This is a genomic window from Streptomyces sp. NPDC033174 (assembly GCF_055577795.1).
On the sequence record NZ_JBVIPQ010000017.1, the window covers coordinates 1 to 43,366 of the forward strand.

33 protein-coding genes and 3 pseudogenes are annotated in these 43,366 nt (G+C 68.0%); 16 read left to right on the forward strand and 20 right to left on the reverse strand.

Annotated features, from left to right (window positions below):
- Positions 1 to 213: 213 nt before the first annotated feature.
- The gene (locus tag ACZ5VC_RS32835; RefSeq protein ID WP_469123616.1) at positions 214 to 522 is read right to left on the reverse strand and encodes a type II toxin-antitoxin system PemK/MazF family toxin; all 309 of its coding nucleotides are present in this window, start codon (positions 520 to 522) and stop codon (positions 214 to 216) included.
- 191 nt (positions 523 to 713) lie between these two features.
- Here ACZ5VC_RS32835 and ACZ5VC_RS32840 point away from each other — a divergent pair.
- Positions 714 to 939: pseudogene (locus ACZ5VC_RS32840) on the forward strand (transposase); the annotation flags it as partial.
- A gap of 261 nt (positions 940 to 1,200) precedes the next feature.
- On the opposite strand, the gene ACZ5VC_RS32845 reads toward ACZ5VC_RS32840, so the two are convergent.
- The 3 genes from ACZ5VC_RS32845 to ACZ5VC_RS32855 all read right to left on the reverse strand — a co-directional run bounded on the left by ACZ5VC_RS32845 (position 1,201) and on the right by ACZ5VC_RS32855 (position 2,721).
- The gene (locus tag ACZ5VC_RS32845) at positions 1,201 to 1,335 is read right to left on the reverse strand and encodes a hypothetical protein (protein ID WP_469123617.1); all 135 of its coding nucleotides are present in this window, start codon (positions 1,333 to 1,335) and stop codon (positions 1,201 to 1,203) included.
- A gap of 66 nt (positions 1,336 to 1,401) precedes the next feature.
- Positions 1,402 to 2,175 (reverse strand): MFS transporter, encoded by a 774-nt coding sequence (locus tag ACZ5VC_RS32850; RefSeq protein WP_468714072.1) that lies wholly within the window; start codon positions 2,173 to 2,175, stop codon positions 1,402 to 1,404.
- 18 nt (positions 2,176 to 2,193) lie between these two features.
- On the reverse strand, positions 2,194 to 2,721 hold the full coding sequence (locus ACZ5VC_RS32855) for a hypothetical protein (protein WP_469123618.1): 528 nt from the start codon (positions 2,719 to 2,721) through the stop codon (positions 2,194 to 2,196).
- Positions 2,722 to 3,098: 377 nt separating this feature from the next.
- Between ACZ5VC_RS32855 and ACZ5VC_RS32860 the strand changes: the two are divergent.
- The 5 genes and pseudogenes from ACZ5VC_RS32860 (at position 3,099) to ACZ5VC_RS32880 (ending at position 8,170) form a co-directional block, all read left to right on the forward strand.
- Positions 3,099 to 4,288: pseudogene (locus tag ACZ5VC_RS32860) on the forward strand (IS110 family RNA-guided transposase).
- 843 nt (positions 4,289 to 5,131) lie between these two features.
- Positions 5,132 to 5,725 carry a hypothetical protein gene (locus tag ACZ5VC_RS32865; protein WP_469123619.1) on the forward strand — a complete coding sequence of 198 codons (594 nt, stop codon included), beginning with the start codon at positions 5,132 to 5,134 and terminating at the stop codon, positions 5,723 to 5,725.
- A 490-nt stretch (positions 5,726 to 6,215) separates the two neighbouring features.
- Positions 6,216 to 6,377, forward strand: coding sequence for a hypothetical protein (locus ACZ5VC_RS32870; protein ID WP_469123620.1), 162 nt, complete (start codon positions 6,216 to 6,218; stop codon positions 6,375 to 6,377).
- A 139-nt stretch (positions 6,378 to 6,516) separates the two neighbouring features.
- Complete coding sequence (locus ACZ5VC_RS32875; protein ID WP_469123621.1) at positions 6,517 to 6,687, forward strand: hypothetical protein; 171 nt, start codon at positions 6,517 to 6,519, stop codon at positions 6,685 to 6,687.
- 310 nt (positions 6,688 to 6,997) lie between these two features.
- Positions 6,998 to 8,170 (forward strand): DUF6236 family protein, encoded by a 1,173-nt coding sequence (locus ACZ5VC_RS32880; RefSeq protein WP_469123622.1) that lies wholly within the window; start codon positions 6,998 to 7,000, stop codon positions 8,168 to 8,170.
- A 184-nt stretch (positions 8,171 to 8,354) separates the two neighbouring features.
- Here the strand turns inward: ACZ5VC_RS32880 and ACZ5VC_RS32885 are convergent, their stop codons facing one another.
- Both ACZ5VC_RS32885 and ACZ5VC_RS32890 read right to left on the reverse strand, forming a co-directional pair.
- On the reverse strand, positions 8,355 to 8,579 hold the full coding sequence (locus ACZ5VC_RS32885; protein ID WP_469123623.1) for a hypothetical protein: 225 nt from the start codon (positions 8,577 to 8,579) through the stop codon (positions 8,355 to 8,357).
- Positions 8,580 to 8,903: 324 nt separating this feature from the next.
- Positions 8,904 to 11,564, reverse strand: coding sequence for a helicase associated domain-containing protein (locus tag ACZ5VC_RS32890; protein WP_469123624.1), 2,661 nt, complete (start codon positions 11,562 to 11,564; stop codon positions 8,904 to 8,906).
- Positions 11,565 to 12,766: 1,202 nt separating this feature from the next.
- On the opposite strand from ACZ5VC_RS32890, the gene ACZ5VC_RS32895 reads away from it, so the two are divergent.
- From ACZ5VC_RS32895 to ACZ5VC_RS32905, 3 genes are all read left to right on the forward strand, one after another.
- On the forward strand, positions 12,767 to 15,100 hold the full coding sequence (locus ACZ5VC_RS32895) for a hypothetical protein (RefSeq protein WP_469123625.1): 2,334 nt from the start codon (positions 12,767 to 12,769) through the stop codon (positions 15,098 to 15,100).
- Between the two features lie 708 nt (positions 15,101 to 15,808).
- Positions 15,809 to 16,069, forward strand: coding sequence for a hypothetical protein (locus ACZ5VC_RS32900; RefSeq protein ID WP_469123626.1), 261 nt, complete (start codon positions 15,809 to 15,811; stop codon positions 16,067 to 16,069).
- Positions 16,070 to 16,071: 2 nt separating this feature from the next.
- Positions 16,072 to 17,028 carry a hypothetical protein gene (locus tag ACZ5VC_RS32905; RefSeq protein WP_469123627.1) on the forward strand — a complete coding sequence of 319 codons (957 nt, stop codon included), beginning with the start codon at positions 16,072 to 16,074 and terminating at the stop codon, positions 17,026 to 17,028.
- A gap of 172 nt (positions 17,029 to 17,200) precedes the next feature.
- Here ACZ5VC_RS32905 and ACZ5VC_RS32910 read toward each other — a convergent pair whose 3' ends face one another.
- The 7 genes from ACZ5VC_RS32910 to ACZ5VC_RS32940 form a co-directional block, all read right to left on the reverse strand.
- Entirely contained in the window at positions 17,201 to 17,605 is a 405-nt protein-coding gene (locus ACZ5VC_RS32910) for an ATP-binding domain-containing protein (protein WP_469123628.1), read from the reverse strand.
- Between the two features lie 51 nt (positions 17,606 to 17,656).
- Positions 17,657 to 17,788, reverse strand: a complete 132-nt coding sequence (locus ACZ5VC_RS32915; protein ID WP_469123629.1) for a hypothetical protein — start codon at positions 17,786 to 17,788, stop codon at positions 17,657 to 17,659.
- A gap of 682 nt (positions 17,789 to 18,470) precedes the next feature.
- Positions 18,471 to 20,699: a hypothetical protein gene (locus tag ACZ5VC_RS32920; RefSeq protein ID WP_469123630.1), complete on the reverse strand. Its 2,229-nt coding sequence runs from the start codon at positions 20,697 to 20,699 to the stop codon at positions 18,471 to 18,473.
- A gap of 154 nt (positions 20,700 to 20,853) precedes the next feature.
- Complete coding sequence (locus tag ACZ5VC_RS32925; RefSeq protein ID WP_469123631.1) at positions 20,854 to 21,939, reverse strand: ATP-binding protein; 1,086 nt, start codon at positions 21,937 to 21,939, stop codon at positions 20,854 to 20,856.
- Positions 21,936 to 24,317: a Mu transposase C-terminal domain-containing protein gene (locus ACZ5VC_RS32930; protein ID WP_469123632.1), complete on the reverse strand. Its 2,382-nt coding sequence runs from the start codon at positions 24,315 to 24,317 to the stop codon at positions 21,936 to 21,938. Before ACZ5VC_RS32930 ends, ACZ5VC_RS32925 begins: the two co-directional genes overlap by 4 nt.
- Positions 24,314 to 25,048: a TnsA-like heteromeric transposase endonuclease subunit gene (locus tag ACZ5VC_RS32935; protein ID WP_469123633.1), complete on the reverse strand. Its 735-nt coding sequence runs from the start codon at positions 25,046 to 25,048 to the stop codon at positions 24,314 to 24,316. Before ACZ5VC_RS32935 ends, ACZ5VC_RS32930 begins: the two co-directional genes overlap by 4 nt.
- Before the next feature lie 163 nt (positions 25,049 to 25,211).
- Positions 25,212 to 26,249, reverse strand: coding sequence for a TniQ family protein (locus tag ACZ5VC_RS32940; RefSeq protein WP_469123634.1), 1,038 nt, complete (start codon positions 26,247 to 26,249; stop codon positions 25,212 to 25,214).
- A 280-nt stretch (positions 26,250 to 26,529) separates the two neighbouring features.
- Here ACZ5VC_RS32940 and ACZ5VC_RS32945 point away from each other — a divergent pair, with 280 nt between their 5' ends.
- Positions 26,530 to 30,228, forward strand: a complete 3,699-nt coding sequence (locus tag ACZ5VC_RS32945) for a Helicase associated domain protein (protein WP_469123635.1) — start codon at positions 26,530 to 26,532, stop codon at positions 30,226 to 30,228.
- Between the two features lie 23 nt (positions 30,229 to 30,251).
- On the opposite strand, the pseudogene ACZ5VC_RS32950 reads toward ACZ5VC_RS32945, so the two are convergent.
- Together ACZ5VC_RS32950 and ACZ5VC_RS32955 are read right to left on the reverse strand one after the other, a co-directional pair.
- Positions 30,252 to 30,617 (reverse strand): annotated as a pseudogene (locus ACZ5VC_RS32950) (MFS transporter); the annotation flags it as partial.
- Positions 30,618 to 30,707: 90 nt separating this feature from the next.
- The gene (locus tag ACZ5VC_RS32955; RefSeq protein ID WP_469123636.1) at positions 30,708 to 31,724 is read right to left on the reverse strand and encodes a hypothetical protein; all 1,017 of its coding nucleotides are present in this window, start codon (positions 31,722 to 31,724) and stop codon (positions 30,708 to 30,710) included.
- Between the two features lie 186 nt (positions 31,725 to 31,910).
- Here ACZ5VC_RS32955 and ACZ5VC_RS32960 point away from each other — a divergent pair, with 186 nt between their 5' ends.
- The 3 genes from ACZ5VC_RS32960 to ACZ5VC_RS32970 all read left to right on the forward strand — a co-directional run bounded on the left by ACZ5VC_RS32960 (position 31,911) and on the right by ACZ5VC_RS32970 (position 34,848).
- Complete coding sequence (locus ACZ5VC_RS32960) at positions 31,911 to 32,174, forward strand: helix-turn-helix transcriptional regulator (protein WP_469123637.1); 264 nt, start codon at positions 31,911 to 31,913, stop codon at positions 32,172 to 32,174.
- A gap of 157 nt (positions 32,175 to 32,331) precedes the next feature.
- Complete coding sequence (locus ACZ5VC_RS32965; protein ID WP_469123638.1) at positions 32,332 to 33,189, forward strand: DUF6083 domain-containing protein; 858 nt, start codon at positions 32,332 to 32,334, stop codon at positions 33,187 to 33,189.
- 153 nt (positions 33,190 to 33,342) lie between these two features.
- Positions 33,343 to 34,848 carry a UvrD-helicase domain-containing protein gene (locus ACZ5VC_RS32970; protein WP_469123639.1) on the forward strand — a complete coding sequence of 502 codons (1,506 nt, stop codon included), beginning with the start codon at positions 33,343 to 33,345 and terminating at the stop codon, positions 34,846 to 34,848.
- A gap of 829 nt (positions 34,849 to 35,677) precedes the next feature.
- Here the strand turns inward: ACZ5VC_RS32970 and ACZ5VC_RS32975 are convergent.
- Complete coding sequence (locus ACZ5VC_RS32975; protein ID WP_469123640.1) at positions 35,678 to 35,968, reverse strand: hypothetical protein; 291 nt, start codon at positions 35,966 to 35,968, stop codon at positions 35,678 to 35,680.
- A gap of 48 nt (positions 35,969 to 36,016) precedes the next feature.
- On the opposite strand from ACZ5VC_RS32975, the gene ACZ5VC_RS32980 reads away from it, so the two are divergent.
- Positions 36,017 to 37,102: a nucleotide kinase domain-containing protein gene (locus ACZ5VC_RS32980; RefSeq protein WP_469123641.1), complete on the forward strand. Its 1,086-nt coding sequence runs from the start codon at positions 36,017 to 36,019 to the stop codon at positions 37,100 to 37,102.
- On the opposite strand, the gene ACZ5VC_RS32985 is transcribed toward ACZ5VC_RS32980, so the two are convergent.
- From ACZ5VC_RS32985 to ACZ5VC_RS33000, 4 genes are read right to left on the reverse strand one after another with little or no spacing between them, the layout of a single operon-like run.
- Positions 37,053 to 37,841, reverse strand: a complete 789-nt coding sequence (locus tag ACZ5VC_RS32985; RefSeq protein ID WP_469123642.1) for a thymidylate synthase family protein — start codon at positions 37,839 to 37,841, stop codon at positions 37,053 to 37,055. The genes ACZ5VC_RS32980 and ACZ5VC_RS32985 overlap by 50 nt on opposite strands.
- A gap of 53 nt (positions 37,842 to 37,894) precedes the next feature.
- Positions 37,895 to 38,794, reverse strand: coding sequence for an ImmA/IrrE family metallo-endopeptidase (locus ACZ5VC_RS32990; protein WP_469123643.1), 900 nt, complete (start codon positions 38,792 to 38,794; stop codon positions 37,895 to 37,897).
- Positions 38,791 to 39,195 carry a helix-turn-helix domain-containing protein gene (locus ACZ5VC_RS32995; protein WP_469123644.1) on the reverse strand — a complete coding sequence of 135 codons (405 nt, stop codon included), beginning with the start codon at positions 39,193 to 39,195 and terminating at the stop codon, positions 38,791 to 38,793. The genes ACZ5VC_RS32990 and ACZ5VC_RS32995 overlap by 4 nt, the downstream gene beginning before the upstream one ends.
- On the reverse strand, positions 39,192 to 39,485 hold the full coding sequence (locus ACZ5VC_RS33000; RefSeq protein ID WP_469123645.1) for a phosphopantetheine-binding protein: 294 nt from the start codon (positions 39,483 to 39,485) through the stop codon (positions 39,192 to 39,194). Before ACZ5VC_RS33000 ends, ACZ5VC_RS32995 begins: the two co-directional genes overlap by 4 nt.
- A gap of 89 nt (positions 39,486 to 39,574) precedes the next feature.
- Here ACZ5VC_RS33000 and ACZ5VC_RS33005 point away from each other — a divergent pair, with 89 nt between their 5' ends.
- A complete protein-coding gene (locus tag ACZ5VC_RS33005; RefSeq protein ID WP_469123646.1) occupies positions 39,575 to 40,450 on the forward strand; it encodes a MazG nucleotide pyrophosphohydrolase domain-containing protein in 876 nt (291 codons plus the stop codon).
- Complete coding sequence (locus tag ACZ5VC_RS33010) at positions 40,447 to 42,906, forward strand: helicase associated domain-containing protein (protein ID WP_469123647.1); 2,460 nt, start codon at positions 40,447 to 40,449, stop codon at positions 42,904 to 42,906. Before ACZ5VC_RS33005 ends, ACZ5VC_RS33010 begins: the two co-directional genes overlap by 4 nt.
- The last annotated feature ends 460 nt before the right edge of the window (positions 42,907 to 43,366 follow it).

The following is a 43,366-nucleotide window of genomic DNA, read 5'->3' on the forward strand; positions in this document are numbered from 1 at the left end:
GCTGGAACAGCTCCCACAACTCATCCGGCACCAGCCGCTCAACAATCCCCGCCACGACCGGCAGCCTACCCAAGCCGCCAAATGAGATCACTTCTTAGTACTCCAGCCGTAGTTCGTGATCTCGATCGTGAGGGGCGCCGAGGAGGCAGCTGGCAGCGTCGATCATCTGGACGAGACCGACCACGCCGTCGCGGGCCTCCGTTCCTTCTCCGCCTACCCGAGTCCACCGAGACGGAGGGCGTTCTCAATCTCGCTGAGTTTCGCGGAGGACAGAACGCCCGCTCGCTCGATCAGGTCGTCCCGGGACACGGTGGTCAGCCACGTGCAAGGGGTAAAGCCCGGACGCGGCAACGCGAACCGCAGCACGCCGTCAAAGGGCAGTCCTTCCACGGCGCCTACTGCCACTTCGACGCCCAGACCGGTGATGTCGACACCCGCCCGAGCGACGACCTGCATCACCCGGATCCCGGACGCGTCGTCTCCCGACAGCAGCACGACCGGCCGCCGCTCGTCGAACTCCACCCACCAGACTTCGCCACGTTGCACATGTCCTCCTGACACAGGACGGCGGGCGGACGCTGCGCGACCCCGACGCGCTGTGGAGACGGGTGCGGACACCCGTTGATCATCGGTGTGTGAAGACAAACGATCACGCTGTGGCCACAGGTCACAGCGTAGACCCTGCCCGCTGGCAGGAGGCGTTCGAGGGCCTGATGAGCCGGATAGCGGGACGGTTCACATGGGTCGAACCCCGGTTCCGGGTCCAGAAGTTGGTGCTCGGACTGCTGTCGGACCTGCCGCGCAAGAACTGCTGAACCATCGCCGAATGGGCTGGGGAGAGGACCCGGACGGCATGCAGCACCTGCTCGGTCGGGCCAAGTGGGACGCCGACCGGTCCGCGACGATGTGTGTGACTACGTGGTGGACCACCTGCACAACCTGGGACTGTACGGGCTGGTGGGCTGCAACCTCCTGGTTCTGTCCGCCGCCATCGTCCTGCGCACCATCTATGTCACCAGTCGGCCCATGGAATGATCGGCCTTGTTGCGAGGGAACGGAGACATGGCCTGGGCGCGAGGCTGCCACTGGAGGTGCCTTGGCCGAATAGGGTGCTCTCGCCGCTGAGCGGCATTGACTTGCGCTGTTAGTCGGGGCGTTCTCGTCACTGGGGACGGGGGTGACTTGGGCGGTCCAGGCGGGTTACTGGCGTGGGCCCCAGGTCACTTCGACGGGGGTGTCGTGGAAGTCGCGCGCGAGTTCGTTGAGCATCGCCGTGGCTGTGGCCAGCGCCGTTTCGGGATCGAGCAGCTCGTCGCTGAGGCGACCGCAGAGCATGCTTCGGCGTAGTCGTGTGACGTCCGGTTTGTGATCAGTTGGGGCCGAGGAGCGCGGGGCAAGGTGTTACGCCGAAGTGTCTGCGTGGCGTTTTCCAGAAGTCCCTTCCGGATCGGCTGCCTCTTTTTTCACCTGGACGAGGCGCTTGTTGTTCAGCACGGGCAGGACCGCGAGGGCAGTGAGCGCCATGGCGGTACCACCGACGTAGAAGGCGGCAGGGATTCCAAAGAACTTTGCCACCAGGCCGCCGGCTATTCCTCCGACGGTGAAGGCGCCCACGGCGACGGACCGGTAGGCCGCGGTGACGCGGCCCATCAGTGCGTTTGGCACGATCTGCTGTCGGAGTGTGACGACCTGGGTGGTCTGGATCAGGACGACGAAGCCGTCCAGCGCCATGAAGGCGACGGTGGCCGCCGGGCTGATCGCCAGTCCCATGCCGATGGTGGATCCGGCCGACAGCAGGTTCGTCACCAGGATCAGCGTGCCCAACGGCATTTGCGTGCCGACCTTGTCGGCCACGAGGCCGCCGATGACCGCCCCGATGGCACCGGCCGCGAGCAGTACGCCGTACCAGCTCGAGGTGACACCGAGCACGTCCGTGGCAAGGAGTACAAGGATGCCGTAGGTGGCGGCGCTGACGGCATTGCCCATCGCTGCGATGACACTGAGCGACCGCAGCGTCGGCGACGTCCAGTACCACCGCGCGCCGACAGCGATGTCTGCCACGACGCTCTTCACCGTCAGGGGCTCTGCGGACGGATCCTGATGGTGCCGGGTGACCGAGGGGATCAGCGCCAGCAGGCCGACGGCGGCCAGAGGTCCCCGGTAGTGGCTACCCACTATGGGAGTGGTCTCTTCTCAGTGGCGGTGCCACCACCACCGGCGGCGCTCTCCCTGCCCCGGCTCTGGCTCTGGTTGGGGCTCGGTGTGGGTCTGGGCGGGTACCGAGGCGGTGGTGACCGGCTGGATGGCAGCCCGTTCCGGGGCGGGCATGAGCGCGCGCAGTGCGTTCTGCAGGTCCGCGATGTGCTCGCCTTTGGCGGCGGGCTGGGCGCGCAGGTGCTCGGCCTCGGCCTGGGCCAGTTCCGCCCCCGTGCTGGGCTGCGGCGAGTTCCAGGGCGTGCTCCTGGCGTATGCGCTCCAGCTCGGCCCGCAGGGCTGCGGCCTCCTGGCCGGTGACCCCGGCCGGGGCGGGGGCCGTGTCCGGCGTGGCCGGGGCCGTGGCCGACTCCTGGCCTGGGGTGGCCCGGCGTGCTCCTGGCCGTGCTCCTGGTCCTCGTTGCCGACGGGGAGCTGTTCGGCGGCGAGGCGGGCCCGGGGCGCAGGAAAGCTGGCCGGCTGGGACGGTGTGGGGCCGGTGCCCAGGGGCCGGCGGGTGGTACTCATCAGCCGAGTCTCCCACCGGGCAAGCCTCCCCCGACCGCGGCCGGTCCGGGTCTCGTGAGGGTTGTACCCAGGGTTGTCTGCACGGGTGCGCCCTGGGTTGCACCGGAGGTGTGAACCCCCCTTTTCAACTTGACCCGTTAGCCGCATGAGGTGTCCTACCTTCTAGGCGGGTTGATAGGGCCATTCGTAGGGTCCTGTCGCCTGGGGGTTCTGGGAGGGGCTACTGAGGTGTCGCCGCTCGTGGCTGAACAGACTTGGCCGCCTGGGACCCCACCGACGACCGGGCCGCTCATTGAGAGTTGCGAGTAGATCGCTGAGTAGGACAACGCCGGTGAGGTCGTCTGCAGAGAATCAGTACGACTGAAACGGGATGAAGATTGAATCGCATCTGGGCCGGCATCGATGCTGGCAAGGGCCACCACCACTGCTTCGTCATCGACGGGGAGGGCACCAAGCTGTTATCGAGGCGGGTGGCCAATGACGAGCCTGACCTCTTGCAGCTGATCACCGATGTTCTCGCCCTGGGCGACGAGGTGATCTGGGCCATCGACCTTGCCGATGGCGGGGCCGCTCTCGTCATCGCTCTCCTGCTCAACCACGCCCAGCAGGTGCTCTACATCCCCGGTCGGACCGTGAACCGGGCCACGGCCGGCTACCGCGGCGAGGGCAAGACCGATGCCCGTGACGCACACGTCATCGCCGACCAAGCCCGCATGCGCCGTGACTGCAGCCGATCAGGCCCGGCGACGAAGCCATCATCGAGCTCCGTCTGTTCACTGGCCGCCGTGCCGATCTGGTCTGCGACCGCACCCGAGCCGTCAACCGCCTTCGTGGCCTCCTGACCGGCATCTTCCCCGCTTTCGAGCGCGCCCTCGACCTGGGCAACCACGGCCCCTTGGTGCTCCTCACCGGCTACCAGACACCAGCGGCCATCCGTCGGCTCGGCGCCAGTCGGCTCGAACAGTGGCTCCGGAACCGGAAGCTCCGCTGGTGCGGAGCCCTGGCCCGCACCGCCATGGAGGCTGCTGAACGGCAGCACACCAGCGTTGCCGGAGAGCAGACGGTCGCAGTGACGGTCGCCACGCTCGCTCGTGAAGTGATCGTGCTTAACGAGAAGATCAGCGAGATCGACCGGCAGATCGAGGTTTCCTTCCGCGCCCACAGTCAGGCCGCCATCGTTGCCAGCATGCCCGGGATCGGCAACCTGCTCGGAGCTGAGATCCTGGCCGCCATCGGTGGCGACATGGATCTCTTCGGCAGCCCTGATGGCCTGGCGACGTACGCCGGCCTGGCACCGGCTCCTAGGGACTCAGGCAAGGTCAGCGGTAACCGACACCGGCCGAAGCGATACCACCGACGTCTGCAACGGGCCCTGTTCCTTGCAGCCATGAGCAGCATCACCTGCTGCTCGGAATCACGCCGGTACTACGACCGCAAACGAGCCGAGGGCAAGAGGCACTCCCAAGCAGTCCTGGCGCTGGCTCGGCGACGCGTCAACGTGCTGTGGGCACTTCTCCGAGACCAGCGGCACTACGAACTCACGCCAGCGGTAGAAACCGCCCAATAGGGCTTCTCGCCGATCGCAAACCTGATCGACCGAAGCCGACTTCTCAGGGAGGATCTCACCAGCATTGACCCATGACGCTGAGGAGATCCCCTGTGATCACACAAGGAGTACAGGTCACAGGCCGGTGCAGTGCCTGCGGAGGTACGACGACCTGCGATGTCGGTCAGTTCTTCGACCACGGCATGCTCTGTTGGGGCACCGAAGGGCGATGCGTGGACTGCCCGAATGGGTGGTGCGAGGAAGACAGCGGCCCCGTCACGCCCGAGAACATTCGACAGGCTCTGCTGCAAGCGCACGGGCCAGCGCGGCTTCGCCTGTCTGGAGACGTGCCGAGCCTTGTTCCCGTGCTGCAGGCCCTCCGCAGTGCACGGGAACTGTCCCTGGGCGAAGCACGAGCGCAGGCCACGGAACTCGCCGAAACCGGTCTCATCGGCACGCTCGTTGAGATGGAGGTCCTGGCGGTTCACCTTCGGAGACGAGCCATCGCGGTGAGCGTTGAACCAGCGGCGTAGCCCCGTCTGGACAGCACCCGCGCGGCTTGACAACGGCATTGAGAAGTCTTTCCCGTACTGAGGGCCTCCGGTGTGTACGAGAACTAGAAGCACGAGCGCAGGCCACGCAGCTCGCCGAGACCGGTCTCATTGGCACGCTGGTCGAGATGGAGGTCCTGGTGATTCACCTCCGGAGACGTGCCGTCGCGGTGGCCGTTGAATCAGCTGAATCACCTCGTCCGGACAGCATTCGGCACGGCTTGACACCGGCATTGTGAAGTCTTCACGCCCCGTTGTCGGAGGTGGATGGCATGGTGAGCCGAACAGAACGAGACACGGGGAGTGAAGAACCATGGGCGACTACTTCGAGCGGATCATCGACCTCGAGGTGAGCGACGAGGATGCCGGTGCGCTTGCGGAGCGGATGGTCGACTGGATGGTTTCCGAAGGCCTGGTCACGCGCGACATGTCGGGTGACGCCATGTACTCCCTGAGCGTCGACAAGGGTTATGTTTCCGGCCCGAACTGGCGGCGCGCCGTGGAGGACTGGGACGGGGACTGGATACCCGGCCCGGTTGCCGTCGTAGTCGGGCGGGACGATCACTTCGCGGGTCAGGGAGAGATCGAGCCGGAGTGCGCCGTCTGCCCACGCTGCCGCGCCAAGACCGTGATCATCAACTACCCGGAGGCGTGGGAGGCGGACGAACAGGTCTGGCAACCCTTCCGGGACGGCATCGAACGGTGGAAGGAAACGGGGGAGGGGAGTGCTGCGTGCCCGTCCTGCGGTGCGCTGGTCTCCGTCACTGAATGGGAGTGGCCCTCTGGCTTCGAGCTCGGGTCGCTGGCCTTCGACTTCTGGGGGTGGCCCCCGCTCCTCGACAGCTTCTTCACCGAATTCCGCGCACAGCTCGGGCACCGCACCGCAGAGCACACGGGGAAGTTCTGACACGTATCGTCGCCGCAATGCGTTGGGAGGGTATCCGAGAGACAGGGGGCGTCTTTCGGTCGTGGCCGGTGCAAGTAGCCGGCGCGGCACACGTGACCCGTACGTGGCCGTGACACGAGCGTGCGAGGCCGGGCGCGTACGTGGCAGCCAGCCACCGAACGCTGCGCTCAGCGCCTGGCCCACGACGGGCGGATCTGGGGGAGCGACCGCGTGAGTCGTGGCTTGCGCGGCGGCAGTGAGACTCATAGTCCGGGGTATGGACGCGCGCAAGGCGGCGCTACGGCAGGCGTACCGCCATGCCCTCCGCCCACCTGGCACGCCGCCCGCCAACCACGGCTCTCGGTCCCTAGGTGTGTGACTGAGCACTGCATCTGGCGGATGAGCACTGAATCTGTCGGGCTGTGCAGCGGAATTATCGAGGTCCGAGGGGAACTGCGAGTTCGGCCCGGGACCTACGCTGGCGCTACCTTCCACCCCGTCTAGGAGTAGCGTGCCGCCTGCCTTCGTTCACCAGATCACGAAGTACGACCCCGCCGACCGTGACGAACACGGCAGCTACCGGGGCGCGGAGGAGGTGGTCAGCGACCACGGGCCGGTCGAGGCCGCGTATCTGGAGGCGATCTCCGCGTTCGGCGGAAGCTGCGGGCATTGACCGGCTGGAGATCCGTGAGCCCTCCGGCGCCGGGCTCGTCCACCTCGGTGCCCAGCCGGCGGTCGAGGGGCACGGTCTCGGCGGGCTCTTCCCAGCTGACCTCGCCGGTTACCGCGACGGGGCCGAGGTCTCCCTGGCGGTGGCCCTGGAGCTGATCCGCGTCATGCTCCGTGAGCAGGGCGCCTGGTGCCGGCTGGAGGCGGGCGAGAAGGCCGGCTCCAAGCGCACCAAGCCCGAAGAACTGGGCATCCGCATCCTCGACCCCCAGGAATTCGCCGTCCTCGTCGCCACCCTCCTCCCCACCACCTAGCCATCGCCCCCCCAGCCCTCGGCCCGGCTTGTACGGCGCGGAAAGCCCCGCGATACCGGAGGGCGGGGCGGGGCGATGGCTCTGTCGTGCCGACTGCTCGGGGGCGCTGTCGACCAGGCTCGGTCGATCCGTCGCCCATCGAGACTCTGTTGAACCCGGTGATCGGCTTGAACGGCCCGGCCGTCATGCCCTCGCGTGTCGACCGCGGCGCCTCGCGTCCACCTAGCCGGAAGAGGCACCGCAAGGCCTTCGCTTAACATTGTGTGAGGGCCTGATCGCGGTGGGTCGGGTGGGGAGAGGAAAACGATCAATGGCGCTGCAGACCGGACTCTACTATCCGTACGTCCATTTGCGCGACGATTCGTGGGCCAAGGCGGCGGCCCTGTACTGGCGCAACGTGGCCCGCGTGGTGCCGCACGGTTTCCCGGTGCGAGACCACGCGGTTGTCAGGGTGCTCAACCAGGGCTCGGGATTCCTCGTCGATACCGATCCACGGCCGGCTGCCGAGGCCGTCGCGCCGGCGTTCTTCACGGCGGTTCAAAACAATTCCGAGGCGCTGCGCGCCCGATTCGCCGTGAGGGGTCGCCAGTTCACCGCACGCTTGCAGTCGGTCCCGATACCTGCGTCGACCGGTCGGCATCTGACCGGCCTCTACCCCGCAGAGATTTCCGACGAGCTCGTGGACGCGCTGGAGGAGGCCGGGCTCGCCCGCTGGGAGTCCCGGGTCGGACCCCAGCAGACATCGTGGGTAGTCGTGGACCCGGCCCTGGCCTGGGCGTACAAGTGCGCGCTTACCCAGGAACTGGCCCGACGGACGGCGTTCGCGCCGGTCACCGACCAGCTGGAGGCCCACACTGCGTCGGGCGACTGGACGGCCCAACGCATCATCGACACACTCCTAGGCCCCGCGGCACCAGCGGTCGGCCACGAGACGGCACAGGCCACGCTGGCCATGATGGCAGTGCGCTGCGTCCTTCCGGCCGACCTACGCCACGTCCCGGCCGAAAAGATCGTCCGCCTGAGGACGCAGTACGCCGACGAGTTCATCGCCTTCGCGGCAGCGGTCGAGGCGGCGACAACCGACGTCGTCAGTGCCACCCAGGACGTCACGGACCGCGCTGCCTTCGAACTGCACCTCCAGGGAGCCTTCGACCTCCACCTGGCCCAGCCGCTCGAATCCCTGCGTAAGGCAATCAAGGGTCTGAAGCTGGAGACCATTTCCACCACGCTCATGATCAAGCCAGAGGTGACCGTGCCTGGGGCCGGACTCGGCTGGCTGCTGGGCGGAACCGCCACCGCTGTCGGCACCGGCATCGCGTTCGGCGCCCTCGCCACCCGCCAGGCCGCCGCCCGCGAGCGCGACATACTGGTGGCCTCCTCGCCCGCCGGCTACCTGCTCCGTGTGGAGAAGGAGCTGAAACCGGCGACCGTGCTCCAGCGGGCAAGTCGGATCGCCGCGCGCGCCGCAGGCGTGGGGATCTGACGCCACCGTCGGCCAGCTCGTCCTCGGCGTCCTCGGCTACGCCGCCTACCGCCACCTGCGCCTGGCCACGCCGCTCATGGTGGTCGCCGCCTTCGCCGCTGCGTTCGCCGGCGGCCTCGCCGTCGTAGTCGCCGTCTGACCGGCCACCGGACAGCCACGACTGCCCAATCGGTGAGCGTCTGGACTACGCGGAGGGGCGGCCGCCGAGACGGCGCCGGCCGGGTGCGGGGGCATGCGCCTGGTCGCGCTCCTGGTCCTCGTTGCCGATGCTGGGCGCGATTTTGAGGACGGCAGCGGTCTCTTTGTCGGTCAGGAGGTTGTCGGGGTGAGCACCGCCGGGCAGCGGTTTCGGGGTGTAGCGGGTGCGCTCAGCCAGAACCCGCACGGAACCGGTGACGGGGTGCACCATGCGCACGATCTCGGCGCAGGCGTTGCCGTAGGCGTAGCAGTCCGCACCACGGGCCGTCCGTGAGCCTGCCCAGCTTGAGCCCTACGCCATAGCGTGCAGCCACCCGGCTCAGAAACGACTGCGTCATCTCACCCCGCAGCGGTGCCACCCGCCACACCCCGCTTGCCAGGAGTATCGACCCCGCTCCTAACGGCGCCAGCTTCCGATTCCTACCGCCCATGCCCTGCCTGGTCCGTTGATCTGCAACTCCCATAACCGTCAGTCGGCCTCACCCGTTATGGGGCACCAGCCACGGCTTGGCGGGGAAGCCGCAACTCGGGGCTCCTACGCCCAGTCCATGCCTAGTTCCCGCAGCGCGTCGAGCTGGTCCTGGCCGAGCTTGTCCCGCCGGGTCTTGGTGTTCGAGACCCACACCCCCAGTTTCACGATCAACGGCTCCGTCTCGCCGTCGACCGTGATCTCTTCAGCGTGGCCGCGTGGTACAGGCCGATGGCCTTCCCGTTCGACCCATTGCGTGAGGGCCGCAAGTCCGCGCTGGAACGCCTGCTGCGCCTTGCTCGAACCCTTCGTCGCACGCGTTGCCGCCGGGGCCGGAGCTGGTGTCTCAAGGGGCTTGACGCCCAGCTTGGACAGCCGCTCCTGCTGCTCGGTCGACAGCTGTGCCCAGGTGCTCGGCTGGGTCTGCCGCTGGAGCCACCGGCCGATGTCATCGCCGTCCATCAGCACGCCGGGTGCGATGTCGGGCAGGCTGCCGTCGGCGTCGACCAGGTCGGCGAGGACGCGGTAGTGGCGTTGCCAGTCCAGCGGCCAGGGGCAGTTCCAGTCCGGGTCGATCGCCGCCAGTTGCTGCGCGCGCTCCGCCGCCCGCTTCTGGTCCTTGCCGAGGCCGCCCTTGCGGCGCAGATTGGCGATGTGCTGCCCGATGGGCACCATCGCCTCGCCCTCGCCCCACACCTGGTCCTGGCGGGGAGCAAGGTGGCCCGTGGCCTGCCGGTAGGAGCGGAGCGCGGCGAGTTTGGATTCCCACGCCTCTTCGCCTGGCTCCCACACCATCCCGGCCTCCGGCACGTCCAGCAGCTCCTTGCGGCGCGGCTCCAGCTCCCCTGCCCGCAGGGCCTTCCGCTGCTGGTGGACCCATCGCCCAAGCGGAAACGCCTTCGTCGCCCCGACTTTGACCTGAACGTCGTAGGGCACGGCGTGCAGGCTGGTGATCTCGTTCTCCTTCCGCCAGCGGATGAGGGCCTGGTAGCCCTCCAGCCACACCAGGGACTCCGGCCGGTAGACCCGGGTGCGCAGGAACGCGGCGATCGTGGCGGCGTCTCGGGGAGAGGAGAAGTGGAGCAGGGCGGACTCGGCAGCGGCGTCGGTGTCGTCCTGCTCCTGGTCCTCGCCGTCGCCCTCGCCGCCGGCCCCGACGATCCGCCCCTCTTCATCGCGCCGGACGTGGACCTTGCGCTTGCCGCTGGTGAGGGCGCGGGAGGCGAGCTGCTCGACCAGGCGCTCATCATGACTGCGGAGTCCTTGGAGGACCGCTACAAGGGGGCGGAACGAGGCGCTGGCGACCATGTCGGCCGGGTCCTCGCCGGGCTCCAGGAACACCGGCACGATGATCCGCGCGACCTTGGTGGAGCCGTCCTTGTTGAGACGGAGTGCCCGGCCGATATTCTGCACGATCTCGACCTGGGAGCCGCGGGTGTCGGCGAAGCAGATGGTCTCCACGCCCCGCTCGCCGGTGATGTCCACGCCCTCCCCGAGAACCCGCACCGAGGCGAGGAACGCCCGGTGCACGCGCCGGTCGTTCGCGTCGATGCCGTTGGCGAACTGCCGCAGGACCTCGCGCCGCTCGGACACGAGGTGGTCGCCGCACAGCCACGCCGACCACACCCGGTCTGGGGGTACATGGCGGCCGGCCTCCAGCTCGTAGAACTCCGCGTCGATCGTCGACTTCGGCAGCTTGTCCGCAGCGGCCAAGTCGTCGTCGGAGGCGTCGTTCATGTACAGCTCGGCTGCCGTCTGCGGCATCTTCTTCGCGAACGCTGCGGCTTCTTCCACCTTCTGGTGGAACGTCATGACCGTACGCAAGTTGTACGCTGCCGCGTGCTCCAGGAGCGCGGTCTGCAGGAGCGCTAGGCGCCGGCCTCGCTGCGCCTCCTCCGATTCCCCGAGGACGGGGGAGGGGTCGCGGATTTCCAGCACGTCGATCTCGAACCCTGCGAGGATGCCCCGCTCGATCGCCTCCGAGAGCCCCAGCTCGGCGATCCACGGTCCGTACGTCTCAGAGTCCTGGCCCATCGAGGCGATCTCCAGCTCCTGCCCGTCCGCGGCCCTCTGCGGGCGGGGCGAGGCGAGGATGCGCGGGGTCGCGGTCAGATACAGCCGGAAGTCGGCGGGGATCCGCTGGTTGTCATGGATCGCGGCCCACGGCCGACCAAGATCACCAGCGGTTCCGTGCGCCTCATCCACGATCGCGAGGTCAAAGCCCGCCATCTGCTGCCCGTACAGCCGCTCCCCGCCCGCCAAAGCGGCCTCCAGCGGCCCGCGAACCTTCCGCCGGCCCTCGGGAGCGTTGATGTCCTCACGGTCCACCAGCGAGGCGTACGTGGCGAACACGACCACGGGCCCGCTTCCGGCCCACAACGCGAGCTGGATCGGGTTGGTGGTGGCACGCACCCCCAGCTCGTTGAGCACCGGGTCGTTCTCCAGCGAGCACACCGCCACCATCGGCGCCCGGTGGCCCACCCGGCGCCACGCCTGGGCAGTCTGCACGAGCAGGTCCAGGGTCGGCACCGTCACGAGGATGCGGCCGTCCCGGAAGCACTCCAGGGCGCACGCGGCCGCCGTAATCGTCTTGCCCGAACCGGTCGCGGACACGATCGTCCCGCGTGCCCCCTCCGGCGGCACAGATGACCTTGCAGGGAATCCCACCCACTTCCGGAACGCCGACTTCTGATCGACCTGGTGTTCCCGGAGTTGAATCACCGGCATTCAGATGCCTTCCAATTTTCCGATTCGAAAATGACCCAGGTGACATACAGCCTGTTCCGCCCGTCCGTGACATTGCGTCAGAACGCTTTCACGACAACCACGGTTCAGGACGTTCATTGACCGAGAAGAGCGTGGTCGGGAGACGAGCACCACATTAGAATCGTGGCCATGGCTAACGACTTCTGCGAAGTCATGTTCCTTCCCTCTTCTCAGTGTGACCACTGCCGTTCCGCACAGTCGAATCTCCCCCGAAGGGTGTACGTCACGAAGGGGGGAAGTGTTTATCACCGCACGCCAAACTGCGAAGGTCTCAAAGATGGTCAACGATACGCCCGGTGGAAAGGTCTGGAGGTCCACGACATCGAGTCCGTCCCGCGCAGTGACGTCCAGGTGTGAGTTCTCATTCTTGTTGCGATAGAGATAGATCTCTGACCTGCGATGCTGCAAGTTACTGAGACAACAGCTCGGATAGCTCTGTCATGCGTAAGGGCGCTTGAGCTGCACTGCTGCAAGCTAGATGGGAATCTCGCAGATATAGTGAGAATCCTGGCGAGCGCCGCGACGCCGCTGCTCCGTACCTGGAGAGAGCCGTCGAGCACCTGGCAGCAGCTGCCCGGCTCCCCGGCCGCGTGCAAAAACAGGGCCCCACGCTCGCCGTCGTGCCAGCTCCTCGCACCGAGCGGACGATCCGAATCGGCTACGCCCGCACCTCGCCGCGGGCAAGAGAGCGGTGGCGAGCCAGCTCGAAGCCCTCTACCGAGCGGAGTTCCACAAGGTCTTCCACGAGCAGATCTGCACCCGCATCAAGCTCCGGCCCGAGCTGGAGAAGACACTCGCGCTGGCCCCCAGCGCAAGGAGGCCGCGCCCGAGACGCCAGTTATCTTCACCGTTCACGAGCTCAAGCGTTTCACCCGCCAAGGAAGCGTCAGACGGGCCCCTGCGGTCGGCCCCGCTCGACTTGCCCGTGTTCGGTTCCGTAGAAGACTGGTAAGTGAAAGCTAGAGCTAGAGGGATCGGCTATGTCCTCTCGTCTTGAGCGGCATCCTGCTGCCGACCGGTCGTTGCTCCCCGTTCCTCGCACACGACTTACGTACGTAGGCACCTTCTTCCTGTTCGTGTCCCTAGTTGCGGTGCTATGTGCAGCTGGCGATGCCCACTACGATGAGAATCAAAAATCTGATCAAGGCCCAGTCGACTGGGTTATGCAGATTTTCGACGGTGCTGCAAGCATGGTGACGAGCGGAGAGAACGGGGCTCCTCTGGCGGACCGTCTTGGCTTCCTGGCCCTCCTCTTCCTCTTCTTCTGGGCTCTGCGGCACGCGATGCTCGCCCATAACGCCTACAAGCCGGGCCCAGTAGACGTAAGAAGGCTCGTGGCATCCACGCCAGAGGGTGAATCGCGGTTGGAAGATCTGACGGCTCAGTTGCGCAAGCAACTGTCAGAAACCAATCTCCATCTCCCGACCACGCTGCCGGCTGAAGCGCCTACCGCGAACTTCTTGGACCTCCTTGGAGACGTCGACCTTGACCCGAAAAAGTTGGGCACAAGTCTGCTTCGCTTCTTCAGTCGGCTACGTCCCAAAATCGCCTATACGGTCACCGGCGTACTCCGCGAACGGGCGCAAGTGCCCGGCTCCGGGGTAACCGTCACGGTAACTTCGTACGCGATCGGTGGCAGCCGTACGGAGACACTTTGGGAGCCGACCTGGGAACAGGCAGTGGACACAGCCGCGTATTGGGTGATGGCGACCCTCGTGCCGATCACGAAGGGCAGCAGGACTCCGCCTTGGCGGGAATGGCGAGGGCGAGACCTCAAACCGGAGCTTTTCGCCGCCTACCAGCAGGCTAAGGAGCTCAGCCGGGACCGAAGGTTCGACGATGCCCTCGACCGTTACTACGCGGCGCTCCGGCTCGATCCGACGAACCTGTTCCTGCGGTCCCAGATCGCCGGCACACAAGAGAAGTTGTGGTTGCACCTCGACGCGCTCGAAACGTACTACGGCGCCATTCTCCTAGATGAGCAAAACAGCAAGCAGCGGAACAAACGTCTCAAGAGACCAGCCCTGCTACGGCACCGCCTCCGGTACAGGTGGTGGCGCGATGGCCTCCTCACCGCGCGCTACCGCTACGCCGTCGTCCTCGGAATGTCAGAGCGCACCGCTGACCAATGGTGCAGAGAAGAGCAGGGTGAGTGCCCTCGGCGGGCACAGGCCCGAACGGAGATCCGCAAAACCATGATGCCAGCTCTCGTCGACCGATACTGGCGCACAGTCAAGGACGTCCCGGGACTGTCTCTCGGCTCCGAAGGTGATGCCAGAATGTGGCTCGAAGACAAACTCCGTCAGCGCAATAGGAGAATGGTTCGACTGATATTTCAGATCGCCTGCAGGGAGGAAATGCGCCAGCTCGCCTACGACTACCCTTGGATTCGGCTCCACTTCCCGCGCACTAGGTATCAGGGATCTCTCACCAGGGCGTCACTCCGGATCAACCGCGACGTGTGGGCGCCACTACGCCTGGCTGGCGCCGACAAATACACCGCACTGTTTTCGCCCAGTCATGAACTGCCGTCATGGCCCGCCACGGGGAAAGACCTCAACATTATGCTGCGGTGTGCGAGGCATTGGCGGCCTCGACGGTGGCGCCCTTGGCAGGACAGCTACAACGCGGCCTGCGTGTATGCCGTGGCGATGAAGGGCTATCCGCCAGGGCATTCAGAGCTTCATGACCTCGCTAAAAGGGCCGTAAGCGAACTAGAGGACGCCGCGAAATCTCAGCAGCGCGATTTCCTTACCATCAAGCGCTCGTGGCTGCTCATCGAAGATCCCGACCTAGAGAAGCTGCGTCAAAATCCCCGATTTGTCCGCTTCGAGCGGGAGACCTATCCGCATCCCACTCCCGATCATCATCGGCCCAGCCAACCGCTGTACGCAGAGCTCACGGCTTACGACCAGCAGTTGCTGGTCGGTAGCACCCATGTCATGGAACACACCTGGCGTATTCGAGGCAAGCAACTGATCACCGAGAAACACGAGCTCTCACAATGGTTCGCAAGTGAGAAACGAATATGGGAATGCGTTCGCCGCGTCGCTGCAGATCGTGGCAGGAACTGGCCTGACCGGGAGAAGCTGCTACAGATGGTCCGAGAGATCGCCGATCCAGTGCTCCTGGACAAATGTGGCCTTCCGTCCCGTCTGCCAGAGCTCGACGAACTCCTGGACGACGCCGCATGGTCCGACCCCGAGCATGCGGAGAACCTCATCGAGAGGAACACCAAGACGATCGTTGAGCGTCTCAAGATTGTGAGTGACAGTTTGCTCGAGAATGCTGTGCACTCACCCATCTCCCACAGCAGTCAGTGGCTCGCTGCGCTGAAATCCGATGGCGCGTACTCAGCTTTGGTGAAACGGTCCATCGTCCAAGATGTGTGCTCGGAATACGAGGCGACCTGGCAGGCGCTCGGCGAAACGCTCGACCCCGACGAACGCGAGAGCGCCCTCACTGAAGCACTGATCAGCCTCAACGGACCGTATTGATCCGCCTGTTCCGTCTACGCAGCCCTGAGTTTGCGGATCTCAGCAGGGCGTGCCAAGCCAGTCGGCCTACGCCCTGCGGCAGGTCAGATCGTGGTTGCTGTCCCTGCCTCGCCGCGGACAGGTTGGTGACCTCTCGCGGGTGTGAGTTCTCATTCTTGTGTCTCATCCTCGTTCACCGGATGTAGAGCAAACTCAGCAAGCGGACCGTGCCTACATCCGGCAGATGCCATCCCCTGCGCACGTTGGACAGTGTGCGACCCCTGTCATCCCCTCGGAGCAGCTTATGCGGTGTGGAGTGTCGACGCCGCGCCAGGCGGAAGACGCGACTCAGCGGCCAAGCGTCCGTACGGGTCGTCGAAGCCCAGATGGAAGGCCCCGTTATCGATGAACGCGGGCCCAAAGATGTCGGCACTCCGGGGCACCGCACGCGAGGGGGACGAAGGGCCTCTCAGCCAGCTGTACGGGACGGCGCAAGCTCTGAACGATTTCGGGTCAACTCACTTTTTTCAGTGACCCTGAGCAGGCAAGAGAGAAGAATCCACCTACCTTGCCGGTGAACACGTCGGCCTGGGCGGATGCCGATCGGACTGGCCGCGAGGGCGTCGGCACGGGCACCATGGAGGCGTCGAGGGTGGGGCACGACCCCGCCCCAATCCCACCCCGATAAGTCCGAGTTGGATGCCGTGCCCCTACCGCCTGGAGTCGCTCATGTCCGCCCTGCCCCTGCCCGCCGCCAGCCCCGAGCCGGCGTCCTGCTCCACCAACCTTCCCGCCCAGGCCCAGCCGAGCCGGTTGGGTGTCCCCGAGGTCGTGGTCATCGTCGTGGTCGTCCTTGCATCGGCCGCATTGGCCGCCGGAAACCGGCCCGTGCCGGCTGCGTTGGTCGTGGTGGCCGCCGCCGTGGCCGAACTGATCACTGGACGCCGCACGAGCGACCCTGCGAAGCCCTCCCGCCGCCGAAGCCGGTAACGATGGGCCGCCCCACCAAACCCGTCGACGCCAGCGCCCGTCCCCGGCTGCGGGCCCTGGCCGCCTACCTGCGCCAACTCAAGGACGAAGCACACACCACCTACGCCACCCTGTCCGAGCGCACCGGCTCCCCCAACACTCCGGAGTACCGCGGGGCCTCCACCCTCAGCCAGGCTGCCCGCGGCACCCACCTGCCCCCGCTTTCGACCGTACTTGCCTATGCCCGTGCTGCCGGCGACCCTGGCAGCTACGCAACGCTGTGGCGGGTAGTTAGAGCGCGGAGCCTGTGGAGGGCGGCCGCAGTCGAAAAGGCCCGCCCGCACTTGTCTGGCCGCGGCCGACGGGCCCGGCAGGTCCGCACCCCAGCCTCCCTGGGCCAGGAATTGACGCGGCTGCGCCTGCGGGCCGGTCAGCCCTCCTACAGCGCAATCGAGCAGGCGACCAAGGCTGACGGACTCCGTGTGCCGCGTTCGACAGCCCGCCTGATCCTGAACGGGAAGGTCCTGCCCAGCCGCGAACAGCTGTCCGCGCTCCTGAAAGCCTTCGACGTGAACATCCAGGACGCCGCCGAGTGGCACATGATCCTCGACCGCATCGAGGACCGACGGCGACCGCCCGAGCCGCCCCGGCGATGGGGAGGCTATGCGTGCTTGGACGCCGACCCTGCAGTGCAGGAATACCTGGAACGCCGCGAGCGCGACGAGGAGATCAAGCGCCGCACCGGCCAGATCCATCCGGACGAGACGTACGACGACTACGAGGAACGGATGCGTGAGAGGGCGTACCGGGAGGCCACGGACCACTGGCTGTACGAGTACGACGAACCCGAGAACGCCGATGAGCCCGAGAGCGAGACCGAGAGGCAAACGCGGACCGCCGAGCAGGCCGCCCTGCGCGCCCAACTGAAGGCCATGGCAGAGCGCGTCACTCCCGCGGGGCGGGTTACCGATCGCGCCTGACGGCGCGCGAGCTGACCGCCTGGTCCTCACTCCTCCTAGACGTTGTCCAGTGTCGGGTGTGAGATCTTCGGTGAGGGCCGAGTTGTGCAGTCGGGCGATGCCGAGCACGGCCTTGTGAACGCAGCGCTCCCTCAAGGTTCACTCGGGGGGTACTGCGCAGGCGTCAGTAGCGCTAAGGCCCGGTTCTCGCGGCGTACCCAGGATCGCTTCGATCCCGGTTCGGGCACCTCTGTGCTGTGGAGGAGGCGATGCTGCTTGTGTGTCTATGCGGGGGGGGCAGCGGGACGGAGGGCGTCTTCCGGCGGACGAAGACGACCATGTGCCGGGCGCGGGTGATGGCTACGCGGAGCAGCCGGCGATTGTTCCGGGTGCGCTCAGTATCCCAGGTCGGTTCCAGGAGACGGCTGTGGAAGGCGCCCTCGGCGATGACGACGCCGTCGAACTCCTTGCCCTTGGAACGGTGCATGTTCAGGGCGCGGCGTATGGCTGCGGCCGCGTCGGTGTAGAAGGTCGCTCCGTCCCACGCCTGAGCCAGGGTGAGGGCCAGCTGGTCGGTCGCGTTCAACAAGCGCAGCATGCGCACCCGCTTGAACAGTTCGTCCAGCTCCTTGGATCCGTGCAGGCGGGCTCAAGCTTCTTGCCAGTCGGCAACGGGCTGGCCGGTGAGCTTCAGGCCTGCATCGTAGGCGGCGTCGATGGCCGCTGCGGTCTTTCCACGTAGTGGTTTGCCGTTGGCGAGCGCGGTGACAGCCCGCTCCATGGTCTGGACCGTGGCTTTGGCGCCGCCTTTAGTAACTTGGTGCGGTAGTAGTCGGCGACAGCGCGTAGGGTCCTCACCAGTGCCTCCAGGCGTGGCAGGGTTGGCTGGCCACTCCAGGATTGAGGCGACTACAAACCTTGCCGCTGCGGTGAGTTCGGGATCCCAGTGCAGGTCGGTTCGACACAGGGAAGCACGCCGCGGGCCGTCACGCTGCGGGCCGTCACGTTCTCCACGCTGATCGTCTCGGAAACCTATACTGAGCCCCGTAGAAGTCATACTCGTCTGCCACCGGGCGCCGGAACATCCGCTCCGGACCCAGGACCAGCTCCAGTGCCTCGCAGACGGTGGACTTGCCGAGACTGTTGGACCCCACGATTAGTGAGTGACCATCCAGCAGTACGGTGCCCTGGCTCACCCCCCCGGAAATGCTGCAACCGTCAGCCGTCGCAACTTCGTGGTCGCTCGTCCTCTCCGCTTCCCATCCCAGACGCGTGACACGGTCAGAGCTTCTCACCGGACTACCAGGCAACCGATGCCTGGTTCCAGTGCCGTGTCCGCCCACGCAGCCGACGGCCTGATCGTACCTACGCAGGCATCCTGCACCCTGGGACAACGACTTCGGCACGGCTGGCGGCTTCCCGACCGAACCTCTCCTGGAAGACTCACGCCGTCCGGGCTGCGCTCATGCTTCGGAGCCGCTACCAACGCCTTGCTGATTCGCATTCCACAAGTTCTGATACACCTGCAGGTCATCGTCCGAGAGCTCCGGGTTGCCGCTGATGACCTGCACGGTGGTATCCCACTCGCGGTAGCCGTCCATCCGGGGAGTGAGGAGCACTCCCAGCGATGTGAGAGAGGAGAGGTCCGCATCCTCTCCCCGTTCGTGGTGGCGCAGCTGCAGCCAAGCGGAGAACGCGGCGCGGGTGGGATCGGTCAGGGCGGAGCAGACAGCGAACCCCAGCTGGTTCTGGTCGGGTCCGGCGATGAACGTGCGCATCCGCCACGCGGTGGTCCCTGCTGCGGCGGTGGTGACTGCGGAGAGGGCATCGAGCAGGAAACGGCCCAGGTTTGTGCGATGTCCGACGGGCAGACTGTCGAGAGAAGCGAGAACGGCTTGCCAGGGCCCCCATTCGTCGGGTCCGGTCAGGCTGGTGGCGACGTCCTCGAGCATGATGCGCACCATGGTGTGTGCTTCGTTATCGTCGCTGCCCGCTGGCGCGGCAGGTAGGAGCGGGATGCTGTAGGGCTGTCCTCCGCGCCGTTCCCAAGCCGGATCGACTGGTCCTGGAGCCGCTGCGGCGTCCGCAGCCGCCAGCTCGTAGTAGCGCTCCGGCTCGTCGCCCAGAACAGGCGCCGAGCCGCCGATCCGGTGGAGGTAGGCGACCACGGCGTGGGTGGAACGTAGCTGGTCGAACAAGAACTCCCAGTCGCGGCGCAGCAGAGCAATCACTGGCGTTACTCCCGGCTGTGGGGTGACCGGCACGTCTGAAGGGGGAGTCGGGTGCTCGATGATCGTCACACCGACCCAGTCGACGGCCGGGCTGTCGATGTGAACGCTGCGGCCTCTTCCGTTCGTCATTTGCACGCTCTGCATCTTCAGCCGCCGTACTGTGCCGTGGGTCTGCTTGCTTGCCGCAGCGAGCTGCTTGAGAACCCAGGACGACTCCTTCTCGCGTGTGCCGGGCTCACCTTCGCGCGCCTTGATCTGCACAACCACGCCACGACTCCCGACGACCAGCAGCCCGTCACTGATCTCCCTGACCCCGCGGCCCTTGCGTTCCACACTGGGAACCATCACGAAGTCCGGCAGACCCCACGTCGCGGCAGCATCCTGCACAGCCACTTCCGCAGCCAAGCCTCGGCGCTCATGACCGCGTAGAGGCGTCGCGTTCGGAACGACCCGCTCGTACACCCCACCCGCGGTCCTCACCATCAGCGTGAGCCTGTCGGCATCCTCCACCCGCCCGAGGCCGATGTCCGAGGAGGCCAGTGCGGCGAGTTCCTCGGGAGTCCAGCACCGGGACGAACGTGCCGCTTCCACCCACGTGTCTCGTTCGCCAAGGCCGGAGTGGGGCAGCACCCTTCTGCTGCCCGGAACCTTGCTGGACAGCCAGGCGAACGAGACAGCGAACCTGGTCACCGCTTCTACGACCTGTGTCAGCCGGCGATCGAAGGTGTCCTCGATGTCGGTGGGGGTGAAACCCTCGACGAAACACAAGTCGACGTAGGTGCCTGCCTGCGCTTCCACGGCGCAGCCGTGCTGGAACGAGCTCAGCCGGTAGCGAGCCAGGACCCGTTCCTCGCCCAGATCACCCGGCGGTTCTGCCTCCAGCCCCTGCAGCACAGCGGGTGCAGCCGCGTGAACCTGCGGCTCGACAGGGGTGGCCCACGCGCCCATCAGCGCGCCCGAAGCAAGATCTGCCTCCCACGCCACCAGGTAGCCCAGCGACGTCCTCAGCCGGTCGATGATCTCGTTGCTGTCGTCGCTTTGGAAAGGCTGACAGTCCTGCACCATCGCCACGTGAGACCGCAGTGTCCCGTCCATGCAGGACTCCGCCAGCAGTGCCTGGAACCCTTCTGGTGAATCGGCGACCGGGAAGAAGCGGCTGTATTCCGGTCGACGCACCCTCTGCAGAACACTGAACGCTTCGACCGACTCCTCCACCAACGCGTCCAGGCACGCCCACAGCTCCTGCACGCAGCTGCGGAACAGCTCGGTCAGCTCCTCCTGCCGCCCGGCGGGCCATGCCAGCCACGCACTGATCACCCCCGAACCGTCCGGGTGCGTGACCACGCTCTCCTCGACAAGGTCTCCATCGAGCAGCGTGCCCCAGAGCGACGCCATCTCTGCCTTTGCCTGCTGTGCCTTCTGCAGGTGCCCGTGAGCCCGCGGATAGTTCTCTCTGATCACAGCCGCCGACCCTAGCGGCGGCCACTGACACTGCCCGCCGTGTCACGGACCGCCCTTGCACGCAGGAGCGACCGGTCCGGCTCCGGCACGCACCCTTCGGACTGGTGGGAGCAGCTCATTTGGCAAGTCGTGCCGGTCGCTGGGGATCTCGGCTTCAGCTGCGTTCTTCCGGGACCAGGTCGAGGTAGTGGGCGGCGTCGGCAACGACGTCCTCGGTGATGGCTTCGGTGCGGTCGAGGATGGCGAGTTGGGCGGCCATGCCGATGAGCGGGGTGAGGTGTTCCATGAGGCCGTCGGTGATGCGGTAGAGGGATTTTTCGTGTTCCAGGAGGCTGCCGGGTTTGTGGTGTCGCAGCCTCAGCCGGCTGTCGAGGGTGGCCAGGGTGCTGACCCATTCGTCGGGGTGCTCTTTGCAGCGGGGCGGTAGCCGGTTGACCCAGAGGGTGGGGACCGCGCGTGGCCGGATAGGGGCGGTGGATTCTGTGGGGCGGCGCAGCGCGGGGAAGCGGGCGGCGCGGGCCTCGCGGAGGATGTCGCTGGAGCCGATGCCGCTCCACAAGACGGTCAGCCCCAGTTCGTCGGCGAGGTAGTCGAAGAAGTCGAACGTCGGCTGCAGGTCCTCGGGTCGTAGCCGGTCGATCCCGTCGACGAGACAGACCTCCGTACGGGCGTGGCGCATGACGTGGACGGCGGGGCCGGTGAAGTCCTTCATACGCTGTACGGGCCGCTGCTCGGTGTCAGTGCGGTACGGGTCCCAGCCGACGAACACGGCCAGGGCCGCGGACCAGTCCGCGGGCGAGCCCGGTTCCGGCGGGGCGTTGACGCAGACGACCGGGATACGGCTGTCGTCGATGCCGTGAAGCTTTTCGCGGCGCCCCTGGTGCGCCAGCCCGATGTGGTGCAGCAGGGTCCGCTTGCCGGTGCCGCGACAGTCGCTGTCGATGGCGACGTGCTGGCAGGGGTGGCGGCGTTCGCCGTTGAGGCGCAGCAGCCGCCGTGCGGTCTTCAGGCCTGTGGCGATGTCGGTGGTTTCGACGAGGCCGAGCTGGGCGTGGTAGAGCACCCGGGGGTCGTCCTCGTCGACGGGAGCGCTGTCGTCGGCCGGCGGGATCGGGGGAGGGGAGGGCTGCTGCCGTACGCGGGTGCGCCAGCCCTGCAGGGTGGTCGGCGCCCCGGGAGCCAGGGTCGGTGCGGACGCGGGGGGCGGCACGCTGTGAACGTCACGCACGGGGGTTCTCACCGGTCGTCTCCTTGCCGTGAGCTGTCCGGTTCGTCGCCGGGCGGTGGGCCGGGCGGGGGAGAGGCAGGGCTGACGTCACCGTCGCCTCGGGGCCCGGCGGCGGTCCTGGGCGGGGGGAGGACGGGCAGAGAGGCCAGGAAATCCTCAAGACTCTGGCCCGCGCCGCGGACAGGTTCGGACGCGTCGAAGAGGTCCCCTGCCGGGCGGTCGAGGGACCGGAACGGGCGGACGGATTCCGGGTCCAGCGGCGGCATGTCGTCGTCGTAGGGCTCGGCCGGCGCCGGCAGCGCCGGACGGGACGGCGCAGCCGGGCGGGGAGCCGGCCTGCTGGCGGGGGTGGTGGCCTGGGGGCCGGCGGTGGCGGTGCGCAGCAGCTGGGCGGTGGCGCGGGTGATGGCGGCCTCGTCGCGGCGGCTGCCGCCGCCGGCGAGGTGGATGTGCAGGGCCTCGGCCCAGGTCTCCTCGGTCCACCGGTCGCCGAGGAGCCGGCGGTGGATGAACGGCACCTCGATCCACGGGTCGGTGCCCGGCTCGGCCCGGTGGTTGAACAGCCAGGCGACCTCAGGGTTGTCGGGGGAGTAGTGGACCTCCCAGCGGCCCTGCTGGGCTGCGATACCGGAAGACCCGCGGCAGGGATCCAGGGCTCCCCGGTCGAGGTTGTAGGTGCGGTTGTTGATCTGGAAGCCCTTGCGGCTGACCCGCACCCACACCGCCGGCAGCAGTTTGCGGTTCTCCTGCTCGGTCAGGGCGGTGGACCGGTAGCCGCGCAGGGACACCAGGGCCGCGTACATCTGGTTGGGGGTCAGGCGCAGCCCGGGGGTGAAGGGGGAGCGGAGTGCACCGTGGGGGGTCTGCTGCCAGTGGAGGACCACCCACTGCTCGAACAGCTCCTGCAGTTCGCGGATGGTCCACAGCGGTTGCTTGCGGACGCGTTTGCCGCGCAGGTCCAGGCGGTGGTGGGTGTAGGAGGCCAGGTACTGGCTGAAGCCGGTCTTCACCGCCCGCATGGCGCGCTCCACGATCGCCTTGTCGGGCGCGGTGCGCAGCCGTGCCTCGCGTACCTCGATGCCCAGGGAGTGGCAGGCGCGGGTGAAGTCCGCCGAGATGAACGGCGAGCCGTGGTCGATGACGAGCGTTTCGGGTTTGATGACGGGCCGGGCGGCGGCGCCGGCGAAGCGGGGGTCGGCGGCCAGGAGCTCCTCGAAGGGAAGGTCCGAGCCGTCCATGAACGTTTCCGGCGCCCACCCCGGACGCGCCGGCAGCGGGGCCGTGGCCTGGGCGACGACCTGCATGGTGTCGAAGGAGCGGGTGGCCCGCCCCGCGAGCCATCGCCCCCTCCCGCCTGTGCGCCCGGCCCGCTTGGGCACGATCAGCGAGCCGACGATGCTGCGGGTGGCCACGTCGATCGCGATCGTGAGCTCCACGGAGATGACCCGTCCGTCGTCCCCGAGGACCAGGACGTCCAGCCCCGTGGTGTCGATCTGCACCAGCTCCCCGGGCCAGCGAGCCCAGGTCGCCCGCCGGGCACCGGGCCGCGCCGACGAGATGGCGGGTCCGGCCGCATGCCGGGCCGCGGCGTCATGCGCGTTGTCCGCAGTGATCCCCAGCCGTTCCAGCAGCCGGTAGAACGTCGCTGGACTGTTCGCCAGCCCCCGGGCAGTGTCCGGAGCGGCCAGCAGATGCGCGTAGCGGGCCCGGACCGTCTGCTCCACCCGCTCGATCAACCGGGAAAGCGTTCCCGGCGACAGGCCCCTGACACGCTCGTCGTCCAGGATCTCCCACACGATGTTGACCACTCGTCCATCGACCCGTCCATGCGGGGCCGCGGTGCGCAGGTGCCGCTTGTCGACCAGGCCCATCAGGCCTTCCTTGCGCCAGGCCGCGCACTTCCGCTCCACGGTGGCAGCAGACACCGGCACTCCGGCCTGCGTGAGCTGTTCGGCCTTGGCCCGGTACCGCTGGCGCAGGGTACGGAGCTTCGGGTCGAAAGCCGGCCTGGGCTCGGTGGTGGCGGGAACGTTCGGGGCCTGCTGGTGCAGTACCTCCTTGACATGCCGCTCCCACTTTTCAGCGGGCTTGCGTACGTCGCGTGGCAGGGCATGGAACTCGCCGCTGCGGCCGGGCAGCGTACTGCGCGGCGCCGCCCGGTTCACTACGGCGAAGTCGGGGGCTGAGGTCACGGCCGTCTGCAGGATGATCAGCGGCTCTGCCGGCTCCTCGGGTTCCACCGGCTCCGCGACGTCGAGGAAGAGACGCGGTCCGTGGAAGGCGGTGACCACCCAGGAAGCACCGCGGAAGCGGATGGTGTCCCCCAGCGCGAGGGTGTCAGGAGCACCAGGCGCCGCGGCGCCTCGGGCATGCTGGGGCGCCGCGGTCACGCGACCTCTCCCGGGTGCGTCCATGCCCTCGACGACGGGGTGAGCGCGATGCCCATGTCGATGTGCAGACGCCGCGCCCAGATCAGGTGATAGGCAAGGTCCACCCCCAAAAACGGGGGCAGAGCGGCGGCGCGCACCCCGGAACGGATAGTGCGCGGCGAGTTGAACTGCTCAGCCAGCAGCTCAGCCTGCCCGGCCGTGAGCCACCGTGGACTGCGGGCGGCATAGAGGAGTTTGAGGTTGTCCAGTTCCACACCGGCGGGTGGGACCAGCACGCGGCTCTGCCAGCCGGCGGCTGCCGCCGCCACGGCCAGCACCTCCTGCTCGGATCTCCACCGGTCGGTGAGTTCCTCCGGCTGTACACAGAGCACCTCGCGCCGTCCCGCCCGGGAGGCGACGAACGCCGGCCGCAGACTGCGGCGGCGTCCCTGCTGCTGCCAGTGCAGTTCCATCGGTCCCGCGCTGCGCAGCCTCACCGCCGGGTCGCGGTCCAGGAGCATGGCGCACTGCTGCTGACGCAACGAGCCGCAGGCCAGGGCCTGGTCGGTGGAGCTGGCCCAGGCGTTGGTGACGAACGACTGCCGTCCCGGGTAGGGAACGGGCCGCGTCAGCGGGGCCAGTTCCTCGAACGGCACCTCGGCGGCCTGTGTCACCGCAAGCTCGCGCCGTCGGCCGAACCGGTCGAGGTAGCAGACGGCGATGTCGCCTGCGCTGACCGGGGTTCCCGGCATGTCCGACACCCCTTCTTCGGCCGGTGCTGCGGCCCGCGCAGTGCGCGGGCCCGCTCCAGCATCCGCGCACCGAGGAGACACCCGCAGCCACTCGGCCCTCCACCCACCGATCGAGGGAAACAGGCGGACTTGCGTGCGAATAGCGAAGGTGCCATGCGGGACTTCATACGGCGGTGAACGGATCGCTCCAGTCCCAGGGCAGACAACAGCGGTCGACTGACGCCGGATTCTCATCGTCGTGATGAATCAGTGCCGTGACCGGCCGCCGCGCACGACGGCCGCCGCCTTCGCTGTCCCCTGCGGCCGGTGCACACGCGTGGTGCCGGGCGAGCCACTCCGCCACCGGCACCTGCCACCGGCCCGGCGGCAGCCCGAGCTCACCCGCCAGCGGGGACAGCTCGGCCACCAAACCGGCCTCGGCCGCCGCCCAGGGCGGCCCGTCGGGCCGGGCGGCACGCCGCTGCTCGTACCGCAGCAGAGCCCTTGCCACCTGCAGCGCCTCCGGATACACCAGCAGCCATGCCGTCTCGATGTTCCCAGGCTGCAGCCCGGCCCGACCGGCCCGCTCGGTCCACCGGCGGTTCAGAGGCGTGCGGCGCCGCCACCATCCGGTGACGGCGAAGGCATCCGCGACCAGGACCGCCCCAGCCGGCCCGAACCGCCGCTCGAGCCGGCCCCGCCCGCGGTGCGCGCGCACCGACTCCGGCAGCCCGGCCAGGTCCACCCCTCCCGGCCCGGCCTGCCGTACATGTGTGAACCGGCGGTGCCGCTCGCAGATCCTCCACCTGTCCGGCCAGACCTGCCACACCTCACCCCAGCCCCCGCCCCGCGCCGCCGCGCACAATCCGCAGCCCGGCACCAGATAGTGCGCCAAGGGCGACCACGGCCACTCCCACCGGGCCTGCTCACCGGGCAGAAGGTGCGATTCGCGCAGATGCGGCAGGGCCCACCGCAGCCGCGCGGCCGGTACGGCGAGCATCCGCGCGAGCCGGTCCGCCGCCGCGCCGCTCAGGAACACCTCGGCCAGATGCGGCCGCAGAGCCTGCTGCCTCGGTGGCCCGTCACCCAGCTCATCGAGCAGGAAACCGACCTCCACCCCCTGCGCGCCGGCTACCCGCCACAGAAACGAGCAGTTCGACTCGTTGGCCACGAAGCGAACCGGCCGCTGCGGCAGGCCCCCTGTCCACATCGCATCCCCCACGTTCCACCCCTGCTTTGGGCCTCAAAGGCTTGCCAGCCGGCCCCCAGCCCCTCTGTGAAGCCTGCAGGCCCGGGTATCCGCCCCGCACCACACCGGGCGGCCGTCCCGCTTACGAGACACCCGGCCCCGTGCTCACCCGGCTCTCTACCACGGCGACGGCCCTTTCCGCGTGGAGGGTTCATCCCCAGGGGTGAGTGATCCCAAAAGGGCGACACGTACCGCCAGCCCGTCCGCATCCTGCCCCTTATAGCCCGTCACTTCGGCCGGGGGAGCCGTCCCAGTGCTGCACGACATTCCAGCCGAACGCCTGACCAGCGAGCTGTGGACGCGTCAGCGCGCCGCGGCGGACTGCGTCCTCAACGCATTCGCCATGGGCTATGAACGGCAGCAGGTCATCATGCCGTGCGGCACCGGAAAGACCCACCTCGCCGTCCACATCGCCCACGAACTCACCCCCCACAGCCGCAGCCTGACCGTGCTGCCGACACTGGAGCTGCTCAACCAGACCGCCCGCGTCTGGTACACCTCCGGCCGCCCCGGTCACTACCTCGGCGTCTGCTCCGACGCCCAGAGCAGCGAACCGGTCCTCAATGACGTGCTCACCATGACAGGCGACCCGGCCCAGCTGGCCGCCGCCCTGCGCGGCGCCGAAGGACCTGTCAGCGTCTTCGCCACCTACGCCTCCCTGCCCAAGCTCGTCGAAGCCCACCACCGCCACCTGCTGCCCCGCTGGGACATCGCGGTCGTCGACGAGGCCCACCGCACGGCCGGCGCCCGCCGCAAATCCTGGGGTGTCATCCACGACAACGACGCCATCCCCGCCCGCCACCGGCTCTACCTCACCGCCACTCCCCGCATCTGGGACGTCAACCGGGGCATCACCACCGAGCCGATCGCTTCCATGGACGACACATCGCTGTACGGCAACGTCGCCTACCGCTACTCCCTGGCCGAAGCCATCCACGAGGGGCGACTCGCCGACTACCGCATCGCCGCCCCCGAAATCCACGATCCCCACCTGCGCGCCTATCTCACCGAACGCAACAGCGCCCGCCGTACCCCTCAGGCCGACGCCATGCGTGTCGCGGCAGCCCAACTGGCCCTGCTCAAAGCACGCGAGGACCACAAGATCCGCCGCACGGTCGTCTTCAGCCGCAGCATCGTCCAAAGCGAGGCCTTCGCCGAGACACTGCCCGAAACCGCCGCCGCCATCCCCGGCGGCCACGCCGACAATCTGTGGGTCGCCAGCATCCACTCCCGAAACAGCCGCCTCGAGAGGCGGGAGCGCCTGACCCGATTCGCCCAGCCCCCGCGAGAGACAGGCGACGGCCGGCCGGCGGAGCTCAGCGTGCTGTGCAACGTCCGCCTCTGCGTCGAAGGCGTCGACTTCCCGCTGGCCGACTCTGTCCTCTTCGCCGACCCCAAACAGAGCACCATCGACATCGTCCAGGCGATCGGCCGTGCGCTGCGCATCGGCCCCGGCATGAACAAGATCTCCACCCTGGTCATCCCGGTCCTCTTCGGCCCCGGGCAACGCCCCCAGGAAGCGACGTTCGGCACCCCGTACCACCTGCTGCACCAAGTCATGATCGCTCTCAAGGCGTACGACGAGCACTATTTCCACCGCCTACCGGTCAACGGCGCCGAGCCGCTGCTGCCCACACCGGCCTTCGCTATCCGGCCCGCACGCGCCTCCGAGATCGCCCCGCACCTGATGCTGCGGATCATGGAGCCCGAGCCCGACGTGTGGGAAACCGGGATGGCGTGCGCACAGGCTTTCTTCGACGCCCACGGCCATCTCAAAGTCCCCAGCAACCACGTCACCAACGACGGTTTCCACCTCGGCTGCTGGCTCGGTTACCAGCGCGCCCTCAAATCCGCCGGCAACCTCGCCCCAGCCCGCGTCGCCGCAATGGCCACCTGCAACATGTCCTGGGCGCACGCCAAGGACAGCACAGAGGCGTTTCTGGAGACTGCTCAGGCCTACGCCCGCCAACACGGACACCTGCTTCCAAGACCCACCCAGACCTACCAGGGAAGGCCGCTGGGCCGGTGGCTCACCGAACAGCGACGCCTGGCCAAGGACGGCACCCTGCCCGCCCCCTACCAGCGCGCCCTGAAAGACATCGACCGCTGGTGGAACCCGGCCTGGCCGGAGGAATGGCAGCGCATGTGCGCCCGGGCGCGTATCCCCGGCACAGCCCTGGCCATCACACCCGGCCCCCTGCCGGCCGACGCGGACGAGGTCACGCGATGGCTGGACGAACAGTTCGACCTCTTTCCCGCACTGGTCAAGGGGCAGCAGGCACAACTGGCCGCACTGCCACTCACGCACGACCCCCTCGCCATCGGACTGCGCCGCCCCATCGACCCTCACAGCACCACCCACGCCCGCGGCCTGCGTGCCGCCCGGCGCTTCTACCGCAGGCACCAGCACCTGCGTGTCCCCGCCGGCTACATCGACGCACACGGCGTCCACCGCTTCCCGCTGGGCCGCTGGGTCGCCGATCTGCGCACACGCGTCGGCGAGGGGCGCCTGAGCCGTGAAGAGATCGACTCCGTCGAAGCCCTCGCCATGGAATGGCTCCCCGGCATCCGATGCGGAGACAACCCGGCCGCATCCCTCACGTCCCCGCTGATCACCAAGGCCGCTCGCCCCAGTAGCGCGACGGTGCCCGGGCCCAGCCGTCAACCACAACCGGCCGGCCACCCCGCCGCATCCGAGAGACCTGAGCGGTACGTGTGGCTCGCAAGCTGCGAACCGCCCCCACCCGCACTGCACGAGATCCTGCTGCGCGGCGGCCGGCGCGTTCTGCTCAGCATGCCGGCCGGCGGAGGCAAAACCATGACAGCGGCAGTGGCGGTCCAGGAAAACGGCAGCGGCGCCGCATGCCTGCTGCTCGGCCCTGATAGGACCTACCTCCATCATGCGGTCAGGACCTGGCGCATGGTCAGCAAAAGACCACTCGCCGGCATCAACATGCGTCCCAGCCACAGCCGCAAGGCAGGCGTCAGACTGACCAGCGCGGGCGAACTGGCCCACTGGATGACCCAGCAGCCCCCAGGGGCCCTCGTCGTGGCCCGCTACCGCGATGCCGAACTCATCGCCCGAAGCCACCGAGACCATCACCTGCTCCCCTGGGGGCACTTCATCATCGAGGAAGCCCACCGCACCGCCGAAGGCATCATCGACCCGACGCATCCGCACGCCGCGATCCACTACGACGACCGCATCCTCGCCTACACACGCATGTATCTGACCGCGACGCCCCGCATCCCCCAGGAACTACCTCGTCCTACAGGCGACACGAACGACGTGACCTGGATCGTCGACATGCCCGCCCAGCCGATCCTCGGTGCCCACCGACCGAGCGTGGGACGCCGGGACCTCGTGGAGGAAGGACTGCTCAGCCCTTATGAGCTGATTCAGATCAACGTGACCGTGCCGCCCACCCTCCCGCGATGGCGCGCCGAGGCAGCCCTCACCGAGCATGCCATCGGCCAGCACAAGCTGCGCCGCGTAGTGGTGGCACTCGAAGACAAACACCAGGCCAAAGACTTCAGCCTCCAGCTCGCCAGCCTGATGCTCGACGCCGAAATCCTCGTGTCCCCGGATCTGAAGCCTCAACGCCTCCCGCACACCCAGCCGATCATCCGATGCCAGGGGCCGCAAGATCCGATGCCTCCCGACCTCGACGCCATCGTGCTCCCCTCCGCCCTCTACACCACGATGGACCTGGTCGACATGCTCGCGCCCCTGGTGGGTCAGCACCCACAACGTGCTGCGCAGACACGGATCATCGTCCCCCACGCCGTCCCGCCTCACGACGACCCGGCATCCGGCACGCCCTCTGTCATGCGCCGCATCACAGCGGCACTGTGGGCACACGACCTCATCGAACCCCGGCGAGCCGTGCCTCAACAGGCGGTTTGGACACCGCAGCCTGCAAACGCCTTGCGGAGCAACTGGCCGGGGTAGGGCAAGGGAAGCGCGGGCAGGGCTCAGACGCTCCCCCTGTGCTTGGCGGTGGTCCCTGGGAGACGTCCTGACGCCATGGCGAGGCAGGCAGCCATGGCGGAGCCGAGTGCGAGGGCGAGGAAGAGTCCGCTGTACCCGCCGAGCTGACCGGCCAGTGCGGCGCCGGCCCAGGGGGGGGGAGGGCCGCCGCGACGGTGGCGGGGGCCGAGAGCAGGGCGGACAGGTGGCTGAGGATGGTGGTGCGGGCCGTGACAGAGGTGCGGTGGGCGAGGAGGGCGTAGAGCGTGCGGCCCAGGGTCTGTCCAGCACCGCTAAGTCCCAGGGGCCCATGCCGCGGTTGTCGGGTCGGCGCCGCGCTCGATGAGCAGCGGGACCAGGCCGATGACCACCTGGACGAGACCCTCACGGGGGCACTTTGGTTGGCGGCGAGGCCCAGCAGCCCGCCTGGCCGAGCGAGACGCGCGGTGCAGCAAGGTAGCTCAAGCGGGGGCGCGACTCCACGTGAGGTCGCCGCTGCCAGAGGCGAGTTCCCAGAAAGCGAGGGCCTGTCGGGCGGTGAGCAGTCTAAGCGTGCTGATCAGCTCGTCGGGCGGTAGGCCGCACAGGCGGGCTACCTGATCGGCTTCTGCGCGCCCGGCTGTCATGCCCGTCGGCGTAAGAGCCGCGAGGGCCAGGGTGACGAGGCGTGCGGATGGGGCGAGTCGAGCGACGTGGCGACCTTGGCCGATGCGCAGGGCCCAGTCGGCTGCTCGTGCGCGTCGCCGCCGTGCCGGGATGCCGAAGAGAGGATCGGTGAGGCGGCCGTCGGCGGTGTCGTCGGAGCCTGAGTCCGGACGGAGCCAGCCGCTGAGGGTGAGCTCCTGTCGGGCGGCCAAGGGCTGGGGGAGTTTCATGCCGCGGATGAGTCCTGCGGGGAGGCGTACATGGCCTTCCGGTGTGGCCCGCAGGACGCACTGCAGGGCCACCATCCACGCCTGCGGACTGATCCCTTGGGGGAGTGAGACGGCGAGGTAACTGAGCATGTCGCGCACCAGGTCCCTCTCCGCGTCCTCGAAGCCCGTCCTTCTCCTGCCGGTCGTGGCCGGTCTGCCGGCAGAAGGACGGCGGCGCGGGGGTGCGTTGATTGTGGTGTCGGGGACGATGCAGGCGTCCTTCTGGGCGCGGGCGCAGGCGGTGCAGGTGTCGGCGAGACGCCAGAGCCGGCCGCCGTGTTCCCGGGAGAGGACGAGCAGGAGCGGGCCGTCGCAGCCGCGGTGGCGAGGGTGCCAGCGGCAGCCGCGTTCGTGGCACTGGCAGGTCCGCAGGTGCTGGGGGAGGAGTGAGCAACGGGCATGCCGGGCCAGGTGGGCCAGTGCCGCGGACCGCGCAGTGGGCCCGTGGAGGATTTCAGGTGCGAGGGTGCACTGGGCGCAGACGAGGAGCGGGCCCTGCGGCTGGGGACGCAGTTCGACGGTCCACGTGCGGGGCGCCGGCGGGCGCGTGGTGCGCAGCCTCATCTGCCGCTGGTCTCTCTCTGCTGAGTTCCGCGTGGCCTGGACTCCAGGGGAGCGGCCGGCGGGGGAGTGGCGTGACGGCCGCATACCGTAGTGCAGACCTCTGCCCTCCCGCTGGAGCCGGCGCCTGCGCAAATAGGGCAGAGGTCTGCACTGACAGGGCAGGGGTCTGCACCGTGCGATGGACGGGTGACGATCTTGCCGCCCGACCCCGACCTCGACGCGCTGCGCCAGGAACTCGCGCGCCTACGAGGCGACCGCGGCTGGAGCTACGACGAACTCGCCGCCCGAACCGGCCTGTCCAGACGCACCCTCATCGAAATCGAGCAGGGACGCACCATCGGATCCCTCGCCACCTGGCACGCCCTCGGCCACGCCTTCGACGTCCCCCTCGGCGGCCTGTTCGCCGCCCTGTGCACAGGCCACGCGCCCCCCGGTAGCAGCCCTGCATGACCCCGGCCGGGGCAGCCCAAACGTCACCCGAACCGGTTGCCCAGCATGAACTGACGATCGAACCCCCGAACGTCCACTCCCACCGGCTGGGCCGGCCGGGGGAAAACGGCAGCGTGGACACCACGGACGCGGCGCGCCAAGTGGAACCTTCACGCCCATGCACTCCACCCACGGCCCCTCACCACGTCACTGGGACGGCAGCCCCGTCACCCCGCGCCACCGCCGCGCCCTGACCATCGCCGACAACAGCCCCACCCGACTGCTCCGCATCGCCCAGCGCGGATCGTGCCGTGAATGCGGCAACCGCATCAGCTGGCATGCCACCACTGCCAAGCAACCCCGCGCGCTGCACCCCGCCGAACTGCCGACCGGCATCGTTCCCCAGACGCTGCGCTGGCACGTCGCCTCCGGCATCGCCCACCCTGCCGACGACGGCAGCGGATGGTGCCGCACCCTCCACACCACCCTTTGCCCCGCACGAGCCGCACCCCAGCCCCTCCCACCCGCCCTGGACCACATCCGCCGGGACCTCGCCCTCCACACCCGGCGACTTCTCGACATCGGAGCCTTCACCACCCCCGGCACGTCCAGCGCGCCACCTGAGGCAACCGGCGGATGCCGGCCAAAGCGCCCGGTCGTCCAACTCCCGTACGGCCGCTACCTCGCAGCCCGCCCCCTCGAGCACATCCAGTGCGTCGCCCAGACCCGCTGTCGCGCCCGATGCCACCAGCCCGTCCTCGACCCCGCCGCTCCCGGACGCTGGATCCTCACCCCTGCGGCCCCCCACCGGCACCGCCAACTCGCTCAGCCCGCCGTCGACATCGCCGTCTACGACCTCGGACACCTTCCGTACACCCAGCAGCTGCGCTGGCGCACGCAGCGCTGCCCCACCCACGCCCTCACCACCGGGGCAGCCGACCTTGTCCTGGCCGAATGGGAACCCTTCGACCCGCTCAAGCACCACACCCATCTCGCGACCCGCCTGCCACAGGCCACGCACCGCCCCTCACGCTGAACCCGCGGAGACTCTCACCGGCCACAGCAGCCCACCCGCCGTGCGTCATCAGCCGCACGGCAGCCGGCCGCTCAATTCGGCACGCCGAGCAGGCCCGCGGCGCAGCCGCCCCTCCCAGCGATCCGCCCCAAATCCCCAGCCCGGAGCAGCACCGTGTTCACCCCGACCGACGAACAGACCCACGCAGCCGACCGCTTCCACGCAGGCGACCACATCGCCCTCCAAGCCGGTGCCGGCACCGGAAAGACCTCGACCCTCGCCTTCCTCGCCGCCGCAACCAAACGCCGCGGCCGCTACCTCGCCTACAACCGTGCCATCGCCCACGACGCGGCCACCCGCTTCCCGCCCACCGTCACCTGCAAGACCGCCCACGCCCTCGCCTACGCCGCCATCGGCCACCGCTACGCCCGCCGCCTCGACGCACCCCGCCGCCCCGCCTGGCGGTCCGGCCAGGACCTCGGCATCACCAAACCCGTCCGCATCGGCGACCACGACCTCACACCCACCACCCTGTCCAACACCGTCCTGCGCACCGTGACCCGCTTCTGCCACTCCGCGGACCCCGCCATCACCACCCACCACGTCCCACCCCTGCGGGGAATCGACGACCCCGCCTTGCGCGGCCACCTCGCCGAAACCGTCCTGCCCTACGCACGCAAGGCGTGGGCCGACCTGCAGCACCCCGAAGACGGCGCAGTCCGTTTCGCCCCCGACCACTTCCTCAAGATCTGGTCCCTCACCGACCCGAAGATCCCCGCCGACTACCTCCTGCTCGACGAAGCCCAGGACACCAACCCCGTCGTCGAGCACATCTTCAACAAACAGCGCAGCCACGCCCAGCTCGTCATGGTCGGCGACTCCGCCCAGGCCATCTACCACTGGCGCGGCGCCAAAGACGTCATGACCGGCTTCGACGGCACCAAACTGGCCCTGTCCCGCTCATTCCGCTTCGGCCCCCGCCTGGCGAACGAAGCCAACCGGTGGCTCGCCATCGCTGACGCCCCCATTCGCCTGACCGGAACCGACACCACGCCCACCGAACTCGGCCCTGTCACCGACCCCGACGCGGTCCTGTGCCGCACCAACGTCGGCACCATGAAGGAAGTGATGGGCCACCTCGCCGCCGGCACACCCGTCGCCCTCGTCGGCGGCGGCGAAAGCCTGCGCGCGCTCGCCCTGGCGGCACGCGACCTCAAAGAAGGCCGCCGCACCCATCACCCCGAACTCGTCCTCTTCCCCACTTGGGGCGCCGTCCAGGATTACGCCGACCACGACCCCTCCGGACGAGACCTGCAGCCCCTGATCGACCTCGTCGACACTCACGGCACCGACGCCATCCTCACCGCCGTCAACAGCCTCACCCCGGAAACACACGCCCAGGTCAGCGTCTCCACCGCCCACAAGGCCAAGGGCCGCGAATGGGCACACGTGAAGATCGCCGACGACTTCACCCCGCCCAGGGACACCGACCAGCAAGACGCTCACGGCCGCCCAGTGCCCGGCCCGATCGATGACAGCGAAGCCCGACTCGCCTACGTCGCCGTCACCCGCACCCGCACGCGCCTCGACATCGGCGGCCTGTCCTGGATCCACGAACACCCAGACGGAAAACCCGAAACGACCACCCCCACGCCGACCTCGGACCAGGCCTCCAGATGACAGTGTGTGCCTGGAGGCGCCATACGCGCGCCCCCAGCGCACCTCAGGGCGAGCACCTCGGACGCTCCGGGGCAACTCGGAGGTCCGTATTGGGCCGTGGCGTCAAGGACGGCCCGAAGCCCCCGCACACCGGCCCGGAGAAGAGCGCCGGCAGCGGGCCGTCCTTGACCGGCACAGCAATGCGGCGGTCAGTGTCGCCACGGCCGCCGCACTGGCCGTGCAGCCTGCGGGGGCAGGCGTAGCCGGCACGCTTACCCGCACAGTGCAGTGATGCCAAAACACCTTCCAAGAAGGCCCATCCGCGGCGCGCAGGCGGGGACCGCCCGTCTCCAAATGGGCGAGGATGTCAATGGTGGCGTGGTTCGTACGTATCGTCGCGCCTTCCTCGGGCGCGCGCACCGCCGTATACACCACACCGCCGTCGAGGTGGATGCGGAAGTCGCAGAAGGGGCAGACCATTGCTCGGCGACCGCAAGCTAGGCGAAGGCGCTGGCGCAGTCGGTGGGCAGGGTCAGACGCAGTCCGTCGTCGATGGGCTCGGCGGTGCTTCCGGAATTGCACGACAAGCGGGCGCACCGGGCGCACGCGTGGTGCTCTGCATCAACATGCCCCAGTCATGGCCAGCGGTGCACCGTCCAGGTGACGCCGTCCCTTCACAGCCTTCGCGTAGGCCATGACCGTCTTGGCGCCTTCAAGCGGCCTTTAGCCAGCAATAGAGAAGGCGCAGGTGGCGCTCTTTCTCGCAGGTGAGATGGGAGGGACTCCCCGTTGGCTGAAGGCAGTTGAGCAGGCTGCTGAGCTGTGAGGTGACCGATTGGGCGACTGGTCGTTAGTTTGGGGTGACGCGGCGTGGCCCTGGGGTGCGCACAACAGGAAGATCATCGCGGGTTTCGTCATCGGCGAATGCGTCGGCCGGCAGGCGACGGTAGCGGTGGAGCAGTGCAGCGACCTGGTCGGGGTCGACGTCGGCAACGGTAACGAGTGCGGCCAGGATTTCGGCGCGGGAGGTGCGCTCTCCGGCGGCCGCGGCTGCGCGGACGAGGATGTTGAGCCTGCGGTCGATGTCTTCGGGCCAGACCACTGAGGTTGTGCGGCGCTGCTGGTGCCACAGCAACTTCATAGGTCCTCCTCGGTGACAGCTATCACATATCGAATATATATTGCGTGCATGGTGATGCTGCTGCAAGACCGTCAGGCCTCCGCTCGACATGAGTCGACACCGGGAACGGTGCGAGTGGGGGGCCGGGATTTGCGGACGTCGCCGGTGTTCGACACGTACTGGCGTTTCGCGGCGGCGCGGCAGGCTGTCTACGAGGCCCGCCTGGCCGGCCGGGCGCACCCGTGGACCGATGACACAATCCTGGCCAGGCACCGGTTCACCAACTGCTATCGCGCTGCCGACAGGGTCAGCCAGGTCTTGATCCGCGACGTCGTCTACGAAGGAGATCAGGGGTGGGAGGAGGTCTTCTTCCGTACTCTGCTGTTCAAGATCTTCAACAAGGAGTCGACGTGGCGGCTCCTGACGGATGAGCTGGGTCAGCTGCGCTGGGACGGCTACGAGTACCGGGCCTTCGACCGTGTGCTGTCACGGGCGTTCGCGGCGGGGGAGCGGTTGTACTCGGCCGCCTACATCGTGCCTCCGCCGCAGCTGGGTGAGGGGCGCAAGCACCGTAACCATCTGCGGCTGCTGGAGATGATGATGACCTCGGGCGCGCCGGAAAAGGTTCTGGCCGCGCCAACGCTGCGTGATGCGTACGAGGTCCTCCTGAGCTATCCGGCCATCGGGCCGTTCCTGGCCTACCAGTTCGTGATCGACCTCAACTACGCGGCCCAGATGCCGTTCTCGGAAATGGACTTCGTCGTCGCCGGTCCCGGCGCACGGGACGGGATCCGCAAGTGCTTCGGCGCGGCGGCCGACGGCATCGAGGCCGACGTTATCCGCTACATGGCCGATACCCAGGACGAGCATTTCGCCCGCCTGGGGCTGACCTTCACGGGGTTGCGGGGGCGTCCGCTGCAGCTGATCGACTGCCAGAACCTGTTCTGTGAGGTCGACAAGTACGCGCGAGTCGCCCATCCGGAGATCGAAGGCATCAGCGGTCGCAGCCGAATCAAGCAGACCTACCGTTCTTCGTCGGCACCGGTGCCAGCCTGGTTTCCTCCCAAGTGGGGTATTAACGAACGACGGACAGTAAGGCGGGCTGCTACGCCGCCAGGGGCGGGGTGCCGCTCAGCAGCGGGCGCAGAGCGTTGATCGGACCGTCAAGGTAGGCGTGTCCGGCCATCAGCGTCAGGGTGCCCACTTTGAGGTCCGCGCGGTCGGCGATGTAGGCGAGGAGCCGGCCGAGGCCCAGGTAGTTACCGTAGGCCCGTTCGAACATGTAGTGGCTGCGGTACAGCGCCGCGGCATGCACTCGTCCATCGCGGTCCAGCTGGAACGAGCAGTGGCTCAGGCACGGGAATCCGCGGTAGAGGTTGTCGCGGTCGGCTGCGTGCACGAGTAGTTCGGCAGGCTGCTCGCCGTCGGCGGGGTGGGCCACGTCCGCTTCGTAGGCGGCGGTCATCGGTCCGGTGGTCGACGCCTGCTTGCGCAGACGGCTAATGATGTTGCCTACCTGATCGATCTCGGCTTTCTTCGCGCCTGGGTAGGCGACCAGGCGGCCGAAGTAGGTGCCGTGCACGTTGCCGGGATAGCGTCTGAGCCTCGGGTACATGGCGCGGTACCTGGTGACGAGTTCGGTGTGGTCGGTGACCTGGCGGGCGAGGCCGGCGGGGAAGAGGGTGCCGGCCACGGTCTCGATGGGCTCATGGCCTTTGCCGATGCGCACCCGGTCGAGTTCCGCGCGGAAGTCGACGTCGTCGGTGGTGGGGTCGGTGATGCGCACCACGGTGTGCAGGGCGGTGCGCGACGGGTTGTCCTTGCGGTCCAGGGCGTTGCAGGCGGCGATCCAGGCGCGGGTGACATCGCGGCCGGTGACATCGAAGCTGATCACGGTCTCCTCCTGGCACGGTCGAGGAATGCGAGGTGGACGGGTTCCGGCATCCGTCAGTCCGGCCAGACGTCGTCCACGCCGACGCGGGGCGAGTCTCGTGACACCGTCAGTCTCACGGGGTCGTCCTGGCCGGCCGCGGACACCTCCAACAGTGCGACGCCGTCGAACTCGTCGGTGACCACTGCGACCTCAATCTCGGCGGCCGTATGCGTCGTGCCCGTCCAGCGGGCCAGGCCTTTGGGCAGCGAGACGAACGCCGCCTCCTTGATACGGACGACCAGTACGTCGCCGGCATCGGCGTACACATGCTGCAGGTGACTGTTGGGAGTGATGACGTGGACGTGAGCGTCTGCCGGCAGGGCGGTGCCGCCGGCGAGGGAACTTCGGAGCGCGGCCGGGGGGACCTTGGCCCACTGGCCAGCGACGCCTGCTTCCAGCAGTCGCAGATGCTGGAGGTGGCGTACGGTGCCGGCATAGGAGGTGCCCAGCATCCTCGCCAGTTGGTAGGCATGCTCCGGACTCGTCGGGCGGCCTTGGTGACAGATCCGCTCGAGCCCGGCCAGTACCGCCGGACGGGGCATCAGGAACCAGGCCGCGAAGGCCTCCGCGGTCTTCTCCTCCTCGGGCCATGTGCCGTTGCCCCACCGCAGCGAAGGATGGAGCTCCTCGTCGGCGGCCGTGCTGTGCCGCAGACAGTGGTGCCCCAGCTCATGGGCTGCGGTGTGCCGTTGGGTTATGACGTCCAGGTTCGCGTTGAGCAGTACGGCAGGCCCGTTGTCGCCAGGGGAGAGGTAGACGCCGAACAGGCGCGGCATCGGCTTCGCCATGCCCGCGATCCTGGCCGACTTCAGCGCCCGGTGCACGGGCACGTAGTGAGTGCGGTCGATGCCGAGGTCGCGGTGCGCCTGAGCGGCCGCGATCCCGGCGATGCGGTGCGCCACCGCCCAGTTCACCGCTGCGCGTCCTGACCGGCCGCTTGCTGCTCCTTCTCAGCCGCCCGCCTCAAGGAGAGGTACTCGGCGAACTCCATCACCGTCTTCTGGTCGCCGTCGGTCAACTGGGCCAGCGCACGCGGCAGTCCGGCGAGCGCGTACTCGCCCGCGTCCGCGTTCTCCTCCTCGGCCAGGAAGTAGGCGACCGGCTGCCGGTACAGCCGGGCGAGCTTCTTCAATTCAAGACTGTCCACACGTCGTTCGCCGCGCTCGATGTCGCTGATCGCCGAGCGTGGAATGCCGGTGCTGTCGGATACGAACTGCTGCGACATGTTGAGGTAGTCGCGTGTCCTCTTCAACCGTTCGCCGAGACGGCTGAGTTCAGGGTCGCGGGCCCGTGCATCGGACGGGGGAGGGGTCATGGCTGCTGCCTTTCGATGATCGCGTCCAGTACCGCGCGGGCGAAGGCCCTTACGGAGCGGGTGGCTTGAGCCGACTGTCGGTCGGCGGGGATGGCGATGGAATAGCGCTCCTCGACGCGCGTGAGGATCTCCACGATCAGGAGAGAGTCGACTGGCAACTCCGATCCCTCCTGATCGAGTTCGGAGCGCACGTCCGCTGCAGTCCGGCCCTGTAGCTCAGCCAGGAACTCGATGACGACCGAGACGATGTCGTCGATCTCCGGTGTGACGGTACTCAGGACTTCTCCCAATCGTCGGTAAATCCAACGTCGTTGTCCTAGGATACGACAACGTCGGGAAAGTCGACAGTACTGCCTCTACAGCAGACATCGGAGCGGGCATGGACTTCCAGCGCTACCAGCAGGCGGCCATCAAAACCCTGCAACCAACCGAGGACGCCGACCCAGTCCTCGTCCCCTTGCTCGGCCTGGCCGGCGAAGTTGGATCCCTCACCACCGCCTACAAGAAGCACCTCCGCGACGGGCCCTCCTTCGAACAAGGCAAGCACCAACTACGCGAAGAACTCGGCGACGTCCTGTGGTACGTAGCAGCCCTGGCACACCGCTTCGGCCTCGATCTCGACGACATCGCCACCGCCAGCCTCGAAAAGGCCAAAGACCGCTGGCGCACCACCCCGCACACCGAACACACCAGCTTCGACGAGCACTTCCCCGAGCACGAACGCCTCCCGCGCCAGACCACGCTCACCTTCACGCCCACCACCAAAGACGACGGGCGCACCGTCATCGTCGTCACCCGAGAAGACGGCACACCCGCCGGCGACCCCCTCACGAGCGCCTCCCACATCGAGGACAACTACCGCTTCCACGACGCCTTCCACCTCGCCCACGCCGCAGTCCTCGGCTGGTCGCCCGTCACCCGCTTCCTCCTGGGCCGCAAACGCAAAAGCGACCCCCGCACCGACGAGGCCGAAGACGGCGGCCGGGCCATCGCCATCGAAGAAGGCATCTCGGCCCTCGTCTTCTCCTACGCCGCCCGCCACCGCTACTTCACTGACATCGAGCACGTCGACAACGAGCTCCTCACCACCATCGCCCACATGACCGCCCACCTCGAGGTGAGCGTCTGCCGGGCCGCAGACTGGGAGCAGGCCATCCTCACCGGTTACACCGCATGGCGCCAACTACGCGAACACAACGGCGGCACCGTGCGCCTCGACCTCGACAAACGTCTGCTCACCGTCGAACCCGCGTGATCGACAACCCATACCACCAGACCGCGTGCGGGATGATGTCGGGCATGGTCACCTCGGTCGAGCCTGCCTTCCTGCACCCCGCTGGCCGTCCCGCGCTGCGTCCGGATCAGGTGCGGGGTCTGGGGGCAGTGGTGCGGCATTTGCGCCGCCTGAACACCCGAGCTTTGTATGTGGCGGCGACGGGGACGGGTAAGACGCTGGTTTCGATTCGGGCCGCCAATGAGCTCGGCGCCCGTCTGGTTCTGATCGTGGTACCCACGCTGGACTTGGCCGCCCAGACCGCGCTCGCGTGGCGCCGTGATGGCCATAGCGAGCACATGGTGATCGTGTCCTCGATGGACACCGCCGCGCACGACGCGCTCGCCGCCCACAGGGTCGGCTCTACGAACAGTCCCGAATCACTGGCGGCGCTCATCTCGGTCGTGGGGGAGCGTGATGACCAGCTCCCCGCCCTGACGGTGATCTCCACCTACGACTCACTCGACAAGATCGAGGCGACGCAGCACACCCGCTACACCGTGCCCCCCTTCGATCTCGCGATCATGGACGAGGCGCACCGCATCGCCGGCCGGGCGGACAAGAAGTGGGCCGTGATCAACGACGCGGCACGGATCCACGCCGACCGCCGCCTCTACATGACGGCCACCCCGCGCAGCTTCGCCGCCCCCGACCTCACCGACTCCGCCAGCACCGCCCGCCGCAGGCCGCGCACCACCCCCGCCCCAGCCGCGGAAGCCACGACGAACAGCATGGACAACGAGCAAATGTACGGAAAGAAAGTCTTCGAGTACCCCCTGGCCCAAGCCATCGAGGACGGCGTAGCCGCGGACTACCGCATCGTGGTCCCCACCATCACCGACACCGAGCTCCGCGCCCGGCTGAACCTCCCTCCACTCGGCACAACCACAGACCCTGCCTCGAAGCCCGAGACCGCGCTGCGCACCACCGCGCTTCACCTCGCCGTCCTGAACGCCATGACCAAGCACTCCATGCGCCGGATCCTGGTCTTCTTCCATCTCGTCGAAGACTCGATCCGCTTCACCCACGAACTGCCCCACACCCTGCGCCGCCTCCGCAAAACCGACCCAGACTGCTTCCCAGACCTCGATCCGGAGGTCTTCTACGTCCACGGCGACCACACCACCGACGAACGTGCGGGCATCTTCGCCCGCTTCGCCTCCTCCCACCGCGCGATCCTCACCAATGCCAAAGTGATCGCCGAAGGCATCGACATTCCAAGCGTCGACGCCGTCGTCTTCGCCGACCCCACCAGCAGCATCGTCCGCTGCGTCCAGGGCCTCGGCCGCGCCCTGCGCCTCGACGTCTCCGGCAAGACCGCCAGCCTCATCGTCCCCGTCTACATCCCACCCAGCGACGACCCCGAAAATATCCTAGGCACCGCCTACGAACCCGTCTGGGCCATCACCACCGCCCTGGCCAGTCACGACCACCGCATCCTCGAACGCCTCCCGAACAAGACCAACCGACTGTCGGCCGAGACCAGCCGCCTCATTCAGCACCGCTGGCACTTCGACTACACGAACCATCCCGAACGCATCGCCCGCGCCATGGACCTCATCGCGTTCAACCCCCGCGGCCTCACACGCACCCGCCGCGAAGGCTTTGCCTCCGCCCAGGCCTTCCATGACACCTACGGCCACCTCGACGTCCCCGCAGACCACACCGACCCGGCAGGCTTCGAACTCGGCCGCTTCATCACCACCATGCGCGACGCCCGAACCACAGACCGCCTCGACCCGGAATGGATCGCCGAACTCGACGCCCTAAGCATGATCTGGGACAAGCACGCCGCCGCCTGGCGCACCCGCCTCACTACCGCCGCCGACTACCACCGCACCCACGGCCACCTCGCCGCCCCCTCCACCACCCCTGTCGGCGGCTGGCTCGCAGAACAGCGCTCCCTCGCCGGACGCGGCCACCTCGACCCCCTCCGAGCCGCCGACCTCGCGGCCATCGACCCCGACTGGCAACTGCCCCACGGACCGGACTGGCACCGCAAATACCACCTGCTGCGCCGCCACCTCGAAACCGGCCAGCCCCTCACCCCCGACACCACCGCAGGGAGCACGAACCTCGGCAGCTGGGCCACCCGCCAGCTCACCCACTGGATGAACCTCGAGCCCGGTCAGCACCGGCTCCTCACCATCCTCGGCCTGACCCCTGCCACCAGCACCCTGGCACCCCGCCCTGCACCCCGCCGAACTTTCGAGCAGACCGTCCATATCCTCGAACTCTTTCTCCACCGCGAACGGCGCGCCCCCTCAGCTCGCGAAACGATCACCGTCGACGGCGACACCATCAAGATCGGCCCCTGGTTCGCCAAAACCCGCACCAAGCACCGCGCCGGCCAGCTCAAAGCCGAACACGAACGTCTCGTCGCGGCCCTCTTCGCAGGTGAATGGACCGACGATAGCCCTGCTCCTGCCTTCACCTGACCGGGCAGCCGCCACTCGCATCCTCGACATCCCCCTGCGCCTCGTGCCCCCGAAGCTGACCTACCATCAACACAAGGGTGAGCAGGGCGCAGTAAGGCCAGAGCGCCTAGACGCCGATCCGCCCAAAGTCTTGGGTAAAGGAAGCAGTCTGGCAACGTGTCAGCCTTCAGCCTCTCTGTGGTTGTGGCATCTGCCGCAACCCGTGGCAGGCAGTTGCCCCGCCAGAGCGCTTGGCACCCGCCCCTCCTGTAGCTCGCTTGGCCCGCGCTAGCGGGCCTCAGGGACTGGAGGCGCAGCCGAAAGTCCCGTTGGGCAGGGGAGCGCAGCGGACCTGCCACGGCCGGTCTGCAGCGAAGCGGAAGACCGGCCGTGGGACGAAGTCCGGCAGCTCCGGCAGCGCAGCGAACGGAGCGTCAATCCGCCTGCGAAGCAGGCGGATTGAGTGGGGCGCGCAGCGCCC

Coding starts and splice junctions, on each gene's coding strand:
- ACZ5VC_RS32845 (WP_469123617.1), bottom strand. CDS start 1,335: ATGCTCTGCGGTCGCCTCAGCGACGAGCTGCTCGATCCCGAAACGGCG.
- ACZ5VC_RS32855 (WP_469123618.1), bottom strand. CDS start 2,721: ATGAGTACCACCCGCCGGCCCCTGGGCACCGGCCCCACACCGTCCCAG.
- ACZ5VC_RS32865 (WP_469123619.1), top strand. CDS start 5,132: ATGGGCGACTACTTCGAGCGGATCATCGACCTCGAGGTGAGCGACGAG.
- ACZ5VC_RS32880 (WP_469123622.1), top strand. CDS start 6,998: ATGGCGCTGCAGACCGGACTCTACTATCCGTACGTCCATTTGCGCGAC.
- ACZ5VC_RS32885 (WP_469123623.1), bottom strand. CDS start 8,579: ATGGTGCACCCCGTCACCGGTTCCGTGCGGGTTCTGGCTGAGCGCACC.
- ACZ5VC_RS32890 (WP_469123624.1), bottom strand. CDS start 11,564: ATGCCGGTGATTCAACTCCGGGAACACCAGGTCGATCAGAAGTCGGCG.
- ACZ5VC_RS32895 (WP_469123625.1), top strand. CDS start 12,767: ATGCAGATTTTCGACGGTGCTGCAAGCATGGTGACGAGCGGAGAGAAC.
- ACZ5VC_RS32900 (WP_469123626.1), top strand. CDS start 15,809: ATGTCCGCCCTGCCCCTGCCCGCCGCCAGCCCCGAGCCGGCGTCCTGC.
- ACZ5VC_RS32905 (WP_469123627.1), top strand. CDS start 16,072: ATGGGCCGCCCCACCAAACCCGTCGACGCCAGCGCCCGTCCCCGGCTG.
- ACZ5VC_RS32910 (WP_469123628.1), bottom strand. CDS start 17,605: ATGCTGCGCTTGTTGAACGCGACCGACCAGCTGGCCCTCACCCTGGCT.
- ACZ5VC_RS32915 (WP_469123629.1), bottom strand. CDS start 17,788: ATGGAGCGGGCTGTCACCGCGCTCGCCAACGGCAAACCACTACGTGGA.
- ACZ5VC_RS32935 (WP_469123633.1), bottom strand. CDS start 25,048: ATGCCGGGAACCCCGGTCAGCGCAGGCGACATCGCCGTCTGCTACCTC.
- ACZ5VC_RS32955 (WP_469123636.1), bottom strand. CDS start 31,724: ATGAGGCTGCGCACCACGCGCCCGCCGGCGCCCCGCACGTGGACCGTC.
- ACZ5VC_RS32965 (WP_469123638.1), top strand. CDS start 32,332: ATGCACTCCACCCACGGCCCCTCACCACGTCACTGGGACGGCAGCCCC.
- ACZ5VC_RS32975 (WP_469123640.1), bottom strand. CDS start 35,968: ATGAAGTTGCTGTGGCACCAGCAGCGCCGCACAACCTCAGTGGTCTGG.
- ACZ5VC_RS32980 (WP_469123641.1), top strand. CDS start 36,017: ATGGTGATGCTGCTGCAAGACCGTCAGGCCTCCGCTCGACATGAGTCG.
- ACZ5VC_RS32995 (WP_469123644.1), bottom strand. CDS start 39,195: ATGACCCCTCCCCCGTCCGATGCACGGGCCCGCGACCCTGAACTCAGC.
- ACZ5VC_RS33005 (WP_469123646.1), top strand. CDS start 39,575: ATGGACTTCCAGCGCTACCAGCAGGCGGCCATCAAAACCCTGCAACCA.